The sequence below is a fragment of the Pseudoduganella sp. HUAS MS19 genome (assembly GCF_053615455.1).
Window position 1 is genome coordinate 1,694,595 of sequence record NZ_CM132133.1, and the last position, 55,495, is coordinate 1,750,089.

Sequence of the window (55,495 nt, forward strand, 5' to 3'; positions counted from 1 at the left end):
GCCGGCGGCGGTAAGACCGGCCGCAGATCCTGCTGTGCAGTTTGCGAAAGTAAAAGCCATCGTCGACCAGCGCTGCCTGTCCTGCCATTCGGCGACGCCGACGCAGCCCGGCTTCGCCACTGCGCCGGCTGGCGTGATTTTCGACAGCGCCGACCAGATTCGCCAGCGCGCGGCCGAGATCCACAAGCGCGCGGTGGAACAGAAGGATATGCCGATCGGTAACCTGACCAATATGACCGATGCAGAACGCGCCGAACTGGGCGTATGGTTCGCCGCAGGAGCAAAATGATGAACGACAAACTGACCCAATGGATCGATGCCCACTTCGACGAGGAAGTGGCCTTCATGCAGCAAGTGCTGCGCGTGCCGACCGATACGCCGCCCGGCAACAACACCCCGCATGCCGACACCGTGGCGGAGCTGGTTAAAGCATATGGCTGGAACGCCGAGAAGCACGTGGTGCCGGAGCAGGAAGTGCGCGACTACGGCATGGAGTCGATCACCAACCTGATCATCCGCCGCCCTTATGCAGCCGGCGGCCCCACCGTCGCGCTGAATGCCCACGGGGACGTGGTGCCGCCAGGCGAGGGCTGGACCTATCCACCCTACGGCGGGGTGATCGACAATGGCTATATCTACGGCCGCGCAGCAGCAGTGTCTAAATGCGACTTCGCTACGTACATCTTCGCAGTACGTGCGCTGGAAGCGCTGGGCGTCAAGCTGAAAGGCGGCGTCGAACTTCACTTCACATATGACGAGGAATTCGGCGGCCTGCTGGGCCCCGGCTTCCTGCTGCGCGAAAAGCTGACCAGGCCCGATTATGTGATCGCGGCAGGCTTCAGCTACAACATCGTTACCGCGCACAATGCGTGCCTCCAGCTTGAGATCACGGTGCATGGCAAGTCCGGCCATGGCGCCATGCCGGAGACCGGCCACGATGCGCTGCAGGCGGCCAGCAGGATCCTGAATGCGATCTACGGCCAGTTGCCGGAGCTGAAGAAGATCAAGTCCAGTGTACCCGGCATCGATTCGCCGACCATGCTGGTGGGCCGCATCGATGGCGGCACCAACACCAATGTTGTGCCGGGCAAGGTGGTGATGAAGATGGACCGCCGCATGATTCCGGAAGAGGACCCGGTGGCGGTGGAAGCCCAGGTGCGCAAGCTGATCGAGGATGCAGTGCAGGGCGTGCCCGGCATCCGCATCGAAATCAGGCGCCTGCTGCTGTCGCATGCCCTGCGCCCGCTGCCGGCCGGCGAAAAGCTGGTGGCCAACCTGCAGAAGAACGCGCGCGAGGTGCTGGGCGAGGACATCCCGGCCGTCGGCACCCCATTGTATGCCGACGCACGACTGTACGGCGAACAAGGCATTCCCGCAGTACTATATGGCGCTGGGCCGCGTAGCGTGCCCGAATCGAATGCCAAGAAGGCGGATGAAAAACTGCTGCTGGAAGACTTGCGCAAGGCGACCAAGATCGTGGCCCTGACTTTGCTGGACTTCCTCGCAGCCGAGTAAAAGGGGAGTGGCAATGTTTGAGCGCAAGATGCTGGCCGGCTGGGGCGATATGGATTTCAACAGCCATATGGCCAACACGGCTTACCTGAACAAGGCGGGCGATATCCGCATGATGTTCCTGGGCGAGAACGGGTTCCCAATGGCGGAGTTCAAGCGCCTGAATATCGGTCCGGTCGTGATGAAGGACGATATCGCGTATTTCAAGGAAGTGCTGCTGATGGATACCATCACGGTGACGCTGGCGCTGGCCGGGATGTCGCAGGATGGCAGCCGCTGGATGCTGCGCAGCGATGTCTATCGCAGCGATGGGAAGCTGTCCGCCCGGATCAACAGCTCGGGCGGCTGGCTGGACCTGACGGCGCGCAAGCTGGTCACGCCACCGCCGGCGCTGCTGGCAGCCTGGCATTCGCTGTATCAGACAGACGATTTCCAGACGCTGCCAAGCAGCGTGGCCAAGCCTACTTGAGCGTGTTCTCGAACAGCTTGTAGATGCGGCGGTACTGGTCGTACCAGCTCTCAGGCTGAACGTAGGCGTGGCGTTCCAGCGGGTAGGCTGCCAGCTCCCAGTTATCCTTTTTCAGTTCGATGAAGCGTTGGGCCATGCGCACCGAATCCTGGAAGAACACATTGTCATCCACCATGCCGTGGGCGATCAGCAGGTGGCCTTTCAGCTTGTCCGCATATTCGATCGGCGACGATTTGCGGTATGCCTCAGGATCGATATCCGGCGTGTTCAGGATATTGGCGGTATAGCCGTGGTTGTAGGTGGTCCAGTCGGTCACAGGACGCAGCGCGGCGCCGGCCTTGAACAACTCCGGCTCGCGCAGCAGCGCCATGAAGGTCATGAAGCCGCCGTAGCTGCCGCCGTAGATGCCGACCTTGCCGATATCGCCCTGGTGGTTGGCCGCCAGCCATTTGGCGCCGTCCACATAGTCTTCCAGTTCGGGATGGCCCATCTGGCGATAGATCGCCGTGCGCCAGTCGCGGCCATAGCCTTTGGATGCGCGGTAGTCCATGTCCAGCACGATGTAGCCTTTTTCAACCAGCAGGTTGTGGAACATCTGCTCGCGGAAGTATTGCGGATAGCGGTTGTGCGTGTTCTGCAGGTAGCCTGCGCCGTGCACGAACAGGACGATCGGATACTTTTTGCCCGGTTCCAGCTTGGCCGGACGGTACAGCTTGGACCAGATCGGCTGGCCCGCGCCATGGGTCGAAGGAACGGCCACCATCTGCGGCTGGACCCACTCGCGCGCCTTGAATTCGGCGCTGCGGGTATCGGTCAGCCTGGTGGCGGTGCCGCCGGCGGCAGGCACGGTGGCCAGTTGCGAAGGCATGTAGGCGGACGAATAATGCACCAGCAGCTTGCGCTGGTCAGGCGACAGGTTGAACTGCTCGACGCCGCCATTGAGCTGGGTCACTTCGCGCACCGTGGCATCCTTCGCCGAGGCGGAGCAGACCTCGTACTCGCCCGGAGTGCGGCGGTTGCACAGCATGTAGGCCAAGCTGCCGTCGGCATTCCACTTCACGCTTGAGGCTTCCCATTTGCCGCTGGTCAGGGCGCGCTGCTTGCCGTCCGGGCCCAGGGTGTACAAGTGGGCGTAGCCGGTTTCCTCTGACATGAACCAAAGCGTGCTGTTGTCCGGCAGCCAGCCAAAGTCGTTATAGCTGTAGTTGATCCATGCATTGTCGGTCAGGCGATGCAGGGACTTCAGCCTGCCGCCTTCGAGGTCGATGCCGGCCAGCCAGCGATCCTTGTTGTCGACGGTGCGCAGCATGACGGCGACCTTGGCACCGTTATCGCTCCAGGCGATGCCATCGCCTTCGTCGGCTTCCAGCCGGGTCGCGCGGTTGCCCTTCAGGGCCGGCTGCTTGGCAGCTTCGCGCAGGCTGGCCAGCGGGTCGGTGGCGATGCCCGGCAGGGAGTCGAACGGCAGGTCCTTGATGGTGCCGGTGCGCAGATCGACCAGTTTGAGCGATTGCGCCAACGGCAGGTTGCGGCCCACGCGCGTGCGCTGGTCGTCGAACTCTTCGTAACCCGATTCGGTCACGTAGCGCGGCATCTTGCCGATGCGGCCGTTCTCGCTGCCTTTCGGCGAAGTGGCAACCACCAGCCAGCGGCCGTCCGGCGACAGCGAAGAGGCGTCGATGGAGACCTTTTCGCCGAAGTAGATCGGTGCTGGGGCACGGGTGGCGTCGGCGGCGCGTTCCGCCTTGGCGCGGGTGCGCGTCTCGTCGCGTTCATCCTTCTGACGCTTGAGGGTGCTGATCAGGCGCAGCTGCATATCGCGCAGATAGTCGTCGTCCGGCGCGGCGGCCGGGTCTTTTGCTGCCCGCGGCAAGGCGACAGGGGAAACCAGGCGCTCGGCGCGGTTCCAGCTGAACCAGTCGTTGCCGACCTTGAACTGCACGTTGCGGCCATCGGCCGAATACTGCGGCGACGAAGCGTTGGCGGTGCCGCGGCTGATCTGCACCAGGGTGCCTGATTTCAGGTCGCGTTCGAACAGGTCGCCGTTGCGCAGCATGATGGCGCGGGTGCGCTCGCGGTTGAATACCATGGCCGGGCTGTCCTGGCTTGACAGCTCTGCGTCCGTCACCAGGCGTGGCTTGTCGCCGGCCTGGAAGGTGTCGCGCAGCGAGGAGCCGGCGCGCTTTTGTTTATAGAAGATCTGCTTGCCGTCCCAGCTCCACCACGCCGCTTCTACGGGGGTGCCGATCCAGTCCGGATGGGACATGGCCTGGTCAAGGGTGATAGGGGTGGGAGCAGTCGCAAACGCGGGGGCTGCCAGCAGGGCTGCCAGCATGGGAAGTGCAAGTCGTCGCATGGTCTCGAAAGGGAAAAGAAGAACTTCGAGGATGGATTCTAACAGCCGCCCCATGCCCGAAAAGTATCAGGCTTGTAACAGGGTAGCGTCTACCCCGCCGCGCCTCTAGAATGTCGGCCATTCAGCTTACTCAGGAGACAAAATGGCAAAAAGCCATGTGGCGGCGCTGGTCCTGGCCCTGGCGGCCACCGGCGCGATGGCGCAGCAGCAGGCGATGCAGTGGGAGACCGCTGCACTGGCCGGAACTTATAAGGAAAACATCAGCGACGACGAGAAGATCGCCGGCCTGTCAAAGCTATGGTCGGAAGTGAAATATAACTTCGTTGACGTCGCCACCCTGGACAAGCTGGATTGGGACAAGCTGTACCTGGAAACCATGCCGCGCGTGCGCGCGACCCGCAGCACCGAGGAGTATTACCGGGTGCTGATGGAACTGGTGGCGAAGCTGAAGGACGGCCATACCAACGTGATGCCGCCAGGCGAGCTGTCCGACCGCATGGGCGGTTTGCCGCTGCTGCTGACCCGTCCGATCGAAGGCCGCGTTATCGTGACCGAGGTACTGGACCCGGGCCTGCGCGCTAAAGGCATCATGCCCGGCCTGGAAGTCGTCGCCGTGGATGGCGCCGAAGTGAAGACTTACGCCGCACGCGAGATTGCACCGTATGTGAGCGCCTCCACACCGCAGGATGAGGCATTGCGCACGTTCGGCACCCAGTTCCTGCGCGGTGCAGCCGGTTCGGTAGCGCGCGTGACTTTCCGCGACGCTGCCGGCAGGCAGTTCGAGCAGCAGGTTGCGCGCGTGGGATCGGAAGCCCGCAAGGCTGCCACGGCTGGCTCGCCTTCGTTTGAATTTAGCATGCTGCCGGGCGACGTGGCCTACGTCTCGCTAAACAGCTTCGATGACAATAGTGCGGCGGATGCCTGGATGGCTGCCTTCGACGAAATCGCCAAGTCTTCTGCCCTGGTGATCGATGTGCGGCGCAATGGCGGCGGCAATTCGGAAGTGGGCTACAAGATCCTGTCCACCCTGGACGACAAGGCTTTCCTGACCAGCCGCTGGGCCACCCGCGACTATAAGCCGGCATGGCGAGCCTGGGACAAGGCACAGCCGATGTATGCCGAGGCGCCGGATGCGGTGCAGCCCGACCCGCAGCGCCGGTACAAAAAGCCGGTGCTGGTGCTGACCGGTGCAGCCACTTTCTCGGCGGCGGAAGATTTTGCCGTGGCTTTTGATGTCATGCAGCGTGGCTCCCTGGTGGGCGAGGCCACTGGCGGCAGTACCGGCCAGCCCTTGTTCATCAGGTTGCCGGGCGGTGGCAGCGCCCGCATCTGCACCAGGCAGGATACCTATCCGGATGGCCGTGCCTTCGTCGGCGTAGGCGTGCAGCCGCAGCACCTGGTCAGGCAAACGGTGGACGGCGTGCGTGCCGGCCGCGACGAAGTGCTGGAGGCTGCCCTGGCTTCGCTGCTGCCCAAATAAAAAAAGCCGCCGGACCTGGTCCGGCGGCTTCCTATGCGAAGCAAGAGCTTAGAAGTGGAAAGCCACGCCTACGCTGATGTTCTGTGCGTCGCTGGTAGGACGCTGCCATTCAACACGGCCGGAAATTTCTTTGGCGAACTGGTAGCTCACGCCAATGCCGTACATGGCTTTGTTGTCGTGCTCTTTGTCGCCGTCGTATTTCCATTCGACGCGGTTGTAGCCCAGGCGGCCGTACACGGCAACCTGGTCAGCCACAGGCACGGAGCCGATTACGGACAGGGCCAGTTGGTTGACCTTCAGGTCGTCCCACTTGCCGCCGCGGCGGAAGCCGGCTTCAACGGAGAAGTTCTCGTCGAACTTGTAGCCGCCGAAGACGCCAACGGAGGTCTTGCGGCCGTCCAGATCGTCGACCTTGGTCGAGCCTACGTCGCCGCCGACGTAGAATTGTGGTTCAGCTGCGGAAGCAGCGAAGGAGGTAACTGCCAGCAGGGCGGCAGCGGTGATTTGCTTGATCATCTTAAGTAGTCCTATTTCTGGTTAGGTTGCCTGATCTTGATACAAGGCAACATACTATTCTAGCAATGTTATTTTAACGTTGCAAATTAGCTGTGTATGCATACAGTATAATCGTGCCATGCCTGGTTTTATTCTTACCCGCGCCTGGCGCGATGCCCGCGATGGCACGGAAATCGAGTTCTGGCTCGCGACCGACGACGGCCCCCGCAAAATCCTGCTGACATCCCAAGCTTCGGTGGCTTTCGCCGAGGCTTCGCTGCGCGATACGATTGCCACCCTGGTGGCCGACATGCCGGGCATCGACGTGCGCGAGGTGGCACTCAGGACTTTCCAGCGCGAGCCGGTGGTGGGCATCTACGCCAGCCATTACAAGCAGTTGCTGGCGCTGGAGCGCAAACTGGGCGAGCGCGGCATCCGACTTTACGAGGCCGACGTCAAGCCGCCGGAACGCTACCTGATGGAGCGCTTCATCACCGCAGGCGTCGAGTTCGAAGGAGGCAAGCTGCGGCCGGCGCCAGGCTACCGTCCGCGCCTGCGCATGGTGTCGCTGGATATCGAAACCAGTGCTTTCGGCGACCTGTACTCGATCGCGTTGGAAGGCTGCGGCCGGCGCCAGGTCTACATGCTGGGCGAGCAGCCTGCCGTGGCGCCGGACGTGGATTTTGACCTTGAATACTGCCCGACGCCGCGCCGGGTGATCGAGAAGCTTAACGAATGGTTCCGCGTGCATGACCCGGACGCCATCATCGGCTGGAGCGTGGTGCAGTTCGACCTGCAAACCTTGCAAAAGAACGCGGAAAAATACAAGGTGCCGCTGCTGCTTGGCCGCGAAGCCCGTCCCGTCGAATGGCGCACCCACCAGGCGCGCGACGGCTATGTGTTCGCCACCATCCCGGGTCGTGTCGCCATCGACGGCATCGAAGCCCTGCGAGCCGCTTCGTGGACCTTCCCGTCCTTCAGCCTGGAAAGCGTGTCGCAAGCCTTGCTGGGGGAGGGCAAGGACATCGGCAGCGACTACGACAAGATGGCCGAGATCGAGCGCCGCTTCCGCGAAGACAAGCCGGCCCTGGCCATCTACAACCTGAAAGACTGCGAGCTTGTCACGCGCATTTTCGAGAAAACGCGCGTGATGGACTTTATCCTGGAGCGCTCCCACGTGACAGGGCTGGTGCCTGACCATTTGGGGGGCTCGATCGCGGCCTTCAGCCACCAGTACCTGCCGCGCATGCACCGGGAAGGCTATGTGGCGCCGAACGTCGGCGAGGTCCCGGCAGTCGCATCGCCCGGCGGTTTCGTGATGGATTCGCGCCCTGGTTTGTACGATTCGGTGGTGGTGCTGGACTTCAAGAGCCTGTACCCCTCAATCATCCGTTCCTTCCTGGTCGACCCGGTCGGCATGGTCGAGGGCGAGGCGGAGGCGCAAACCGGCGGCGACCCCGTGCCCGGAATGCGCGGCGCCCAGTTCTCCCGCACGCGCCACTGCCTGCCAGCCATCACTACCCAGCTCTGGGAGGGCCGCGACGCCGCCAAGCGCGAAAAGAACGATGCCTTGTCGACCGCACTCAAGCTGCTGATGAACTCCTTCGTTGGCGTACTCGGCTCCACCGACTGCCGCTTCTATCATCCGCAGCTTATCTCCTCGGTAACGCTGCGCGGCCATGAACTGCTCAAGCTCACACGCGAGCTGGTGGAAAAGGAAGGCTATGAAGCGATCTATGGCGATACCGACTCGATCTTCATCTGGCTCAAGCGCCCGCATGAAACGGAAGAAGCGCTGGCCATTGCACGCGGACTGGTCGCCCGGATCAACAAGTGGTGGAAAGATCGCCTGTGGCAGAAGTACAAGCTGGAGAGCTATCTCGAGATCGAGTTCGATACGTACTACCGCAAGTTCTTCATGCCGACCATCCGCGGTACCGACATGGGCAGCAAGAAGCGCTATGCGGGCCTGACCAGCGACGGCGACATCATCTACCGTGGCCTGGAAGTGGCGCGCAGCGACTGGACCCCGTTGGCGCAGCAGTTCCAGCAGGGCCTGTTTGCGCGCATTTTCCGCAATGAGCCTTACCAGGAATTTGTACGGGAATACGCGCGCAGCACGCTGTCCGGCGCCAATGACGAACTGCTGGTCTACCGCAAGCGCCTGCGCCACCGCCTGGACGAATACCAGGTGAATGTACCGCCGCAGGTGCGCGCCGCGCGGCTGGCCGATGAATTCAACAAGGCGCAAGGCCGGCCATTGCGCTACCAGAACGGTGGTCGCATCAGTTACGTGATCACGACCGGCGGTCCGGAACCGCTGGAGGTGCAGCGCTCACCGATCGACTACCAGCATTATCTCGACAAGCAGTTGCAGCCGATTGCCGACGCCATCCTGCTGCCGTTGCACGACAGCTTCGCCGCGCTGACCACGGCGCAGCAGGCGCTGTTTTAGTGCCTGGGCGCGGACAGGCGCATCACCCATTTCGTGAAGAACAGCAGGAGCACCGTGCCTGCCAGGTCACCCAGCGCCATGACGACGAAGCTGTCCAGCAATTCGTCGCGTCCTTCATAGAGGGCGAACCAGATATGGTGCAGCAAAGGACTGGCCAGGGAATAAGCGACGGCACAGACCATCACCTGCCAGGCGGCCAGGTTGGCCAGCGAACCTTGCAAGTCGAGCCAGCGCCTGGCGCCCAGGTAGACCAGGTAAGGCGCGGCACTGGCCAGGATACCGCCGGCGAAAGCACGCACCGGCTCGTGCGGAAACAGGACGAGAAAACAGTAAAGCCAGGAAACCGCCAGCAGGCCGATCGCCCCCGCCTCAGCAAACAGCAGGGTAGCCAGCAGGCGCACGCCGGCGGGCAGGTAGATCCAGTTGACTCCTTCAGCGAATTCCAGCTGCTTGAACAGGAGTTCGTTAATCAGCAGGGCGGCGCCGAACATGATCATCGTCGCAAGGATCATGAAGAGGTTTTGCCGGACACTAGTCATGCCAGTTGTTTTGTCGTGGACGATTCTCCAGATCTTATCATCAGCTTCCAGCGAGCGGTGTGCCGAATACACCGACCGCAAGCTCCATCCACACCGCCAGCAGGCCGATGCCAAGTACGATGGCCAGCACGGCTTTTTGCAGCGCGCTGTTCATGCGGCTTGCCAGAAGCACGTAAGTGCCCCCGACACCGGCAAGCAGCGTTCCTGCAGCAATGAAATCGAGCGGCTCCCACCGCACCTCGTCGGTGAACTGCATTGCAATGAAAGGAATGAGCAGTATCGTCGCGGCGCCCAGGGCGGCGCATACCAGTTGCCTGGGAATTGCCATGGTCTTCTCCTGTTGGAACGGAGACGCCACTTTATTCTGCCATTGTGAAGGCTTGATGCCTTCAATATGAACTCTTGGGGCGATGCGCCAGGGCGCAGGAAGCAACTCCACTCACCAGAAGTGCCATTGCCACAGCCTCCACGATGGTCGGCCAGCGCGCTTCCCACAAAAAACCGTAGAGGGCGGCAAACAGGGTTTCGAATACGATCATCTGGCCCGTCAGCGTCAGCGGCAGGGCACGGCTGGCGTAGTTCCAGAAGCCGTTGCCAATGATCGAGCAGAGGAGGGCGACGCTGGTGACCACCGCCGCGAAGTACAGCCAATCGGCTGTGCTGTGCTGCGGCGCCCCGTGGGACAGGGCCGGCACTGCAAGCAGCAAGGCTTCCGCGCCGGTGACTAAGCCGGTAAGCATGCTCCATTCGTGCGGTGTGATGGACTTGAGGCGGGCCAGCCACCGGCTGTTGCCGACAGCGTAGGCGGTCCATGAGGCGAGGGCGCCGCTCGCATACAGCAAGCCCGCCAGCGAACCGGACTGGAGGTGCTGCCAGCTGATGCAAAACAGGCCAGCGGTGCTGAGGACTATCGAGGGCAGCAGCTTGCGTAATGGGACGGCGCCTTCATCGCGGCTGCCGGCCAGGGTGATCACGACCGGCAGCAGTCCGATCACGATCGAAGCCATGGCAATGCCGCCAGTCTGCACCGCTTTCGCCAGGAAAAAGTAGTAGATGAGATTGCCTGCAAGACTGAGCCAGGCCAGGGCCCTCCATTCGCGCCAGCCCAGCCTTTGGAACAGGCGGTGCCAGGAGCGCGTTACCAGCAGCGCTGCAATCAGCCCGTAGGCCACGTAGCGTCCAGCCGAGAGCTGGATCGGCGTAAAGCCGCGCGTCAGCTCCGGTGCCAGGAATACCAATCCCCAGAAAGCGCCGGCGACGATGCCGGCGATAATGCCAAGTGAAATACTCAACGTCCATCTCCCAAATAGGGACATGGTGGACGCCGGGCGCCGAAAGATCTTGGCGTGGCCTACTGCATTTTTGTCGCAGCCTCCTGTTGCCGGCGACGATAGGCCGCCGGCGTGGTGTCGAGCTGGACCCGCATGGCACGCGTGAGGGCACTCTGGTCGCCAAAACCGCAGTTCAGCGCAATACCGGCAATCGGCTGCCTGGTATGGCGCAGCAGCTCGCAGGCACGATTGAGGCGCCTCGAAAGGAGCCATGCGCGTGGGCTGGTGCACAGCTCGTCCTGGAACAAGGCATGCAGGCGGCTCACGCTCATGCGCGCAAATTGCGCCATCGACTCTGTCGTCCAGGGCAATGCAAGATGGGCTTCGGCATGTGCCAGCAGGGCGGCCAGCCGCGATTGCAGACGTGGCGGCTCCAGTGTGAGCGTATCAAGCAGCAGCGGAACCCAGCCCTGGAGCAGCAAGCCCGCTGCGGCGCGCCCGGCGATTGAAAGCTGCATGAACTCGACCAACTTGCGCGCAGCGGGACTGATGTCGGCAAACGGACGCTGTGCAATGCGCTGCCAGGCCGGGTGGACTATCGCTGCCTGGTCGACGTCGACGATCAGCGACCGGTTTTCAACAGCGCTTTGCTGCGAATGCCATGCGCCGGCTACGACGACTGCGCCTTTCAAGGGATTCAACCGGTCCCCCTTGCCCTCGATTTCGAGCTCCACCACGCCAGTTAGCGGAAGCACAAGCTGGGCGAACGCATGCCGGTCCGCCGTCCACTGCTTGCCGTAGCTGCGGATATCGATATCGGCCAAAGACGGATGGATGATAGGCACTGCAACACCTGAAATGCTGGATGGACGCTGCCAGTTTACTAAAGTTCACTAAAGTGTGGCCGAAATTTGCCGGCCCTGTTGAACAGGCCTGGTCTCCTTGCTATAACTTTGGACGGCACCAGGAGGACATTCTATGAAGGTATTGGCAATTGCATGCGGGTTGATGCTGGCTGGCGCAATCCCTGCCGCAGCAGGGGATTCTGCGCCGCTCGCGTATGAATGCTTGCGGGCCGCGGGACCGATCCATGTCGACGGAAAGCTGGAGGACCCGGCGTGGCAGAAAGCGCCGTGGACTTCCGACTTCGTCGACATTGAAGGCGGCGGCAAGCCGCGGCCGAAATTGCGCACGCGCGTAAAAATGCTGTGGGACGACCGGTACCTCTACATTGCCGCCGAACTCGAAGAACCGGAGGTGAAGGCCACGCTGACCCAGCGCGATTCCGTCATCTTCAAGGACAACGACTTCGAGGTCTTCATCAAACCCCTGCCTGATACCAAAAGCTATTACGAGTTCGAGATCAACGCCTTCAATACCGGCTGGGACCTGTTCCTGCCCAAGCCGTACAACGAAGACGGCCAGCCGGACAACAGTTGGGACATCGAAGGCCTGAAGACCGCCATCGGCGTGCAGGGCACCCTGAACCAGGCGAACGACAAGGACCGCGGCTGGACGGTTGAAATCGCCTATCCCCTGGCCGCATTCGCCTCGCGCCAGCCCGTGCCGCATCCACGGCACGGCACCACCTGGCGCATCAACTTCAGCCGCGTGCAATGGACTGCCGGCCAGCCGAAGGAAGACAACTGGGTATGGTCGCCGCAAGGAGTGATCGACATGCACGTCCCAGGCCGCTGGGGCTACCTGCGCTTTTCCGGGAATACTTCCACACTAAACAAATAGCGGCACGCCTCACTCCAGGGCGGAAAGCCACTGTCGCAATTCCGCAGCACTCTTGTTTACTAATCAAAACTAAACTTCATTGAAACTTTGAAAGTTTGTTGAAGTGCCATAGGCTCCTTTGTAAGAATTCTCCTGAGTGGACGCGATCCCGTCGATGTGCGAACGGCATCAGCATCGTTTAGTAAATCGATGATCCGAGGCTTGCTACCGCGATATAGAGCCCGCAACAGGGCATAACCAGGAGACACGCATGACGTTCAGAACCCATCTCGCTTCACGGCAGCGCGGCTGCCGCGCCACGCCCATCGCCATGGCGGTGAGCGTGGCACTGCTTTCCCTTGCAAGCGCCCAGGCGCAAACCGCGTCCACTGACCCGAATACCGTGGTCGTCACCGGTTACCGCTATGCGATCGAGAAGAGCCTCGACCAGAAGCGCGATGCCAATTCGATCGTCGAAGTGATCACCGCCGAGGACATCGGCAAATTCCCGGACAAGAACGTGGCAGATGCGCTGCAGCGCGTGCCGGGCGTGGTGGTGACGCGCAGCGGCGGAGAGGGAAAGAACGTCAGCGTGCGCGGCCTCTCGTCGGAACTGACCCTGACCCAGTTGAACGGCAACTATATTGCCACCGCCGAATCCAATGGCGATCCATCGCGTTCGTTCAACTACACGCTGCTGCCGTCGAACATGCTGTCCAGCGCAGAGCTGTTCAAAACCCCGGAAGCGCGCATCGATGAAGGCGGCGTGGGCGGCACCGTAATCCTGCACACCCGCCGTCCGCTGGAAGTGAAGTCCGGCTCCGGCTTCGTATCCGCCGAGGGCACCTGGGCCGATACCACCAAGAAGACCGACGGCCAGTTCTCCGGCCAGTACGCCTGGCATGATGAAGACAAGCGCTTCGGCATCCTGGTCGGCCTGACCCGGCAAAAGCGCACCACCCGGACCATGGGCGCCAGCACCGAGAACTGGCAGTGGTATGGCGACGATTACGACGCCCATCCGGCCACCGATGTCAATGGCAAGCCTTCGGACCTGAGCTCCTATTGGTGGGGGCAGTCGGGTTTCTACGACCAGAATGGCAAGTACTACACCAACTTCATGATGCCCACCTCGGTCAACCTGAACGTGAAGAGCGAAGAGCGGGAACGCGAGGGCGGCCAGATGACCGTGCAGTTCAAGCCGGTGCGCAACCTGACCCTGACGGCCAATTACTTCCGCTTCAACCTGTCGCAGAACTCGCAGACCAATATCCTCAAGGTCCCCGAGTGGAGCCTGGCCCGCTACAATGGCGACGGCAACTGGCCGGGCGGCCGCATGCTTGATGGCCTGGTCTTTGACCGCAGCGGAACCCTGGTCACCGGCGCACAGTACAGCGTCCATGCCGGCAAGGCTTACTACTGCAGCGAAGCACAAGCCGCTGCGGCCGGCCAGCAGCCAGGCGGCTGGGGCCCGGACGATTGCACCATTCCGACGCCGCAGATCACCGGCAGCTACAACCACGAAAAGTCGCTGTCGCAGACTGCCGACTTCGAGGCCGAATGGCGGGGCAAGTCGCTGGATGGTATTTTCAAGTTCGGACGTACCTGGGCCAGCGGCGGGCCGCAAATGCAGATGACGATGCCGATCAAGCCTCGCGTCCAGAATGCAGACGGCAGCTGGACTCTCGGCAATTACGCCAGCTCCTGGAACACGGTTGGTACCCCGGCCATGGCGTTCTCGCCGGAACTGATGGCAAACCTGGCGAAGGGAATTGGCGAGATCGACCTCGGTTCCACTTCGTCTTCCTGGACCAGGAACAGCACCCGGCAGAAATACGCCCAGGCCGACCTGACCTGGCGCACCGACAGCACCTGGCTCGATTCGCTGCAGTTCGGCGCCAAGTACCGCAAGGGCGGCACCCACCGCGCCACGGGCAACAACTACTGGGTATGCCAGGGGACCGATCCCACCGACTATGACAATCGCTACCAGGCGGGATGCGACTCGACTGCCAACAAGTTCCAGCCGCAGTTCCTGTACGGCGGATCGCTTGGCAACCTGGCAGGCGGCATCAATGCCAGTGCCTTCCCTGCAATTAACTACCCTGCCTATATCTCCTTCCTGAACCAGAACTATGGCCAGATGCAGACGCGTAACGAAGACAACTTCGTCTACCACGTCGACGAGAAGATCTCCTCGGCCTACCTGCAGGCCAACGTGAAGACCGAACGCCTGCGCGGCAACGTCGGCGTGCGCTTCGTGCGTACCAGGCAGCACGCCGATTCGACCGACCAGGTGGAAAGCTACAACGACTACTTCTTCAACGGTGCCAACGGCAGCCCGGCACCTTGCCAGGCTGGCGGCTTACCGGCTGCGGGCGCGCCTGCCGGTTCCGGCTGCACCAGCGGCTTCACCCGGCTGCCGGACAGCATCGCACGAGATTCCTCGTTTGTGGTCAGCTCGCTCGATCGCACCTATAACGACGTGCTGCCCAGCTTCAACCTGGCGTATGACCTGACCAAGGACCTGCTGCTGCGCGCGGCCGCATCCAAGGTGATCTCGCGTCCAAGCTATAACGACATCGCCTTCCCCGGCGGCCTGCAGTACTACAGCCAGGAGTACGTCAACGACCGTCGCCTGATCGGTGGCGGCGACCAGCAGGGGTGGTTCGGTGCCGGCAGCAACAAGCAGCTCGAACCGTACAAGGCCAGGCAGGCCGACCTGGGCCTGGAGTGGTACTTCCGCCGCGGTTCCGTGCTTGGCGTCAACTTGTTCCGCAAGAACGTCAGCAACTTCGCGGTGCCCGTGGTGCGCGACGTGACCATGAACGTGGGCGGCCAGAACGTGACTGTGCAGCGTTATTCGACCAGCGCCGGCGGCCGTGACGGCGTGTCGAAAGGCGTTGAACTGTACGCGCAGCATACGCTGGACATGGGTCTTGGCTTCCAGTTCAACTACACGTACAACAAGACCAACCAGGCCGACATCACGATGGCAGATGGCACCAAGATTGGCGAATCCCCGCTGGTCGGCAGCGCCAGGAACCAGATGAACCTGACGGTGTTCTATGAAACCGACAAGTTCCTGGCCCGTGCTTCGTACAACCGTCGCGGTGAAGTGGTGAATGGCCTGGTCAACGGCTTGAACGTGTATGACGAACCTTATTACCAGGTTGACCTGAACGTGGCCTACAACATCACCAAGGAGCTGAGCCTGACCGCCTCGGTGCTGAACCTGACCAAGGAGGAAACGCGCTCCCACCTGGGTAACGACACCGAGGACCGCTTCTACGCCAACGGTTTTGCCGGCCGCGTTGCCTACTTTGGCCTGAACTACAAGTTCTGATGCTTCCCTCCTTCCTCCCCACGCCTTGCGGCTGGGGAGGTTTTTTCCTGTTTTGGGTGCCGCAATGAACCTGGACAACCGAATCAGCAAGATCACAATCGTGGGTGGCGGGAGCGCGGGCTGGATGGCCGCAGCTGCCCTGGCCACCTATCTTGGCAAGGGCGCTTCGGTGCGCCTGGTCGAATCCGAGGAAATTGGCATCGTCGGCGTGGGCGAAGCCAGCGTTCCGCATATCAGGCTGTTCAACGGGCAGATGCTCGGCATCGACGAGGCCGAGTTCATGAAGCGCACGCAGGGCACGATTAAGCTCGGCATTGAGTTCAGGGACTGGAGCCGGGTCGGCGACAGTTATTTCCACGGCTTCGGCACCATCGGCCGCTCTGTCGGGCCGCTGCCTTTTCACCAGTTCTGGCTGAAGCTATATCAATCCGGACGTGCGGCACCGATCGGCGAATACTCGCCGCAGACGGTGATGGCACCCCAGGGCAAGTTTGCGCCGCGAGACCGTAACGCACAACCAGGATCGCCGTTGGCCGACATCGCCTACGCCTATCATTTCGACGCCGCCCTGTACGCGCGCTTCCTGCGCGAGCTGGGCGAACAGCGCGGGGTGCGGCGCATTGAAGGCAGGATCGTTGGCGTGAACCAGCGTGCCGGCGATGGCTTTATCGAATCGGTGACGCTGGAAAGCGGCGCGGTGGTCGACGGCGAGCTGTTCATCGATTGTTCGGGCTTTCGGGGACTGTTGATCGAGCAAACGCTGAAAACAGGCTACGTCGACTGGACGCACTGGCTGCCGTGCGACCGCGCCATGGCGGTGCCATGCGAAAGCGTGGCACCGCTTACTCCTTACACACGCTCCAGCGCGCGCCCTGCAGGCTGGCAGTGGCGTATTCCGCTGCAGCATCGGACCGGCAACGGCTATGTATACTCGAGCCGGCATATCGGCGACGACGAAGCCGCGGCGACCTTGCTGGCGAACCTGGACGGCAAGGCACTGGCCGAACCGCGTGCGCTGCGCTTCACGACCGGCATGCGCAAGAAATTCTGGAACAAGAACGTGGTGGCGCTGGGGTTGGCCAGCGGCTTTCTTGAACCCCTGGAGTCGACCAGCATCTACCTGGCGCAATCGGGTATTACCCGTTTGCTGGGCCTTTTCCCCAAGCGCGACTTCAACCCGCTGCTTGCCGAGCGCTTCAACCGCGAGTCAGCATTTGAGTATGAGAGGGTGCGGGACTTCCTGATCCTGCACTACAACGCCACGGAACGCAACGACTCGCTGTTCTGGAATGACTGCCGCACGATGTCCATCCCGGACAGCCTGCGCGAGGCTATCGAATTGTTCCGCTACGATGGCCGCTATTTCCGCAATGGAGAGGACTTCTTTGCGCTGCCTAGCTGGGTGCAGGTGATGCTGGGCCAGCGCATCATGCCGCAAAGCTACCATCCGATCGTCGACGATATGCCAGAGGAAAAGCTGGCCGACGTGGTCGAAAGCATGCGGGCGATGCTGGCAAACGCAGTCGCCGCGATGCCGACGCACCAGGAATGGATTGAGCGCCACTGGAAGGCGGATGCGCCATGAGCACACACCTGTACTGGCGCTCCTTGCTCGCGCTGCTCCTCGGTCTGTGCCTGACGGTGGTCGCCGCAGTAGCGACAGCGGCGGGCACGCCGACGCCCACCGCCATCGACAAAGGCTGGACGTTCCGCCTCCTGCCGGGCAATGCGCAATTTGCCGACCATCCGGAAGCGTCGTCCTGGCTCGCAGCGAAGGTGCCCGGCACCGTGCATACCGACTTGTATGCGAACAAGCTGATTCCCGACCCTTACGTCGGCGCGCCGGAAGCCGGCCTGCAATGGATCGGCCTCGCGGACTGGGAATACCGTACGCACTTTGACGCGCCGCGACAGGCGGAACGCAGTGACCTGGTATTCGAAGGCCTTGATACCTTCGCCGAGGTCTGGCTGAATGGCGACAAGCTGCTCGACGCCGACAATGCCTTCCGCACATGGCGAATTCCGGTGCAAGGCAGGCTGCGCGCGAAGGGCAACGAACTGCGCATCGTCTTGCGTTCGCCGATCACCAGGCTGCTGCCTGCCGTGCAGGCCATGCCGCACAGGCTGGCCGGCAACTACCCCTCTCCCTACGGCGACGAACCGCCCGAGGCAATGACCGCCAACTTCGCGCGCAAGCCGGGCTATCACTATGGCTGGGATTGGGGACCGCGCTACGTTACCGCCGGCATCTGGAAACAGGTCGTGCTGGAAAGCTGGGATGCGGTGCGAATCGACAACCTGCACCTGCGGCAGGATCACGTCGATGCTGCGCGCGCCGACCTCGCTGCCGTCGTATCGGTCGATGCGGTACGCGGCGGCGCTTTCGAGCTGCGCCTGTGGCAGACAGCGCCGGGCGGCAAGCGTTCACTGGCAGCGCTGCGGCGCATTGAACTGGGCGCAGGGGTTCAGCGCATCGAACTTCCCGTTCGCATCGAGCGCCCGCAACGATGGTTCCCAAACGGCTATGGCGCGCAGCCGCTATACCGCTTTGAGCTGGAGATCGCCGATGGCAAGGAGCTTATGGCCAGGGCCAGCGCCCGTACCGGCTTGCGCAGTATCGCCTTGCGCCGCGAGCCGGACGCGAAGGGCCGGAGCTTCCGGTTTGAGGTCAACGGCATTGCCGTATTCGCCAAGGGAGCAAATACCATCCCTTTCGACATGTTCCAGCCGCGTGTGAGCAAAGCGCAGTTGCGCCGTGTACTGAAATCGGCCCGCGACGCAAATATGAACCTGCTGCGCAGCTGGGGCGGCGGCTATTACGAAAGCGGCGACTTTTTCGACCTCGCCGACGAACTTGGCCTGCTTGTGTGGCAAGACTTCATGTTCGGCGGCGGCATGCAGCCGGCTTACGATGACGCCTTCCGCGCCAATGTGATAGCAGAGGCGCGCGACAATGTGCGTCGCCTGCGCAATCATCCGAGCCTTGTCCTGTGGTGTGGCAATAACGAGGAAGAAATCGCATGGAAGTACTGGGGGCCGGGCAAGGCAATGATGAAGGCCGATCCGGGCTTCGCCGCCAAGGTCTGGAACGGCTACGTTCAGCTTTTCGGCACCGACTTGCGCAAGGTCGTTGCGGAAGAAGGAGGCGGAATCGCCTACTGGGCCAGTTCGCCCGGAGACGACCTGGCGGAAGCGGCCAATACGCCTGCCAGCGGCGACATGCATTACTGGGAAGTGTGGGGCAACCCGGCGCATCCGCCATCGAAATACCTTGAGATCACGCCACGCTTCATGTCCGAGTACGGCCTGCAGGCGTGGCCGGTGCAGCGAACGATCGATGCTTTCGCCAGGCGCGCCGAGCAGGGTATTGCCACGCCCGTCATTGAGGCCCACCAGAAATTCATGGCAGGCAAGGGCAATGAGCGCCTGATGAAGTATGTGGCTGACGAGTTCGGCCAACCGAAAGACTTTGCCGCTTTCGTTTATCTTGGGCAGGTGGCGCAGGCGGAAGGCATCGAGCTGGCGGCGCTGCACCACCGGTCCAGCCGGCCTTACACCATGGGCTCGTTGTATTGGCAGCTTAACGATGTGTGGCCTGGTGCATCGTGGTCGAGCATGGACTGGTTCGGGCGCTGGAAAGCATTGCAGTTCCATGCACGCCGCTTCTATGCGCCGGTAGCCGTGGCTGCCCTGCGGGACGCCGAGGGCAGGACTTCACTCAGCCTGCTGAACGACCGCACGCACGCCGTGCGCGCCGAGTTGCGGATGCGGCTCATGACCCTCGACGGCAAGCTGTTGCGCGACGAGCGTAAGCCGGTCGAACTTGCGCCGCTGTCGGCGGCGAAGCTTGCCAGCTACCCCGACAAGGAGTTGCTGGGCAACGCCGACCCGGCCTCGACGGTTGCCGTATTCGACTTGCTGGCGGAAGGTGAACCTGCCTCGCGCCGCGTGGTGTACTTCAAAGCCGCCAAGGATATGCGCTGGCCCGATCCGGGCTTGCGCGCGGAGCTGCGCCGCGATGGAGCCGGTTTTTCGCTCGGGTTGCGGGCGGCCAGATTCGCGCGCGCCACATGGATCGATTTCGGCGAGGTGGACGCCGATATCAGCGATAACGCAATGACGCTGCTGCCAGGCGAAGGCGTGACCTTGCATGTTGCAACCAGGGCCAGTCTGGCAACGCTGCGCAAATCGCTGCGCTTGCGCTCCCTGGCAGGCGAGGTTGGTGTTTACTAAAACAAGCTAAAAGAAGCTGGTTTTTACTGCTTTTGTTGACGCCTGCAAAATGCGGCTGATATAAAACTTACCTATGTATAGACGCAATAAAGGGCAGCAGCCATGCGTCTGGAAACGCTCGGAAGAAGCGTTTATTAAACTGAACATTGGAGACTCTTCATGCACTTGATTTCTCGCCCGGGGGTGCAGCCGTGAGCCAGGTTACCTTGCGCGACATCGCAGAAGCCACCGGGCTGTCGATCGGCACTGTCTCGCGCGCGCTGAAGAACCAGGCCGGCATGACTGAGGTCACCCGCAACCAGGTGCGCCAGGCCGCCGAGAAAATGGGCTACGACTTCGGGCAGCTCAAGAAAGGGCGCATCCGCCGTATCGCCTTCCTGCTGCATAGCCAGCACAATACGCTGGCATCGAGCCAGTTCTATTCCCCGGTGCTGCACGGCGCCGAAGCGGCCTGCCGCCGCGAAGGCATTGCGCTGTCCTTCATCGCGGTGGGGCCGGCCGAACCGGTACAGGGCCTGATCCGCGTGCACCAGCCCGACGCCATCCTGTGCGCCGGCTTCTTCGAGCCCGAAGTCCTGGCAGCCTTGCAGCAGTCCGGCAAGCCTATCGTGCTGGTGGACATGCACCGCCGCGGTTTCACCTCGGTCAATCCGGACAATGTGCGCGGCGGCTACCTGGCCACCCAGCACCTGCTGCGCTGCGGCCGCAAACGCATCGCAATGATGTCCGGCTCCCTGGCCCACTACAGTATCCAGCAGCGCAACCGTGGCTTCCGCCAGGCGCTGTTCGATGCCAGGGTGTTTGCCGACCCGGACCTGGAAGTCATCGTGCCCACCATGGGCGAGGGCGACGAAGCCGTGGTGGAGGCCATGCGCAGCCTTCTCAGTCTTCCGAAGCGGCCCGACGCCCTGTTCTGCTACAACGACAGCACGGCGCTGATCGCCATGAAGCATTGCCTGAACGAGGGCATGAAGATCCCGCATGACATCGCCATTGTCGGCTTCGACGATATCAGCAGCGCCGCCGCCGCCATTCCCCCGCTCAGCACCATCCATGTCGACAAGGAAGACCTGGGACGGGCGGGTATCGAACTGTTATTGCAGAAACCCGAAGAAGACCCCTCCCAGATAACCATGCCAGTCGAACTGATCGTGCGCGAAAGCAGTTGCGACGACTAGCGTACAACCCAGGCCTAACATGACGATTCTCCCGAATTTCCGCAACCCGGATGTCTTGCTCGACCACGCGCGCCACACGATGCGCTTCTACCATCCGCGGGCGATCGACCCCGCCGGCGGCCTCTATCACTATTTCAAGGACGATGGGACCGTTTACGACGACAGGCACCGGCACCTGGTCAGCAGCACGCGTTTCGTCTTTACTTATTCCATGGCTTATCGCCATTTCCGCGATCCGGCCTATCTGGAAGGCGCACGCCATGCGCTGCGCTTCCTGCGCGAAGTGCACCGCGATCCGGCTGGCAGCGGCTACGCATGGATGCTGGATGGCCGCGAGGTGGAAGATGGCACCCAGCACGCCTATGGCCAGGCCTTCGTGCTGCTCGCTTATTCGCACGCCACGATGGCGGGACTGGAAGAGGCACGCGGCTGGATCGGTGAAACGTTCGACTTGATGGAAGAGCGCTTCTGGGACGAACAGGCCGGCTTGTACGCCGACGAAGCGACCCGCGACTGGAGCGTGCTTTCAAGCTACCGCGGCCAGAACGCCAATATGCACGCCTGCGAGGCGCTGCTGGCGGCGCACCAGGCCACCGGCGAAATGCGTTACCTGGATCGTGCTTACACCGTCGCCTTCAATATCACCCAGCGCCAGGCCGCACGATGCGGGGGCTTGATCTGGGAACACTACGATCCGGACTGGCAACCCGACTGGCGCTTCAATATCGATGATCCGGAAAACCTGTTCCGTCCATGGGGCTACCAGCCGGGCCATTTCACCGAATGGGCCAAGCTTCTACTGCAACTGGAAGCGCGCGGCAGTGTGCTGAACAAGAATCTTGGCTGGCTGCTGCCGACTGCGCAACGCCTGTTCCATGCCGCAGTGGGCAAGGGCTGGGATGCCGAGCATGGTGGCCTGTGCTATTCCCTGGCACCCGACCTGACCGTGTGCGACCCGCACAAGTATTTCTGGGTGCAGGCCGAGAGCACGGCGGCAGCTGCCATGCTGGCCAGGCGCACTGGCAACGCCGAATATTGGGACTGGTACCAGCGCCTGTGGGCGTACAGCTGGACCCATTTCGTCGACCACGAGCACGGTGCCTGGTACCGCATCCTGTCCGGCGACAACCGCAAGCTGAGCGACGAAAAAAGCCCGGCCGGCAAGGTGGACTATCACACCATGGGCGCCTGCTACGACATCGTGGCGGCATTGGGAGCGGCTGATCATGCGTGACGCACCATTGATGCTGTGCGCCGGCGAGGCGCTTACCGACATGATCCACCAGGGCGACGAGCGCTGGGTGAGCCGCGTCGGCGGCTCGGTCTGGAACGTGGCGCGCGCGCTGGCCGTGCTGGGCGAGCGCACCGCCTTTGCCGGCGCCATCAGCCGCGATCGGTTTGGCGATGCCCTGTGGGCCGCCAGCGAAGCCGTGGGCCTGGACTTGCGGCTGTTGCAGCGCGTTGAACGCTCGCCCCTCCTGGCCATCGTGGAACAGGGCGAACCGCCACGCTATTTCTTCATCGGCGACGATAGCGCGGACCTGCACTTCGATCCGGAAGCGTTGCCGGAATTCTGGTCGCGCGACTTGCGCTGGGCGCATTTCGGCGGCATCAGCCTGGCGCGCGAGCCGCTGGCATCGAACCTGGTGGCGTTGGCTGAGAAACTGAAGGAGCAGGGCGTGGCCATCAGCTACGATCCGAACTACCGCAACCTGATGGACGAGCGCTATGTGCCAACCCTGCGCAGCATGACGGAGCTGGCCGACGTGATCAAGGTTTCCGACGACGATTTGCGCGGCCTGTTCCCCGGCGTCCCACTGGAGGCAGCGCTGCAGCAGTTGCGCGCAGCCGCGCCTTATGCCCACTGCCTGCTGACGCGCGGTGGCCAGGGCGCGAGCCTGTTCCATAGCGAACAGCGGGTCGACGCGCGCGCGCCGGCGGTCCCGGTGGTCGACACGGTCGGAGCCGGGGATGCCAGTGTGGCCGGCTTGCTGCACAGCCTCGCACGCCACCCGGACCGTTCCCTGCAATCGCACCTGCACGCCGCGCTGGCTGCCGGTTCCGCCGCCTGCCTGCAGTCCGGTGCGACCCCGCCGCCGCCTGCGGACATGAACCGGTTATTCGAATTGCTCGAAGGAGGGGGATCTTAATGAATGCAATCCGCTTTACCCTTTGCACCGTCCTGTTGGCGGCCTTTGCATTGCCCCTGGCCGCGGCGCCGGCCGGCATGCCGGTCAACACCTTCATCGGCACCCAGGACGAAGGCAACACCTTCCCCGGCGCCTCGGCGCCCTTCGGCATGATCCAGGTCAGCCCGACCGGGGAGCATTACGCCGGCTGGCAGTATAGCGATGCGAAGATTCGCGGCTTCGGCCATTCCTTCCTTTCCGGCGCCGGATGCTGGGAGCAGGGCGGCCAGCTTTCGGTACTGCCGGTTACCGGCAGCATCGGACCGGGCGGCGATTTCGATACCGGGAAGGCGGAAAGCTTCAACTACAAGCGCTACGCAGCCAACTACAGCCACGATGGTGAAGTTGGCCAGGCCGGCTACTACAAGGTGCAGCTCACCAGCTATGGCGGCATTACTGCCGAAGCGACTGCGCTGACCCGCGCCGCCGCCGAACGCTACACTTTCGCGCCGGGCACCGCCAGCGGCCACGTCCTGCTCAACCTGGGCCAGGCCAACGAACGCCACTCCGTGGTCGGCAGCGAGGTGCGCGTGCTCGATGAGCGCAGCGTTGAAGGCAAGATCGTGACCAAGAGCTTCTGTGGCGGCGCCCAGTACACGACCTGGTTCCGCATGGTGTTCGACCAGCCATTCGTCGCCAGCGGCATCTGGGATGACCGGGGCGGCTGGCCTGGCATGAAAGGCCCGAGCCAGCAAGGCGACAGCCGTCCGCATGGTGTCTGGCTGACCTTTGATCTCAAGAACGGCAAGGCGGTTACAGCGGTCAGCGCGATCTCCCACGTCGACGCGGAAGGCGCTCGCATCAACCTGAAGGCGGAAGGCATGGCCGGCGGCAAGCCGCTCGCTTTTGACGCAATGCGCGAAAAAGCGCAGGCAGTGTGGCAGAAGGAACTGGGCAGCGTGCGTATCGAAGGCGGCAGCAACGATGACCGCACCGTTTTCTACACGGCCCTGTACCACGCGCTGCTGCAGCCGCTGACTGGCAGCGATGCCGATGGCCGCTACCGGGGCTATGACGGCGCGCTGCACACCGCCCGGGACTGGACCTATTATGAGTTCTTCTCGCTGTGGGATACCTACCGCGCCCAGAACCAGTTGCTAGCCTTGCTGCGGCCGCAGCGCTCGCGCGACATCGCCAACTCGGTACTGAAGATCCGCCAACAGGGCGGCTGGCTGCCACGCTGGGGCTACGCCAACTTCGACAGCAATGTGATGACCGGCGACCCGGTTACGCCATTCCTGGTCGACCTGTGGCGCTTCGGCGCGCTGAAAGGCCGCGAACGGGAGGCGTACGCCGCGCTGCGGGAAAACGCTTTCGGCGTTCCGCCGTCGCGCATCCGCGCCCAGGGCCGGGCCGGCAACCCGAGCTACCTGAGCCAGGGCTTTGTGCAATACGACCGCGGCTTTGTTGCCAAGGGCATGGACATCGACCCGCACCATGGCGCCTCGGCGACGCTGGAATATGCGCTGGCCGACAGTTCGCTGGCAATCATGGCCAAGGCGCTTGGCCAGGCAAGGGATGCGCAACTGCTCGAACAGCGCGCCCTTAACTGGCGCAAGGTATGGGACCCGGCTGTCGTCGATGTCCCGACCGGGCAACGCGGCTTCCCGCGTCCACGCGTGTTGGACGGCGGCTGGTTCGCCGATCTGAGCGGCAGCTACGACCCGCGTGCCGAGCGCGGCTTCCACGAAGGGACGGCCTGGCAGTACCAATGGCTGGTGCCGCAGGACGTTCCGGGCCTGGCTGCAGCGATGGGAGGGCAGGCCAAGGCACTGCAGCGCCTCGACCAGTTCTTCGATTACGAGGCCGTACTGGCCGACCCGTCGGCCGTGCGCAAGTCGTGGGTGGTCGGCGCCTACAGCTACTACAGCCAGTTCCGCTACAACCCGAACAACGAGCCGGACCTGCATGTGCCGTGGATGTACACCCTGATGGGCCAACCATGGAAAACCACCACCGTCCTGCGCGCAGCGGAAACCCTGTTCGGAAACGGCCCAGGCGGGGTGACCGGCAACGACGACCTGGGCACGATGTCCGCCTGGTACCTGTTCAGCGCATTGGGCCTGTATCCCGATGCACCGGGCAGCGGCCGCTTCCTGCTGCACGCGCCACGTTTCGCGCGCGCCGAGATCGATCTGCCGCAAGGCCGCATCCTGCGCATCGAGGCGCCCGAGGCCAAACCGGGCGAGCGCCGCTTCGTGCAGTCGGTGCGGTGGGGCGGCCGCCCGCTGTCCCGCGTATGGCTGGACTGGGAACAGCTGCAGGGTGCTGGTACGCTGTCGTTCAAGCTTGTGCCGCAGCCCGATACGGCAGGATGGGGCACGCAGGGCCGCGATCTGCCGCGGCCACCGGCCGGCATGTGATCATAAAAACCAGAGGAGACAATCATGGCAACCATGGCACCCAACACCACGCCTGCCGCACCGCCCAAAGTGGCAGGCGGCGCACAGAACGGGACCAACACCGGCGCGCTGGTCATCGTCACGCTGCTGTTCTTCATGTGGGGTTTGATTACCTCGCTGAACGACGTGCTGATCCCGCACCTTAAGGCCATCTACACGCTTTCCTATTTCCAGGCGATGCTGGTGCAGCTTTGCTTCTTCGGCGCCTACTTCATCGTGTCGATGCCGGCGGGCGCCCTGATCCGCCGCATCGGCTACCAGAAGGGAGCGGTCGCCGGCCTGCTGATTGCGGCTGGCGGCTGCGTGCTGTTCTATCCTGCCTCGTTCGGCGGCTATGGCCTGTTCCTGCTGGCCTTTTTTGTGCTGGCATCGGGCATCACCGTGCTGCAGGTCGCTGCCAACCCTTACGTCACCGTGCTTGGGCCACCGCGCACGGCCTCGAGCCGCCTGAACCTGACGCAGGCGTTCAACTCCCTTGGTACCACGATCGGCCCGGCTGTTGGCGGCGTGCTGATACTGTCCACGGCGGGTGTCGCGGCAGGTGCGGCGGCCGATGCCGCCAGCGTGCGGGGACCTTACCTCGCCCTGGCCGGCGCACTGGTGCTGCTGGCAGTCCTGTTCCATGTCGCGAAGCTGCCGCAGATCGCCGAGAGCGAAGACTTGCCGCTGGCAGGCGAGGGCCATGGTTCGGCCTGGGCCCACCGCCACCTGCTGCTGGGAGCTGTCGGCATCTTCCTGTACGTGGGCGCCGAAGTCAGCATCGGCAGCTTCCTGATCAACTTCCTCGGCGAATCGCATATCGCCGGCCTGGCGCACGCCGACGCGGCACATTATGTCAGCATCTACTGGGGTGGCGCCATGATCGGTCGCTTCATCGGATTCGCCGTGATGCGCGTGGCCAGTCCGGGCAAGACACTTGCGGTCAACTCGCTGGTGGCAATCGGCCTGGTACTTGCGGCCACTTTCGGCAAGGGCAGCGTGGCAATGTGGGCTATCCTCGCGGTCGGCCTGTGCAATTCGATCATGTTCCCGACCATTTTCAGCATGGCGCTGCACGGCCTGGGCAAGTACACCGGCCAGGGCTCGGGCATCCTGTGCATGGCCATCGTCGGAGGCGCGCTGGTGCCTTTCGCACAAGGTGCGCTGGCCGATGCGTTCGGCGTGCAGGCATCGTTCATGCTGCCCGCCGCCTGCTACGCCTTCATCCTGTACTTCGGCGCGAAGTATGCCTCCATGTATGCGGCCCGGTAAAGCGGTAGCCATTGTCGCCCTGTGTGCGGCAAGTGCGCCGCACGCGGAGACGGTTGACCGCATGGTGCTCTCGCGCGGCGACGCGGTACTTGAGGTAAGCGCGCCGGCCAGGGGTGTCGTGCGCATCCGTATGGGCCGCGGGAAGGTGCCGGAAGATGCATCATGGGCAGTGCCTGCTGCTAGGCGCGGCGCCCGCCTGCCGCTGGAAGTCACGCGTAAAGGCGGCATCGTGCACCTGGGCGCAGCGGACATTGGCGCACGCATCGACCTGCGCACCTTGCGCACAGACGTCACGGATGGCAGCGGCAAGCTGCTGCTGGCCGACCTTGCCGGCCGGTCCGCGCTTTCGTCCGGGGGCGGCTTTCGCATGCGCGGGCACATAAGCGGCGGCGGCCACGTTTTCGGACTGGGCGACAAGACCGGAACCTTCGACCGCAATGGCGGCGCCTACACCATGTGGAACTCGGATACTTACAAGTTCACACCGTCGACCGATCCGCTCTACAAGACGATTCCCTTCTTCATGACGGTCAACGACCGTGGCCAGGCCTTCGGCCTGTTCCTGGACAATACCTGGCGTACTACTTTCGATTTCGGTAAGACGGAACGCGATGTGCTGTCGATCAGCGGCGAGGGCGGTCCGGTCGACTACTACGTGATGGCCGGGCCGTCGCCGAAGGACGTGCTGCAGCAATACGCACGCCTGAGCGGAGCGGCGCCGCTGATGCCGCAATGGGCGCTGGGCTTCCAGCAATCGAAATGGAGTTACAAAAGCGACGCCGAGGTGCGTGCGATAGCCCAGCGCCTGCGCAGCGAACGCATGCCGTCCGATGTGATCTACATGGACATCGATTACCAGGACCGCTCGCGTCCCTTCACGGTCAACCGCGCAGCCTTTCCCGACTTGCGCAAGCTTGCCGCAGACCTGCGCGGGCAAGGTTTCCGACTGGTGCTGATTACCGACCCGCATATCGCCAACGCGCCTGGCCAGGGCTACGCCGCCTACGACAGCGGTGCGGCACAGGACCTGTTCCTGAAACTGCCGGGCGGCTCGTACTATTCGGGTGATGTGTGGCCCGGCGCGTCCGTATTCCCCGATTTCAGCCGGGTCCAGGCGCGCCGCTGGTGGGGCGACTTGTACGCCGGATTCGTGGGCGACGGCGTGGCCGGCTTCTGGAATGACATGAATGAGCCATCCATCTTCAACGTCCCAGGCAAAACCATGCCGCTCGACGTCGTGCACCGGATCGAGAGCGACGATTTCGCGCCGCGGAGCACCTCGCACGCGGAAATGCACAACGTCTATGGCCAGCTCAATTCGCGTGCCACATATGAAGGCCTGGCGCGGCTTCAGCCGGACGTGCGGCCCTTTGTACTGACCCGAGCCACCTACGCCGGAGGGCAGCGCTTTGCTGCGACATGGACCGGCGACAACGTATCGAGCTGGCAGCACCTCAAGATGGGCGTGCAGCAGTTGATCAACCTTGGTTTGAGCGGCTTCTCATATGCAGGCAATGATGTCGGCGGATACGCTGGCGAACATCCCTCGCCGGAATTGTTGACGCGCTGGTTCCAGTTCGGCGCCTTCATGCCGCTATTCCGCGCCCACGCGGAAACCGGCCGGCCCGACCAGGAACCCTGGGTTGGCGACGCTGCGCATGTGGAGATCCGCCGCCGTTTTATCGCCGAGCGCTATCGGCTGATGCCCTACTTGTATACCGCTGCGGAGCAGAACAGCCGCACCGGCATCCCGCTGCTGCGGCCAGTCTTCCTCAACTTCCCCTCGGTGCTGGCGAATGGCGACAGGCTTGGCGGCTCGGAAGACCAGTTCATGGTCGGGGGCGACTTGCTGGTGGCGCCATCGCCAACGCTCGAATCGCCGGGCGACTACAAGGTGGAGCTACCCGGGAAGGGATGGTATGACTACTGGACAGGCCGGCGGCTGGGCGGCAAGAGCCTGGAGCTCAAACCGGATATCGCACAGTTGCCGGTCTATGTGCGCCCCGGTGCGATCATCCCGAAACAGCCGCTGGTCCAAAGCACAGCCTTCACCCCTGAGGGCAGGCTGGAATTGCATGTCTATCCCGGCGCCGACTGCCGCGGCGAACTTTATGCAGACGATGGCGTCAGCCTGGCCTACCAGCACGGCAACATGCTGCGCCAGCGCATCCGCTGCGAAGAATCGCCGTCCGGCCTGAAGCTAGTGTTCGAACAGCGAGAGGGTAATTGGAAACCATGGTGGAACGGCCTGGCGCTCCACGTCCATGGCTGGACGGTTGAAGCGCCCCCGCAAGCCCGTTTCGCTGGCGCAGCACTTGCCGCATCGGTGGACCGGGCTCAAAGCGCAGCCGTTATCCTGATGCCGGACATCGCCAGCGGGGCAGTCGAGATCAACCGGATTACCGACTAGCGGGCAAGCCGGAAGCCAATGTAGTTGTGGCGCAGGTTACCGAACAAGGCATCATATCCGCGCGGATCCATTGCTTTGGCCACCGATTGCCATGAACCGCCTCGATAAATATAGGTCTTGCATTCCTGGCTGCCAGGTTCCCGGCTGGGGAAGCAGCTCGACACCCATTCCGCGACATTGCCTGACATGTCGTGGATGCCGAAGCGGTTCGGCTTAAAGGAAGCAACTGGCGCGGTTTGCCGGTTGTCCCATTTGCTTCCGCAGCCACCGCAGTTGGCGTTGTTCTTGCCAAGTTTTTCTCCCCACGGATATCCGGTGGCGGCGCCTGCCAGTGCGGCGTGTTCCCATTCCGCCGAGGTGGGCAGCCGATAGCGCTGGCCGGTTTTCGCATTCAGCCACTTCAGGTAGCCCTGCACGTCATCCCAACTGACATTGATGACGGGACGCTTGCCGCGCCCCCAACCCTGGTCGGCCGGGTACTGGCAGGGCGCATCCTGCACACAGGGCGCTACTACTGGCCGGTTCTCGTAGGCCCAGTCGGACACCGGGGAGGTGCAGGCATTATCCTTGACACAGGCGTCCCATTCGGCAAACGTCACTTCGGTCGCGCCGATTTCAAAAGCATTGACCTCGACGAGCTGCCTGACGTAATCGGGTTCAGGGCAGATCTGCTTACCATCTGGACAAGCACCAGTCTCGATTCTGCCCGCCGGGACTTTTACCAGTGCCGGACTAATGACCTCAACAGCCATCGCGTCGTGCGCCAACAAGCCGGCCAAGGCCAGCATCAGTGGAAATTTCATTGGGGTCCTTGAATGAAAACAGCGGGCCAAAACCCGCTGTTAAGAATCTGGTCGGGGTGAGAGGATTCGAACCTCCGGCCTCTACGTCCCGAACGTAGCGCTCTACCGGGCTAAGCTACACCCCGACTGGTGTAGGTTAATTCTACACATAATTTTGTGGATTTATCAACACCTTTGCAGATGATATAGTGCGGCTTTGAATTGACTTCGTTTGCACCATGGGAATCACCATCTATCACAACAACTCGTGCAGCAATTCGCGCGGCGCGCTGGCGCTGATCCGCGAGGCGGGCATTGAGCCGGAAATCGTTGAATACCTGAAGGCGCCGCCATCGCGCGAAGTCCTGCTCGACCTGATTGCGCGTGCCGGCCTGACGGCGCGTGGCGCCATGCGTAACAAGGGCGAACTGTACGACCAGCTTGGCCTGGGCGACGAATCCCTGCCGGAAGACAAGCTGGTTGATGCCATGATGGCGCATCCGGAACTGATCAACCGTCCTTTCGTGGTAACCGACAAGGGCGTACGCCTGTGCCGTCCGCCGGAAACGGTCAAAGAGATCCTCTAAGTGCGTAAAGCCTTCGTTACCGCCTTGTTTGCGCTGGCAGCGAACGCGCATGCCGACACCTCGGAATGCGAGATCCACAAGCTGGCGACTTACCCATTCCCGCATCGCCCGACGGCGGAGCAGGCCGCAGCCCTGAAAGACTGCGACGCGGACAAGCTGTATTACGGCATCGGCGTGCATTTCGACTATGTGAAAGCTCGGCACTGCGCCTTTGCGACCGATCGCCAGGACGTCCTGATGATGTTGTACGCGAACGGCCTGGGAGTGCCGCGCAACTATGCGGTGGCGAAAATGGCTGCGTGCCGCTCGGAAGCCACCGAGATCGAGGCGCGGGTGGCCCGGCTGGCACGAATGCAGACCGGCAAGGAAGGCCCGTCGCCGAAGATCGATATGTGCGATGACGCGGCAAACAGCCACCTGGTCTCGCGCTGTGCTGCGATCCGGCTGGACTTGGTCGACCAGGAGCGCAACGCGCGCATCGACACCATTTCGGCGCGCTGGAACGATGCCGATCAGGCGGCGCTGCTGCAGATACGGCGCAACGCCGTGGATACGGAGCAGATCGAGGAGATCCTCAAGTCATTGCAGGACTTTGAGGCCGGCAAGCTGCCGTCCTATGCGGCGGGAGACGCGGCCGCTGCCGAGCGTGAGCTGGGCCAGATGAAAATCGAGCCCGAGCGTCAGCGCAGCTGGCTGGCCTACCGCGATGCGTGGGTGGCGCTCGGCAAGCTGCGCTATCCATCGGTCGCGCCGCATGCCTGGAAAGCATACTTCGCCAAGCGGCGCATCGCTGCGCTCAAGCCGAGGTAAGAAAAAAGGCGCCGATGTCGGCGCCTTGTTCGTTCAGTGGCTGCGGTCCACCGAGAAGCGGGCCAACTGCAGCAAGGCTTGCTTGTAGACGCCGTCCGGCATGCCCGCAATCGCATCGATGGCGCGCTGCGCGGCCACTTCGGCGGCGCGGCGGGTGTAATCCAGGGCGCCGCTATTGGTGATGGCGGCCAGGATAGTATCGAAGTGCTGCTCGTCGCCGTTTTCGATGCAGGAGCGGACCAGGGCGCGCTGCTCCCCAGTGCCGTTTTCCATCAGCCAGATCAGCGGCAGGGTAGGCTTGCCTTCGCGCAGGTCGTCGCCCACGTTCTTGCCGATTTCGGTCGCGTCGCCGGCATAATCGAGCACGTCGTCGATCAACTGGAAGGCGGTGCCCAGCGAGCGTCCATATTCGCCGGCAGCGGCGATGTCGGCATCCGATGCGCCTGCCACCAGTGCGCCCAGCTCCGCCGCCGCTTCGAACAGCTTGGCGGTCTTGGAACGGATCACCTGCAGGTAGCTTTCTTCAGTTACGTCCGGATCGTGCATATTCAACAACTGCAGCACCTCGCCCTCGGCGATCACATTGGTCGCATCGGACAGGATCTGCATCACGCGCATGGAATCGAGCGACACCATCATCTGGAAAGCGCGCGAGTACAGGAAGTCGCCCACCAGCACCGAAGCTGCATTGCCGAACAGGGCGTTGGCGGTCTGGCGGCCGCGGCGCATTGACGATTCGTCAACAACGTCATCATGCAGCAGGGTCGCGGTATGGATGAACTCCACCACGGCAGCCAGTTCATGATGGCCGGCGCCCTTATAGTTGTAAGCATTCGCTACCAGCAGGACCAGGACTGGTCGGATTCGCTTGCCGCCCGCGCTGATGATATATTCAGCGATCTGGTTGACCAGCGCCACTTCCGAGTGAAGGCGCTGGCGGATCACCGAATTGACCGCGTCCATATCGGCGGCAATGGTGCTCATGATGTTGTTCTGGGCGTTGTTCGACAAGGCAAACCTACTGGTAAGGTTGGTAAGAGTGCCGCGATTATACGTTACTCGTTGCCCACATACCACGTGGGCCGCCCGTCGACAATACCTTTTGACCGATTTCCCGAATCTATGTATAATCAGCGGTTCCCTGGCTTCCGTCTTGTTGTTTTTGGACGTCGAGCGAGGGGGACTTATTAACAATTCAAGAGGTTTCCAATCATGTACGCGGTCATAAAAACCGGCGGCAAACAATACAAAGTTGCTGCTGGCGAAAAAATTAAAGTAGAACAGTTGCCGGCTGACATTGGTTCCGAAATCACTATCGACCAGGTTCTCGCCGTTGGCGCGGGCGACAGCATCAAGTTTGGTGCTCCTCTGGTTGCAGGTGCATCGGTTCTGGTGAAAGTAGTTGCCCAAGGTCGTCACGACAAGGTACGTATCTTCAAGATGCGTCGTCGTAAGCACTACCAGAAGCGTCAAGGCCACCGCCAGAACTTCACCGAAATCCAAATCGTTTCGATCAACGGCTAATTGCTGCTTGCCCGAATTTACCGAGCTATCAAGGAGTAACTAAATGGCACACAAAAAAGGCGGCGGTACTACCCGCAACGGTCGCGACTCTGAATCAAAACGCCTGGGCGTTAAAGTGTACGGCGGCCAGACCATCAACGCTGGTGGCATCATCATCCGTCAACGCGGCACCCCAGTGTCCGCTGGCGAAAACGTCGGTACCGGCAAGGACCACACCCTGTTCGCACTGGTGGACGGCGTTGTGAAGTTCGTGACCAAAGGTCCAGACAGCAAGAAGTACGTTACCGTCGTAGCTGCTGCTTAATACAGCAAATACAGGTACAGTAAGGCGAAAGCCTTCTCTCCAAAAGGCTCTGCCAGTGGTAGGGCCTTTTTAGTTTTCAAGGTGGTTCACATGAAGTTTATTGACGAAGCACGAATCGAAGTCATCGCCGGCAGCGGCGGGAATGGCTGCGCCTCTTTTTGCCGTGAAAAATTCCGTCCGTTCGGCGGCCCTGATGGCGGCGACGGTGGCAAGGGCGGCAGCATCTGGGCGGTAGCCGACCGTAACGTCAATACGCTGGTGGACTATCGCTATTCCAAGATGCACCGCGCCGGCAACGGCGAATCCGGCCGCGGCTCCGACTGTTACGGCAAGGGCGCGGACGACATCTTCCTGCGCATGCCGGTCGGGACCCTGATCATCGACGAAGTGTCCGGTGAAATCATCGCCGACATGACTGAACACGGCCAGATGGAACTGCTGGCCAAGGGCGGCGAGGGCGGCTGGGGCAATATCCACTTCAAGACCTCGACCAACCGTGCGCCGCGCCAGAAGACCGACGGCAAAGACGGCGAACGCCGTGAGCTGCGCCTGGAACTGAAGGTGCTGGCAGACGTTGGCCTGCTTGGCATGCCGAATGCCGGCAAGTCGACCTTCATCACCGCGGTATCGAATGCCCGTCCGAAGATCGCCGATTATCCGTTCACCACCCTGCATCCGAACCTGGGCGTGGTGCGTGTGTCGCACGAAAAGTCGTTCGTGATCGCCGACATTCCCGGCCTGATCGAAGGCGCCGCTGAAGGTGCGGGCCTGGGCCACCAGTTCCTGCGCCACCTGTCGCGCACCGGCCTGCTGCTGCACATCGTCGACCTGGCGCCGTTCGAGGCGACTGTCGATCCGGTGAAGGAAGCCAAGGCCCTGGTCAAGGAACTGCAAAAGTACGACCCTGCGCTGGGCGACAAGCCGCGTTGGCTGGTGCTGAACAAGCTGGACGTGATTCCGGAAGAAGAGCGCGCCAAGCGCGTGAAGGACTTCGTCAAGAAGTTCGGCTTCAAGGGCCCGGTGTTCGAGATCTCCGCACTGTCGCACGAAGGCACGCAAGAGCTGGTCAATGCCATCTACCTGCACCTTGAACAGCAACGCTACTCCGAGCAGCGCTCGGAAGAAGTGCAGATGACTGAAGAAGCACGCGGCATCTCCTCCATCGACCCGGACGACCCACGTTTCAAAGTTCTCGATTAAAATCGAGGATACCTCTTATCTTTGCCGCCCCTGCAGACCGCGGGGGCGCGCATTGTCTGCGGCAAGCCGGCATCACCCCGCCCGGCGCATCACCAGAAGTTTCGCGTACCTTTTGCTTGAGAAGACTTTGCCGTCCTTATGAATTCGCTTATCCAGAACTCCACCCGCATCATCATCAAAGTGGGCTCGTCGCTCGTCACCAATGACGGCCGCGGGCTCGATCATGCCGCTATCGCCCGTTGGGCCTCACAGATCTCCGCCCTGCGTGCGCTGGGCAAGGAAGTCGTGCTGGTCAGCTCCGGCGCCGTAGCCGAAGGCATGCTGCGCCTGGGCTTCGACAAGCGACCGACGGACATACACGAACTTCAGGCATGCGCCGCCGTGGGCCAGATGGGGCTCGCGCAGATTTACGAAACCAGCTTCCGCGAGCACAGCATCGGCACCGCGCAGGTGCTGCTGACCCACGCCGACCTGGCCGACCGCGAACGCTACCTGAACGCACGCTCCACGCTGACCACCTTGCTGCGCCTGGGCGTGGTCCCGATCATCAACGAGAACGACACCGTCGTCACCGATGAAATCAAGTTCGGCGACAACGACACGCTGGGCGCCCTGGTGGCCAACCTGATCGAAGCCGATGCGCTGATTATCCTGACCGACCAGCGCGGCCTGTTCAGTGCCGATCCGCGCAAGGACCCTGCGGCTTACCTGATCACCCACGGACGCGCCGGCGATCCAGCGCTGGAGGCGATGGCCGGCGGTGCCGGCTCCTCGCTGGGCCGTGGCGGCATGCTGACCAAGATCCTCGCAGCCAAGCGCGCCGCCAAATCCGGCGCGCACACTGTGATTGCCTTTGGCCGCGAGGCCGACGTGTTGACCCGCCTGGCAGGCGGCGAAAGCATCGGCACCGAACTGTCCGCACAAATGGGTCACCTGACGGCGCGCAAGCAATGGATGGCGGACCACCTGCACACCGCAGGCCAGGTCGTGCTCGATGCCGGCGCCGTGCAAAAGCTGGCAAAGGAAGGCAAATCGCTGCTGCCGATCGGTGTGATCGAAGTACACGGAGAATTCGGCCGCGGCGCCGTGATCACCTGTGTTGGCGAAGACGGCCATGCCATCGCACGCGGCATCAGCAACTACACCAGCGCCGAAACGCGCCGCATCAAGCGCCAGCCTTCCGCCGAAATCGAAGCCATCCTCGGCTACGTCGAAGGCCACGAGCTGATCCACCGCGACAATATGGTCCTACTGTAGAACTCGTGTCACACCTTGGGGTCACACCCCAATGGTGACACGGGCTCATGCATTTAAAGGCCGAGCTCGTGTCACACTTGGGGTGTGACCCCAAGGTGTGACACGGGCTCAGGCGTTGGCGGGGGCGGGCGTTTTGCCCTTGAATTCGCACAGGTCGGCGATGACGCAGTTCCAGCACTTGGGCTTGCGCGCTACGCAGGTGTAGCGGCCGTGCAGGATGAGCCAGTGGTGCGCGTCCATCAGGAATTCCTTCGGCACGAACTTCATCAGCTTTTGTTCGACGATGTTCACGTTCTTGCCCGGTGCGATGCCGGTGCGGTTGGAGACGCGGAAGATATGCGTGTCGACTGCCATGGCGATCTGCCGGAACGCGGTATTCAACACCACGTTGGCAGTTTTGCGGCCCACGCCCGGCAGCTGCTCCAGTTCTTCGCGCGTTTGCGGCACTTGGCCGCCATGCTGGTCCACCAGGATCTGGCAGGTCGCGATCACGTTCTTGGCCTTGGTCTTGTACAGGCCGATCGTGCGGATGTATTCGGTCAGCTCGTCGAGCCCCAAATCCAACATGGCTTGCGGCGTGTTTGCCACCGGATAGAGCTTGCGCGTGGCCTTGTTCACACCGACGTCGGTCGCTTGCGCCGAGAGCAGGACGGCAATCAGCAGCTCGAAGGGGGTGGTGTATTCCAGTTCGGTTTCGGGATTCGGGTTCGCTTCGCGCAGGCGCGTAAAGATCTCTAGTCGTTTTGCGGGATTCATTGGTCTGGGTTGCCCTCGCTACGTTTGCGGGCGCGTTCCATGGCTGCGGCGATAATCTGGCGCTTGCGTTCTTTCTCGGCTGCTTCGGCGTCGCTCTCGGGGTTGAGGCGATCCACTGCGGCGGCTTTGGCATGGGCCTTGGCGGCAAGACGTGCATCGTTTTCCTCGCGTTCGCGGACCAGACGCGCCAGACGGAAGTCGTGGCGCTCGCGCGCTTCGTCGGCTTGCGGCTGTGTCCAGGCATCCCAGCCGGTGGTCTCGGTCACCGGGTACATGACGATGCAGTCCACCGGGCAGGCCGGCACGCACAGGTCGCAGCCGGTGCAGTCTTGCGGGATGATGGTGTGCATCTGCTTGGCCGCGCCCATGATCGCGTCGACCGGGCAGGCCTGGATGCACAGCGTGCAGCCGATACACAGCGACTCGTCGATGAAGGCGACAGCGCGCGGGCGCTCGAAGCCGTTGACGGGATTCAGGGGAATGACCGGGCGCCCGGTAACGCTGGACAAACGGCGTATGCCTTCGGCGCCGCCGGGCGGGCATTGGTTGATGTTCGCTTCACCGGACGCAATCGCTTCCGCATACGGCCGGCAGCCCTTGTAGCTGCACTTCGTGCATTGGGTTTGCGGCAGCACGTCTTCGATGCGGTCGGCCAGGGTCTTCGGTTCAGTCACGGTCAGCAGCGTTACGGTAAAGCGCTATTATCCAATATCTGCGCTGGCTTTGCGGAAGTTGCTTCATGTTAACTTCCATGGGATCATTACTCCTTTTTACACAGGGTGGGGAACCATGCGTGTCATGCAGGCGATTGCTGGGGGGCTTTGTTTGCTGCTCGGGTGGCAAGGCCTCGTTGTCGCCGGCCCCGCTGTGCGGCTCGCATCGGAAGAATGGCCGCCGTTCGTGACTGCCTCCTTGCCTGATCACGGCCTTTCCGGTGCTTATACATTGGCGGTCTTTGCTCGCCTCGGAAGCACGGCCAGCTTCGATTACTATCCGTGGAAGCGCACCTTTGAATTGGGCTTGAATGATCCGCGTTATGCCGGCTTGCTGGCGGTGTGGCGCACGCCGCAGCGTGAAACGCAATGCCATTTCTCCACGCCGATCGGCACCACAATAAACGTTCTGGCTTATTTGAAGGAGGCGCCGGTTGTCGCCTCCACCATGCGGGAACTGCGCGATGCCAGCATCGGCATCGTGGCCGGATATTCGAACGGCGAAGAGTTCGATGGCCTGGTGCGGCGCGGCGTGTTGCATGTGCAGGAGGGTGTCAATGACGAGACCAATTTGCGCAAGCTTCTCGGCAAACGTTTCGATGCGATGGTGATCGAAAAGCGCGTACTGCGCCACCTGCTTGCCAGCCAGCGCTTCACGCGCACCGAACGTGAACGTGTCGCCTTCTCGGAAAACCTGTTCCACGAACGCACTGTCCACATCTGCTTCCAGCGCACCCCTGCCGGCCAAGCGCAGCAAAGGGCCTTCAACGAAGCCTCCCGCGAAATCGATCTCCCCAGGTTCGAGCGCGACTACCTGCGCCGCCTCGACACCGACCGCCCCACGGTCAACTAAGCCTTGCGCCGTTCGGCCAGTTCAAAGATCGCCATGCCGGCAAGCATGGCGATAAAGAAGATCCACGGCTTGCCTCCGCCGGTCGCCAGCGATGTGATGACTGGGCCCGGGCAGTAGCCGGCCAGGCCCCATCCGATGCCAAAGGCCAGGCTGCCAAGTATCAGGCGGCGGTCGATGTCGCGGGCTGTCGGCAAGCTGATTGGTGCGCCAAGGATCGCGCGCGTGCGTTTGCCCGCGATGTGGAAGGAGACGGTGCCGACCAGCAGCGCCCCCACCATGACGAATGCCATCGCGGGATCCCAGTTGCCGAACAGGTCCAGGAAACCCAGCACCTTGGCGGGGTTTGTCATGCCCGACACGAGCAGGCCCAGGCCGAAAATCAATCCGGCCAGCAAGGAAGTGAAGGTGCTCATGGCAGGCCTCGCACAATGGCGACGGTTGCGAAGCCGGCGACCATGAAGGTGACGGTAGCCGCCAATGAGCGCGGCGAGAAGCGGGACAGCCCGCAGATCCCGTGGCCGCTGGTGCAGCCGGAGGCGTAACGCGTGCCCAGCCCGACCATCAGGCCGGCGATCGCCAGGGTCGCGGCGCTCGCATCCACTTGTACCGCAGGCAGCGCAGTAAACAGGCTATAGAGAAGGGGTGCCGCCACCAGCCCGGCCAGGAAAGCGATGCGCCAGCCTGCATCGCCGCCGGCGCCTGGCTGGCGCGTAAAGGCCTGGCCAAGCAGCCCGCCGAGGATGCCGCTGATACCGGCAATACGCCCGTTCAGGAGCAGAAGCATTGCCGCTCCCAAGCCAATCATGATGCCGCCTATCAGCGGCGCGTAGTAAGCGCTCATGTTTCCTACTCCTTTGGACAGTACAGCTTGTACAACACCTGCAGCACCGCCATCGCTTCTGCGCTGGCGATACTGTAAAAAATCTGCTTGCCCTCCCGCCGCGTGGCCACCAGTTCGCCGTTGCGCAGCACAGTCAGTTGCTGCGACAGCGTTGGCTGTGCAATGCCGGTCGCCGCTTCCAGCTCGCCTACCGAATGCTCTCCCTGCACGAGCTGGCATAGAAGCATCAGACGGTCCCGGTTGGACAGGGATTTCAGCAGCCCGGATGCGCGGCCGGCGGCAGCCTGCAAGGCGACGGGATCAATCTTCATATTATATAAAAAAGTATATTAATTGCCGTAATAAAAGCCGGGCACGCGGGCCCGGCCGGCTGAAGGGCAGGAGTCCTCAGCTGTGTTTCTTGATAAACGCCGCGATACGCGGGCAGACCATTTCGCGCCAGCGGCGGCCGGAGAAGATGCCGTAGTGGCCTGCGCCGGGCACCACGAAGTCTTCCTGCATATTGGCCGGAATGCCGGAGCACAGGTCGTGCGCTGCCTGCGTTTGGCCGGCGCCGGAAATGTCATCCAGTTCGCCTTCTACCGTCAATAGCGCCACATTCTTGATGTCCTGCGGACGCACAAATACGCCATCGACTTCCCAGGTGCCTTGCGGCAGGCGGAATTCCTGGAATACCGTCTTGATCGTGTCGAGGTAGTACTCCGCCGGCATATCCAGCACTGCGTTGTACTCGTCGTAGAACTTGCGGTGGGATTCGGCCGGTTCGTCGTCGCCACGCACCAGGTGCATGTAGAACTCGCGGTGCGATTGTGCATGGCGGCCCGGGTTCATGGCGATAAAGCCCGCATGCTGCAGGAAGCCCGGATACACCTTGCGGCCAAAGCCGGGATAGTTAGGCGGCACCGCATAGATCACGGTGTTTTCAAACCACGAGAACTTCTTTTCCACTGCCAGGTTGTTGACCTGGGTCGGCGATCTGCGCGGATCGATCGGGCCGCCCATCATCGTCATGGTCTTTGGCAGTTTCGGGTCCTTGGCGGTCGCCATCAGGGAAATCGCCGCCATCACCGGAACGGTAGGCTGGCAGACGGAGATCACGTGCAGGTCGGGGCCGAGCAGGCGGATGAATTCCTGCACATACTTCACATAGTCGTTCAGGTGGAACGGACCTTCCGACAGCGGCACCAGGCGCGCGTCGATCCAGTCGGTGATGTAGACGTCGTGTTCGGACAGCAGCGCCTGCACGGTATCGCGCAGCAGCGTCGCATGGTGACCGGACAGCGGCGCCACCAGCAGCACGGTCGGCTGTTTGAGCGCCTTGAACTCCTTCTCGCTCACATCCTTGCGGAAGTGCAGCAGCTTGCAGAAGGGTTTGTTTTCCACGACGCGTTCGTCGATGTGGACTTGCTTGCCATTGACCACAGCCTGTTTGATGCCGAATTCCGGCTTTTCATATTCCTTGCCCAGGCGATACATCAGTTCGTAACCCGCGGCGATACGCTGCGAGAACGGTGTGTGCGCAAAAGGCGAAACAGGATTGGTAAACAGCTTGGACGAGGCTTCAGCCCACTGCATCAGTGGATGCAGGAGAGAGCGTTGCATTTCGTGCAATTGGTAAAGCATAGTATGTCCCGCTGAAAATTGTGGCAATGCGCAAAGATGATTCAATTATAGGCCATTTATACATGACCTACAGCATTCCGCAGTACCTGACAGAAAGTACATAAACAACGGCTAATACGCCATGATTCCAACATAATACGAGTGCGAAAACAAAAAAAGCAGCGTTTCCGCTGCTTTTTTGTAGGATGCGTCCGAAGAACCGGTCGGATCAGTCGAACACTGGCGTTTCCACGCCCAGAACCTTGTGGAGTTTTGGCGACGTCGTGGTGTACTGCATGTGGATCTTCTTGTCCGGGAAGATGTATGGTGCAGCGCCGAAAGCGGCCAGTGCGGCTTCGTGGAAACCCGACAGGATCAGCTTCTTCTTGCCCGGGTAAGTGTTGATGTCGCCGACGGCGAAGATGCCCGGCACATTGGTTTCGAACTTCTCGGTCGACACCACTTTCAGCTGCTTGCGCTCGATATCCAGGCCCCACTCGGCGATCGGGCCCAGCTTTGGCGACAGGCCGTAGAACACCAGCAGCATGTCCAGCGGCACGCGGCGGGTCACGCCGTCGGCGCCCGTCACGCGCAGTTCGGACAGCTTGTCGTCCTTGGTTTCGATGCCCGACACCTGGCCGATGATCAGCTGCATTTCGTACTCTTCGCACAGCTGCTTCATCTTGGCCACGGAAGCAGGCGCAGCGCGGAAGTCTTCACGGCGGTGCAGCAGCACCACGGATTCAGCCTTGCCGACGAAGTTCAGGGCCCAGTCCAGCGCGGAGTCGCCGCCGCCGCAGATCACCAGGTTTTTGCCTTCGAACATGGCCGGGTTCTTCACGCGGTAAAACAGCTGCGAGCCTTCGAAAGCGTCGATGCCGTCAACCTTCATGGTGCGCGGCTGGAACGAACCCACGCCGGCAGCGATGAAGATGGTCTTGGTGATGAACTTGGTGCCCAACGAGGTTTCCACGTCGAAACGGCCGTCTTCGCGCTTTTGCACGACAGTCACTTCCTGGCCCAGGTGGTAGGTCGCGCCGAACGGTTCGATCTGCTTCAGCAGGCCGTCGGTCAGTTCCTGGCCGGTGCAGGATGGAATGGCTGGAATGTCGTAGATCGGCTTGTCCGGGTACAGTTCCACGCACTGGCCGCCAACGGCGCTGAGCGAGTCGATCACGTGGGCTTTGATCTCCAGCAGGCCGAGTTCGAAGACCTGGAACAGGCCGACCGGGCCGGCGCCGATGATGACTGCATCGGTCTCGTGGAGACCGCCTGGTGGGGTGCTGACGACATTCATAATGATTCTCATTCCATCTGAATAAGCGAACACCGCGTCAGGCGCGGTGTTGCACGGTGAATAACAGGCTGCTTGAAGCGTTTAGCCGATGGCTTAGCGCTTCAGCAAGTGGGCCTTTTCCTTGACGTCCTTGAACTGCTCGGCTTCCGGCAGGGCAGGCTTGGTCTTGGTGATAGAAGGCCAGTTGCGCGACAAGTCAGCATTGATCTTGATGTACTGCTGCTGGTCGGACGGCACGTCTTCCTCAGCGAAGATGGCGTTGACCGGGCATTCGGCCACGCACACGGCGCAGTCGATGCATTCGTCAGGGTCAATGGCCAGGAAGTTCGGGCCTTCGCGGAAGCAATCTACCGGGCAAACATCGACGCAATCGGTATAGCGGCAGGCGATGCAGGATTCGGTGACAACGTGGGTCATAACAGTCCTATCTATGTTGGAGCGCTGGAAAAAGCTCAGCAAAGCACTGTATTTTAAGGCAATCCGCTATTTCTCACAATTCGGGCTTAGATACAATCTAAATAAGCAAATTCGTGGCGTGCCTCTAACAGTCTTGCTTTCAGGCGGCGGAACGGATCAAATCGAGCAGATCTTGCCAAGGCGGGGCGCCGGTCTCGACAAAGCTTAAGCTATGTCGTCGACGGCCGTCGTCGGCTGTGATAGTCCACTGCCCCAGATCGGCGCCAACCGGGGGCGGAACATTTTCTGCGGACGTGAAAAAACCACTGGAGGCGAGGGCCGCCTCCAGTGCCGGACCGGCTGGACTTGTATCCGTGTCAACTTCAAAGTGCTGGCTGAGGCCGGCAAAGCCGCCCCCGCCGATCGCGGTGATCTTCATTTTTCGATCGCCACCTCCCCATGGCGGGTCGTGTAATTCTTGCACCAGGCGGCCAGGGCCTGGCGCTCGGCATCGAGCACGCCTTCCAGGTCGAAGTACTCGGCATGGTTCATGGTACCGCAGCAGGCGCGCCGGTCCTGGCGCGCATCCGGCGCATCTTCCACCATCGCTGGCAGTTCCAGGTTTTGCGGCTGGTCCTCGGTCAGCGGCAGGGGTGACACCACCACTTCGCGCAGGGCGAAGCGGTTGCGGATGAAGTTGGCGTACTCGACGGGCTTGCCGTCTTCCGCCGCGACGCGCAGCATCTGGTTCACCACGTCGGCGTACTTGGCATTGGCCTCGGGCGCCGCCACCAGGGCGCGCAGCACCAGGCTGCACAAATAGCCTGCCACGCTGTGCAGGCAGGCTGCATCGTCGCGCAGGCCGGGGGCACGCTCGAAGGAAAAGATGTCGGCCAGGATGTCATAGACAGCGCCGGTGAAGACCTGCGAGATCGCATGCACCTCGTTGCCGGTTTCGGACAGCTTGAGGTCATTGTCGGCATTGCGCAGGCCGTTCGGCCGCCCCAGCGCCAGGCCGAATTGCTCCGCCATATCGGCCAGGAAGGTCTTGTCGTGCAGGTCGGCCTTGGTTTGCGCGATCACCGCTTCCACCTGGTCGAGCTGGGACAGCGCGAGGAAGATGGCAGTCAGGTCGCCGAAGGATTCGTGCAAGCCGCCGGTCTGCGGCGGCGCGCTGTTCAGGATCCATTTCGGTTTCAGCCCGTCCAGCACGGCGTGGGCGGTTTCGTGCGAGACGATGTCGAAGGAGCGGCAGGTGAACACGCGGCTGGTCGAGCCGCTTGGCACAAAATCGCCGAACTTCAGGGCGCGGTCGTTGCGGCTGTAATAGGCATTCATCACGTTCGGCAGGCCGTGCGGGAAGACTTCCAGCGGATCGGTGTTATTGCCGCTGTTCCAGGCCCAGGGCAGGGGCGCGCTCTGTTCGGCACGCGACAGTACGCGCTGGTACATGGTCAGGGTCGAGCGCACCACGGCAAAGGTGTGCACGGCATCGAACTGGTCGGTGTCCGGCGCCATGATGAAGTCGCCGAAGGCATTCGGGCTGACCGGCGCAATGCCGGGCTTGCCGCAAGTGATGCGGGCATCGCGCGGGCCTTCCAGGATCACGCCTGGCAGGAAAATCTTGCGCGGGCCGAGTTCGCTGACGGAAGGATCCTGCTTCCAGATCAGCACGCGCGCACCGGCGGGCGGTGCAGCGGCGGGACGCGTGGGCAACGCGGTATCTTTCAGGCGTGGCAGGCTGGGCTGCTGTAGCAGTTGCGCCGACTTGCGGTGCGCGCGGTACAGGGCGGATGGCGTCGGCACAAAGCTGACCGGCAAAGTCATGCACATTTTCTCATCCATGATCACTCTCCCAAGGGCGGTTGAATGACCATGGTTACCCTGTCTGCGACAGCGCCCTTTGATCCAGCACAAAGAAGCGTGCGTTAAAATAGCACCTTTTGTGCTTTTTGATTAGCAAAGTATGGCCGATATCAACATCACCCAGGCCCACAACCTGGAACCTGCGCAAGCGCGCGCAGCAGCAGAACAGGTGGCACAGCGTATTGCCAAGGAATTCGACCTGGCCTGCCAATGGCATGGCGACACCCTGAAGTTCGGCCGCAGCGGCGTGGAAGGCACGCTGACCCTGGCGGACAGCGCAGCCCATATGAATATCAAGCTTGGCTTCCTGATGGGCGCCTTCAAGAGCGCCATCGAAGGCAAGGTGGCCGAGAAGATGCGTTCGGTTTTCGCTGCCGCTTAAGCAGCCCTGGTGGGATCGCCCACCGTCGCGTTCAGCGCCGCGGCCGCCCGCACCAGTTCCAGCACGGTAGCGCGCTCGAGTGGCGTATCCTGCCGTAGTTCCAGGGTGCGCAGTGCATATTTGCCGCCACCGCTCATGCGCGGCTCGATATGCAGCAGGCGCTTGCCGCGCCAGAAGCCGAACAGCACCCGGTGTTCTTCGGCTCGGATCAGCAGCACGGGCCCGTTGCTGAAATAGACCAGGTGCGTCCATTTGATGCGCTCTTCCAGCCCCGGCGCAGCTTCCAGCACTGCCTCGCGCAGTGCAGTGACGAACGCCTTTTGCCAGCCCGCCAGCGCCGCAACATAAGCCTCCGGATTCGCCGCAGGAATCACCTTCCTCATCGCCGCCGGTCCTTTCTCATCGCGTTGGCGGCCCTGCAGGCAGGATGGTCTTCACCAAACCGGCATGACTTGCTGAGAGCCTCCCCAACGGACAGGCCAGGCAAAGCAATAGCGCAAGCAGCATCGTCACAGCCCTTCCAGGAACCGATGCAGGACGTAGGCGTCGACCAGTCCAAGCTCGCGGTGGCGGAACGCTTGCGGCAAGGTGCCGGCGATATTGAAGCCCAGCTTGCGGTACAGGGCCATGGCGGGCCCGTTGGTGCTGACGACGTAATTGAACTGCATTGCCAGAAAACCCTCGCGCCGCGCCTGTGCCAGGCTGTGCTCGACCAGCGCGCGGCCAATGCCTTTGCCCTGCGCCTGCGCGGCCACGGCGTAGGTTGCGCTGGCGACATGTGCGCCGTGGTCGGGATAGTTGGCGCCCATCTTGTACATGCCGAGGATTTCCCTGCCGGCGCAGGCGACATAGGCCGGGTGGCTGCTGAACCAGTGCAGCTGGAAGGTCGCCTTCTCGAATCCTTCGCCGAAGGGGAAGGCGTCGCCGCCTGCCAGCAAGGGTTGGAAAATCGCCCACATGGCATCAAGGTCGCCGGCGTCGGCGCGGCGGATCGTCGTGCCGCGCATGAGACGATATTGGACACTGCCATCGTCCCTTACGTCGCCCCGCCGCCAGCCCTGCGCCAGGTAGAGACGGTCGGCACGGGTGCCTGCCGCGGTGGAAAGCGTTACCGCTTGCTTGCCGCTGGCAAACAGCCAGTCGGCCGCAAGCTGCAACAACCGCTTGCCCGCGCCCAGCCCTTCATGTGCCGGATCGACAAACAGCGCCCAGATCGAGCTGTCTTCGCTAGCTGCGTAGGAAAAGCCGATCACGGCTCCCTCGCGCTCGCAAACCCAGCCCCGGCCAAGGCGCTCGAGGTAATCTTCGTACATCTGCTGCGTAATGCGGCCTGGATCGGACAGCGCGTTTTCGCGCACTGCCAACCTGATTGCGCTCATGGTGGGAATGTCGGCGGCCGTCGCGCGGCGGAATTCGAGTGTCATGCGTTGCAGGTGGATTGCGAAAAACGCAACTCTAGCATGCCTTGTAAAAGAGGTGGCGAACCTGCGCGCCAGCTTGCACGCTGGTGCCGTGCGCAAGCAACAGCGTGGAGCGAACATCGCCCCGCAAGGCGCGTTCGGCAACCCGCGACCAGAACTGCGCGCCGCCAATACGCGCCATGGTTTTACACATGGTCCAGAACTCGCGGCAGATGCGCCGGTCAAGATAGGCGAGGGCTGCGCGTTCCAGCCGGTTGCGCGCGCGGGCGTTGAGAGGCAGGTGCGCCAGCCAGCGCCAGAGGCGTTCTTTCAGGTAGCCGGAACGGAAATGGTAAGGATCGGCGAGCAGGAATAGCAGCGCCGCCTCAACGGCGTCAGGATCGCCGCTGCGTACGCGCTCAAGCATCGCCGCGCCACCGGGGAAACAAAGGCTGTCGTAGCGTGCATAAAAATCCTGGCAGGCCGCCTGCCATTCCGCGCGCTGCGCCGGCGAAGCGTCCCGTTCCTGGACCAGCGCATTGATTCGCGCCAGCAGGCGATTGATTTCGCGGGAGTTTTGCTGGATACGTTCGAGGCTTTGCATACGCCTCGCAGCATATCAGACCGTGCGCCGGAAGGTAGTTCTCTTCGCGGCGCAGGTGGGGCGAGATTACTTCAGGCTTTCGATCAGGTCGATGTACTGCTGCTTGGCGTCGTCCTGGCTGGTGCCGGCCAGTGCCGCCCATGCGTCGAACTTGGCGCGGTTGACGAAGTCGGTCATGCCTGGGCGTTCGCCGGTGGCATCGCCTGCCGAGCCTTGCTTGAACAGGGCGTAGATCTTCAGCAGGGTCATATTGTCCGGGCGTTCCGGCAGGTTCTTGGAATCGGCCATCGCTTGGTCGAACTGTTCTTGCAGGCTCATGGTGTCTACCTTTGCTTTAGTGAGGTTATGAAGCGCCATCATACAAAAGAAAACTGCCTAAGCCTTAGAGTATAGTCTCCAATTCAGCGCACGTTCGTTACCACGGTAGGCAGGGCCCACGCGCCGCCGGTTGCCATCAGCCGGCACATTCCGGTGGTCGATGCTTCGCTAAGCCGGAACTGCTTGCCGTCCCAGGTAAATGTCCGGGAGGCCCAGCAGTCGCCCAGGCCGCGTCCCTTGTGGCTCTCATGGAGGTCTTCGGTACCGACTTCGGAAATGCTGGTCGAGACCAGGACAGGATTGAACGGCGGCTTGTGGCTGACGACCCAATAACCTTCGCCGACGTTGTACGCGCCCAGCCAGCAGCGGGTCGATACCAGCATCTGCGTGCCGCTCAGGCGTTGTGCTGTCAGGTCGGGCTCAGGCGCATCGTCGGCCATCAGGAGGTTGCAATCAGCCTCCTTGAGCGACGAGCGCAGGGCTTCCAGCAGGGTTTTCCTGTTTGACTCGACGAAGCGCTCGTCTCCCGCTTGTGCCTTGGCATAGTCGACCCTGGTAATGGTTGGCACGGGTGCGGCGGCGGGAACCGATGCCTCCGGCAGGGAGCCCTTCCTGACAAGGGCTCCCGTGGTTCCGATCCGTCCCTGGTATTCGTCCATCTTCAGCAGGACTGCGGCAGCGCCCTTGTCCGACACCACCCAGGTATCGCGCTTGCCGGCAAATTCGATGTTGGCATGGCGCGGCAAGGCAAGCAGCAAGGCATTAACCTGCTCCGGCGAAAGGTCGGAGACCAGCGAACCCTTGTCGATCGCGACCTGGCCGAAGGCCTTGCCGTTGACCTTGAGGGTCAGCTTGAATCTGGCGGGGAGCGCAGCCAGCGCCGGGTTTTCGCCATACTCCCCCAGCATTACTTGCGCGCTGACCGTTGACTTGGGGCCAGCCTTGCGCGTCAGCAGCACCGAGACTGCCAAGTTTTCGCCTTCGTCGGAGTGGTAGCCGGCGGCGCGGCAGGTTCCGGTATTGTCGCAGGCCAGCTGCCAGTCGTTGTGGCTGAACGCCAGTCCTGCCGGATTGAAGGCGTGTGCTGCGAAGGGCAAAAGGAAGGCAGCCAGCATAAGGGGAATTCGCATGTCGTCGTTCGTCCTGTGCATAAAGTGATCGGTGCGGCGCACAATAAAAAACGGCGGTTCAAGACAAGCCGTTGTGGGCCAGCCTTGAACCGCCGTTCTGGCGGTAAGCCTGAAGAATTACTTCTTCTTGGTTGGGTTCACAGCGGCTTTCAGGGTTGCGCCAGCCGAGAACTTAGGGGTCTTGGATGCAGCGATCTTGATCGCTTCGCCGGTTGCTGGGTTGCGGCCTTTGCGGGCAGCGCGCTTGGCGACGGAGAAGGTGCCGAAACCGGTGATGCCAACGGTGTCGCCCTTTTTCAGACGCTCGGTAACGATCGCGATCAGGGTGTTAATTGCGTCGTTAGCGGCTGCGCCGGACATTTCGGTACGCTTCGCAAATTCTGCAATCAGTTCGCCTTTTTTCATTACTACCTCCTTGGTTAATGGAGCGCGCAGATTAGCACATTAATTGAAAAAAGTGTGTACCGTTTTTTGAAGAAGCCCATATAGTGACTGGCTCGCCACGAAATTCGGGGCGGATTTTGGCGAAAACCTCAGGTAGTTTAAGCTTTTTCGCCGCACCGCCCCGGATCGCGGCGTCACTGCGCGGAGCCTTCAACGGCGGTGTTTTTGCCGGCCTGGACGTTGAAGCCGGCGTTCACGTTACCGTTGGCGGAAGCGCCTGTCGTCGATTGCTGCGGTGCAGGCTGGCTGCCGCTGCCGCCGTTACCGCTGCTGCTGCGGGCGGCTTTGCTGGCGCTGGCGGAGCCGTTTGCAGAACCCTTCGCCGAACCGCTGGCGCCGGAACGGCTTGCATTGACGCTGCCGCTGGATGCGCCGTCGGCGCCGCCGTTTACCGTGCTTGCGCCGCGTGCCAGGCTGGCGCCCAGGCCGGACGCGCCATTGCCGGAGCCGGAAGCCGAGCCGGATTTGCCGCTGTTCTCTGCGCCGCCCGGCGCTTTGTTGGAAGTGCCGTTGGATGCGCTGTTTGCTGCGCCGTTCGCCATGCCGGCAACTGCGCCGTCGGCGCTGCCGGCATGGCGTGCCGCCTGGGCACCGAGCGAGTGAGTGCCTGCTGCCGCCCCGGCAATGCCGCTCACCAGGCCGTTTGCAGTCCCGTTGGCCGCGCCGTTTGCGCTGCCGCTTGCGTTGCCGTTCGCAGTGCTGCCTGCGCTGTTTGAAGCACGGTTTGCCGCACCGTTCGCGGCACCGGATGCGGCGCCATCGGCTGCACCGCTTACGGCACCTGCGCGGTGTGCCGCTTTGCCGGCCAGGGCGGAAGCACCTGCCGCGCCGCCAGCCAGGCTGCCTGCAGCATTGCTGGTGGCGCCGTTGGCGGCAGCGCTTGCCGTACCGTTCGCGCTGCCGCTGGCCGCGCCGGCACCACGCGCCAATTGCGCGCCGAGCGAAGACGCGCCACCAGCGCCGCCGCCCAGGCTGCCGGCCATGCTGTTCGCCGCATTGCCAGCGGTGCCATTGACGGCGCTATTGGCCGAACCATTGGCTGCAGCGTCTGCGTTACCGCCGGCCGTGCCGGCATTGCGGGACAGGCTGCCGGCCACGCTGGCCGCACCATTCGCCGCGCCGCTGGCATCCAGGCTGCGCTGGGTGGCGCTGTTTGCTGCCGAATCAGCGGCAGAAGCGCGGGATGCGGTGGCAGTGATATTGCCTGCAGCATTGCCGGCGATATCCGCACCGGCGCGGCTGCCGCGCATGGTACTGCCGGCGATATCCCCGGCCATCCCGCCGCGCATGGCACCCATCCCGCCGCCGAAAGCGCCGCCGATGCCGCCGCCGATATTGCCGCCCAGCGCGCCGCCGAGCGGGCCGGCCTGGGCGATGGATGCGGCGCTGGCAGCAGCGATAAAGGCAGCGCGAATGATGGTTGCGATATTGGTTTTCATATCAGTTCTCCTTAGTCTGGCTGCGGGAAATCCGCCGCTTACATACAGAGAACGAACCGGAAACGGGATTTCTTCCATCCATCCGAAAAAAAACGAAAAACTTTTCAGCGGAAGGCGGAAGGGGGAGTGCGCAGGTTTTCCGCCACCACGCCGCGGCCGGTTCCTTCACCGGCTGCGCTGGCGTTGGCCGCCAGGGCGGAGACCGCCTCGGCGGCTAGTGCGGGGGAGGGGGAGGGCAGGCGTGGCGCCAGCAGCGCCGCCACCAGTGGCGAGGCGAAACTCGTTCCGCGCACAAGCTTGTATGGCGGCGCGCCGATGGCGGCCGCCGCCATCTGGCTGCCCGGCGCCGCGAACATTACCTGCGGGCCGCGCGCGGCTTCGGGCAACGGGCGGCGTTTCGGATCGATACCGGTCACGCCGACCACGCCGGGATAGCTGGCTGGATATAAGGGAGGGGCCGCCGGGCCGTCGTTGCCGACTGCCGCCACCAGCAGATGGCCACGCGCCACCATCGCCTGCACCACGCGTCCCAGCATCTGGTTCGGCGGGCCGACCAGGCTGATATTAATGACGCCGACCTGCTCTCTCGCCAGCCAGGCCAGCGCCTGCACGATCTGGCTGGCCGAGCCGCCGGTCGGCTGGTCGCAATAGATATCGGCGGCATAGAGCCGGGCGCCCGGCGCCGCGCCGGCGAAGCGTTCGGATTTGCCGATCATCAAGGCGCCTACCGCCGTGCCGTGGGGAGCGGGGCGCGCGGCGCCGTCGCAGCCCCAGCGTACGATGCGGGCGTTTTCGAATACTTCGTGGCTGCCATCAACTCCGCTGTCTACCAGGCCGACCCGCACTTCGCCGCCAGCGGCGCCGGTGGCTCCGGCGCCGTTGTCAGTCATATGCGCCGCACGAGCCGGCACAGCTTCGCGCGGCGCAAGGCCGGCGCCGTCCGCCCTGCCGGTTTCGCCGGCTCCTGTATACACGTGGTTGAAATCGTAGCTGCCAGCAGGATCGGCCGCGCGCAGCCGGGCCAGCGCGTCGGCCGTGGCGACACCCTCGGGCACCCGCAAAGTCACCAGCGATTGCCCGGCTTCCGGCATGTCCTGCCTGCCGGCCACTGACAGCCCGGCAGCGGTGACTGCCGCCAGCCCGGCCTCGGACGGGGACCACGCCAGTATCTCCCTGCGCACGACCGGGAATCCGGAAGGATCGGGCTCGAGCTGCGCAGGATGCCGCTGCAACAGCTCACGCACATTCAGCGCGCGAAGCTGGTCCAGCGACACCTTGCGCGGCAACTCTGTCGTATCAAGCAGCTTTTCGCGCAGGCGTTCGCGCAAGGCGCTCTCGCCAAGGCGGGACGGCAAGCCGCCGGGCAACTGCGGCATGCCTGGCAAGCCGATTTGCGCGACCGCCGGCCCGGCGCCGGCCAGCAGGCCGAGGGCCAGCAGCAGGCAGCGGCAAGTACGCAACAGGGGATAAGTCGGGCGCAAGGTTGGCATGGTCGGATGATAATATAGGCTACCGGTATCTATTCTGTATTAACGATGGAGAGAGGGAAGAAAATCCCGACCCCGTTCGTTATCTTCATATGATGGACAACGATAGCGCCCTGCACGAGGAAATCGCCACACTGTTGCCGCGACTGCGGCGGTTCGCCCGTACCTTGGCCTGGCACCGTGAGGACGCCGACGACCTGGTTCAACTCTCCGTGGAGCGCGCCATCCTGCACAGCAGCTCTTACCAGCCGGGAACCCGGCTCGATAGCTGGTTGTTCCGCATTATCAAAAATGCCTGGATCGACGAGGTGCGCTCCCGTACCCGCCGCAGCGAGCTGTTTGCGCCGGAAGAGGAGGGCGAGCACGTGGGCGACGATTATGCTGAGGCCCACCAGCAGCGGATGGCGGTGCAGAAAGCCGTCAGCCTGCTGAGTGAAGAGCACCGGCTGGTGGTCGGCCTGGTACTGGTGGAAGGTTTGCCCTATAAAGAGGCAGCCGAGGTGCTGGAAATTCCGGTCGGCACCCTGACCAGCCGCCTGGCGCGCGCCCGCACCGCGTTGCAAGAAATGTTATCGGAACAAGCGAGGACAGTATGAAGAGTTTTTCCGACGAAATCCTGATGGCCTATGCCGACGGTGAGCTCGACGAGGTCACCCGCCGCGCGCTCGAAGAAGCCATGAACAAGGATGCCGCATTGGCGCGCCGCGTGGCCCAGCACAAGGCCATGCGCAATGACGTCTTTGCCGCCTTCGCCCCGGTGGCGGAGGAGGCGGTGCCGCCAAGGCTGGTGCAGCCGCTGCGCCAGGCCACTGTCGTCAGCCTCGATTCCGTGCGCGCACGGCGCGAAGCGGAGCAGCAGGCTGTCCGCAAGGCGAGCCGCGGCCGGAGCTGGTCCTGGCCGGAATGGGGCGCGCTGGCGGCCATGCTGATGGTGGGGGTAATGGCCGGCCATTACGGCCTTGGCATGCTGCCGATCGACCGTGGCGAAACCGTGGCCAGCCGCGATGGCGTGCTGGTGGCGCAAGGCCGCCTGGCGACGGCGCTGGACCAGCAATTGGCCGGCAGCGGCGGCCCGGTGCGCATCGGCACCAGCTTCCTGGCGCAGGATAACAGCTACTGCCGCAGCTTCACTACGTCGCAGGATATGTCGGGCCTGGCCTGCAAGCAGGGCGGCGCGTGGAAGGTGCAACTGGCGGTGCAAAACGCGGGCAAGTCACAGCAAGGGGAATACCGGCAGGCGGCGGCGGACATGCCGACGCAGGTGCTGGATGCGATCGACCAGCGCATCGCCGGCCAACCGCTTGATGCAAAAGGGGAGCAGGAGGCTGTGCAGCGCAAGTGGCAGCGCTAAGCCTCCCGTCCGGGGCCTTGATTAAACGCCCAGCAGTTCCACGTCGAAGATCAGGGTGGCGTTTGGCGGAATCACGCCGCCGGCGCCGCGCGCGCCATAACCCAGCTCGGCAGGGATGATCAGCTGGCGGGTGCCGCCGACCTTCATGCCTTGCACGCCTTCATCCCAGCCACGGATCACCATGCCGGCGCCCAGCGCGAATTCGAACGGATCGTTGCGGTCCTTGGAGGAATCGAATTTCGGGCCCTTGCTGCCGTCGTCGTTGCGCAGCCAGCCGGTGTAATGGACGGTAACGTTCTGGCCTGCCTTGGCTTCCGCGCCGTCGCCAACTTTAATGTCGTCGTACTGCAGGCCGGATGCGTTAGTGATGATAGTCATTTGGGTTCCTTAGAAATAGGGGGGCTTAGGCCGCGATTGTAGTCGATCCGCGGCCGATACCCATTAAATGTTGTCGTTAGTAACTTTATACAAGACGTTTGACCGTAAAATACCGGCTGGCTTAACCAAGAAGCGAGTTTTCATGTTCCGCAGTATCCGTAGCGCAGCTGTTTTATTTGCCTTGCTGGCAGGCGTACAGCCTGTTCTGGCCAACGTTGTCGTCGTGCTCAATTCGCGCGATGCCACGGTCCAGCTGCTGGACCAGGCAAGCTACAAGAGCCTGCAAACCTTCCCGGTGGGGAAGGAGCCGCACCATCTGATGGCCACCCCCGACAACAAGTCGCTGATCGTGGCCAGCGCCGTGGGCAATGAGCTGGTATTCCTCGACCCGGTGACCGGCCAGGTGCAGCGCCACGTCAAGGATATCCTCGATCCTTACCAGATCGGCTTCTCGCCCGACCAGAAATGGTTCGTCGCGACCTCGCTGCGCCTGCACCGTATCGATATCTACTCGTACAACGGCAAGGAAATGAAGCTGGCCAAGCGTGTTCCGCTGCCCAAGCTGCCCAGCCACATCGCCTTCGACGCCAGGAGCACCACGGCCTTCATCACCCAGCAAGGCAGCGACCAGGTCAGCGCGATCGACCTGAAAACGCAGAACGTGCTGTGGACCCTGCCGGTCGGCAAGCTGCCGGCAGGTATCGCCATGACGCCGGACGACAAGTTCCTGCTGGTCGGGATCATGGGCAGCGACTACGTCGAAGTGATTAACTGGCGTACCCGGCAGACGGTCAAGCGCATCAAGGCCGGCGCCGGCACCCACAACTTCCGCGCCCTGGGCGATGGACGCTATACCTATGTGTCGAACCGGGTGTCCAACACCATCAACATCATCGACCAGAAGACGCTGGAAAACGTCGGCACCATCGATGTGCCGGGCGGCCCGGACTGCATGGAAATCACCGCCGACCGCAAATACATGTGGGCCACCCTGCGCTGGATCAAAAAAGTGGCCGTGATCGACCTGCAGCAGAAAAAGGTCGTCAAGATGATCCCTGTAGGCCGCTCGCCGCACGGCGTCTTCTTCGCCAACTCTTCGGCACGCATGTAATGAATGCCGCAGCGCCTTACCGCATCGTGCCGCTGGCCGCCCGCTTGCTGGCGCTGGCGGCGCTCCTGCCGCCGGCTGCCGGCGCAAGCGCGCCGGCGCCGGTGTGCCGCGGCACTATCTACCTCACCTTCGACACCGGCAGCCAGTCGCAGGCCGAGCTGATCGCCTCCGTGCTGGCGCGGCAAGACGTCAGGGCCACCTTTTTCCTGGCGAACGAAAAGACCGTCAAAGGCGACTACAGCCTGGACCCGTCCTGGCAAGCCTACTGGCGCGCCCGCGTGGCAGAGGGCCACGCCTTCGGCAGCCATACCTTCGACCACACCTATTACCTGCGCGATGCCGCGCACGGCAAGATCGCGGTCAAGCCGCAATTCGGCGTCGACGCCGGCAAGCGGCTGGACTGGACCGCGCAGCAGTATTGCCGGGAACTGCGGCGCGTCGACCAGCGCTTCCAGGAACTGACCGGCAAGGCGCTGGACCCGTTCTGGCGCGCGCCCGGCGGCAAGACCAGCCCGCGCACGCTGGCAGCCGGCCAGGCCTGCGGCTACCGGCATGCAGGATGGGCCACGCCGGCCGGCTTTTCCGGCGACGAGCTGCCGGTCGAACGCGCCTCCAATGCGCAATTGCTGAAGCGTGCGCTGGACGGCCTGCGCGACGGCGACATCTTCATGGCCCACATGGGCATATGGTCGCGCCAAGAGCCCTGGGCCCCGGCCAGCCTGGAACCGCTGATTGAAGGCTTGAAGCACAAGGGATTTTGCTTCGCCACCCTGAGAGAACATCCGGATTACCGCAAATGATGCAATGCTTCCTGGACCTGCTGGGCCAAGCCCAGGGCTGGCTGTTTGAAAACGCCATCCAGCCGCTGATCTATTACGCCGGCATGGGCGACATCACCGAAGAAGCCTTCGAAGGCACGGAGTGGCTGCTGATCGGCATGGCTGAACTGTTGCTGGTCTACCTGGTGCTGCGGCCGCTGGAAGCCGCCATCCCGGTGCACCGCTTCACCGACAAGGGCGCGCGCTGGAATGACTTCGTCTATACCGTGTTGCAGCGTATCGGCCTGGTTCCGCTGCTGCTGTTCTTCACGCTCGACCCGCTGATGGACGCCATCGCCGGCGCCCTGCACATGGAAGGCGTGCAACCCTTCAACCTGGAAAACCTGGTCACCGACATGCATCCGCTGGCCAGCTTCGCGATCTACCTGCTGGTGCTGGACTTTGCCGATTACTGGTTCCATCGCGCCCAGCACAAGTTCAGCTGGTGGTGGGGTCTGCACAGCCTGCACCACAGCCAGCGCAACATGAACCTGTGGAGCGACGACCGCAACCACCTGCTGGACGACCTGTTGCGCG

At 62.6% G+C, this 55,495-nt stretch carries 55 protein-coding genes and 1 tRNA gene (2 of these 56 only partly in view); 28 read left to right on the top strand and 28 right to left on the bottom strand.

The window, feature by feature from the left end:
* The 3 genes in view from ACWBU6_RS07885 to ACWBU6_RS07895 are tightly spaced (at most 13 nt apart) and all read left to right on the top strand, a layout consistent with a single transcriptional unit that may run on beyond the window.
* Positions 1-289: the final stretch of a urate hydroxylase PuuD gene (locus ACWBU6_RS07885; RefSeq protein ID WP_452648265.1), read on the top strand. It extends 920 nt beyond the left edge of the window; the window shows 289 of its 1,209 coding nt (coding positions 921-1,209); the start codon falls outside the window, past its left edge; the stop codon is at positions 287-289.
* Positions 286-1,515: a M20/M25/M40 family metallo-hydrolase gene (locus tag ACWBU6_RS07890; protein WP_452648266.1), complete on the top strand. Its 1,230-nt coding sequence runs from the start codon at positions 286-288 to the stop codon at positions 1,513-1,515. The genes ACWBU6_RS07885 and ACWBU6_RS07890 overlap by 4 nt, the downstream gene beginning before the upstream one ends.
* A 13-nt stretch (positions 1,516-1,528) precedes the next feature.
* Positions 1,529-1,981: an acyl-CoA thioesterase gene (locus ACWBU6_RS07895; RefSeq protein ID WP_090437364.1), complete on the top strand. Its 453-nt coding sequence runs from the start codon at positions 1,529-1,531 to the stop codon at positions 1,979-1,981.
* Here the strand turns inward: ACWBU6_RS07895 and ACWBU6_RS07900 are convergent.
* Positions 1,974-4,337 (bottom strand): prolyl oligopeptidase family serine peptidase, encoded by a 2,364-nt coding sequence (locus ACWBU6_RS07900; RefSeq protein ID WP_452648267.1) that lies wholly within the window; start codon positions 4,335-4,337, stop codon positions 1,974-1,976. The two genes, ACWBU6_RS07895 and ACWBU6_RS07900, sit on opposite strands and share 8 nt — an antisense overlap.
* Positions 4,338-4,479: 142 nt before the next feature.
* On the opposite strand from ACWBU6_RS07900, the gene ACWBU6_RS07905 reads away from it, so the two are divergent.
* Positions 4,480-5,817: a S41 family peptidase gene (locus tag ACWBU6_RS07905; RefSeq protein WP_452648268.1), complete on the top strand. Its 1,338-nt coding sequence runs from the start codon at positions 4,480-4,482 to the stop codon at positions 5,815-5,817.
* A gap of 48 nt (positions 5,818-5,865) precedes the next feature.
* Here ACWBU6_RS07905 and ACWBU6_RS07910 read toward each other — a convergent pair whose 3' ends face one another.
* Positions 5,866-6,333 (bottom strand): porin family protein, encoded by a 468-nt coding sequence (locus tag ACWBU6_RS07910; RefSeq protein ID WP_452648269.1) that lies wholly within the window; start codon positions 6,331-6,333, stop codon positions 5,866-5,868.
* A gap of 118 nt (positions 6,334-6,451) precedes the next feature.
* Between ACWBU6_RS07910 and ACWBU6_RS07915 the strand changes: the two genes are divergently transcribed.
* The gene (locus tag ACWBU6_RS07915) at positions 6,452-8,767 is read left to right on the top strand and encodes a DNA polymerase II (protein ID WP_452648270.1); all 2,316 of its coding nucleotides are present in this window, start codon (positions 6,452-6,454) and stop codon (positions 8,765-8,767) included.
* On the opposite strand, the gene ACWBU6_RS07920 is transcribed toward ACWBU6_RS07915, so the two are convergent.
* The 4 genes from ACWBU6_RS07920 to ACWBU6_RS07935 form a co-directional block, all read right to left on the bottom strand.
* Positions 8,764-9,279, bottom strand: a complete 516-nt coding sequence (locus tag ACWBU6_RS07920) for a hypothetical protein (protein WP_452648271.1) — start codon at positions 9,277-9,279, stop codon at positions 8,764-8,766. The genes ACWBU6_RS07915 and ACWBU6_RS07920 overlap by 4 nt on opposite strands.
* A 67-nt stretch (positions 9,280-9,346) precedes the next feature.
* Positions 9,347-9,634 (bottom strand): hypothetical protein, encoded by a 288-nt coding sequence (locus ACWBU6_RS07925; protein ID WP_452648272.1) that lies wholly within the window; start codon positions 9,632-9,634, stop codon positions 9,347-9,349.
* A 61-nt stretch (positions 9,635-9,695) separates the two neighbouring features.
* The gene (locus ACWBU6_RS07930) at positions 9,696-10,622 is read right to left on the bottom strand and encodes a DMT family transporter (protein WP_452648273.1); all 927 of its coding nucleotides are present in this window, start codon (positions 10,620-10,622) and stop codon (positions 9,696-9,698) included.
* 35 nt (positions 10,623-10,657) lie between these two features.
* The gene (locus tag ACWBU6_RS07935) at positions 10,658-11,422 is read right to left on the bottom strand and encodes an AraC family transcriptional regulator (RefSeq protein ID WP_452648274.1); all 765 of its coding nucleotides are present in this window, start codon (positions 11,420-11,422) and stop codon (positions 10,658-10,660) included.
* Between the two features lie 133 nt (positions 11,423-11,555).
* Between ACWBU6_RS07935 and ACWBU6_RS07940 the strand changes: the two genes are divergently transcribed.
* From ACWBU6_RS07940 to ACWBU6_RS07985, 10 genes are all read left to right on the top strand, one after another.
* Positions 11,556-12,320, top strand: a complete 765-nt coding sequence (locus ACWBU6_RS07940) for a carbohydrate-binding family 9-like protein (protein ID WP_452648275.1) — start codon at positions 11,556-11,558, stop codon at positions 12,318-12,320.
* A 250-nt stretch (positions 12,321-12,570) separates the two neighbouring features.
* The gene (locus tag ACWBU6_RS07945) at positions 12,571-15,645 is read left to right on the top strand and encodes a TonB-dependent receptor (protein ID WP_452648276.1); all 3,075 of its coding nucleotides are present in this window, start codon (positions 12,571-12,573) and stop codon (positions 15,643-15,645) included.
* A gap of 64 nt (positions 15,646-15,709) precedes the next feature.
* Positions 15,710-17,230, top strand: coding sequence for a tryptophan halogenase family protein (locus tag ACWBU6_RS07950; protein ID WP_452648277.1), 1,521 nt, complete (start codon positions 15,710-15,712; stop codon positions 17,228-17,230).
* On the top strand, positions 17,227-19,878 hold the full coding sequence (locus ACWBU6_RS07955) for a beta-mannosidase (protein WP_452648278.1): 2,652 nt from the start codon (positions 17,227-17,229) through the stop codon (positions 19,876-19,878). Before ACWBU6_RS07950 ends, ACWBU6_RS07955 begins: the two co-directional genes overlap by 4 nt.
* Before the next feature lie 191 nt (positions 19,879-20,069).
* Positions 20,070-21,056 (top strand): LacI family DNA-binding transcriptional regulator, encoded by a 987-nt coding sequence (locus ACWBU6_RS07960; RefSeq protein WP_452648279.1) that lies wholly within the window; start codon positions 20,070-20,072, stop codon positions 21,054-21,056.
* Positions 21,057-21,075: 19 nt separating this feature from the next.
* On the top strand, positions 21,076-22,290 hold the full coding sequence (locus ACWBU6_RS07965; protein WP_452648280.1) for an AGE family epimerase/isomerase: 1,215 nt from the start codon (positions 21,076-21,078) through the stop codon (positions 22,288-22,290).
* Positions 22,283-23,206 carry a carbohydrate kinase family protein gene (locus tag ACWBU6_RS07970; protein WP_452648281.1) on the top strand — a complete coding sequence of 308 codons (924 nt, stop codon included), beginning with the start codon at positions 22,283-22,285 and terminating at the stop codon, positions 23,204-23,206. Before ACWBU6_RS07965 ends, ACWBU6_RS07970 begins: the two co-directional genes overlap by 8 nt.
* Positions 23,206-25,608, top strand: a complete 2,403-nt coding sequence (locus ACWBU6_RS07975) for a GH92 family glycosyl hydrolase (RefSeq protein ID WP_452648282.1) — start codon at positions 23,206-23,208, stop codon at positions 25,606-25,608. Before ACWBU6_RS07970 ends, ACWBU6_RS07975 begins: the two co-directional genes overlap by 1 nt.
* A 24-nt stretch (positions 25,609-25,632) precedes the next feature.
* Positions 25,633-26,898 carry a sugar MFS transporter gene (locus ACWBU6_RS07980; RefSeq protein ID WP_452648283.1) on the top strand — a complete coding sequence of 422 codons (1,266 nt, stop codon included), beginning with the start codon at positions 25,633-25,635 and terminating at the stop codon, positions 26,896-26,898.
* Positions 26,885-29,308: a TIM-barrel domain-containing protein gene (locus ACWBU6_RS07985; RefSeq protein WP_452648284.1), complete on the top strand. Its 2,424-nt coding sequence runs from the start codon at positions 26,885-26,887 to the stop codon at positions 29,306-29,308. The genes ACWBU6_RS07980 and ACWBU6_RS07985 overlap by 14 nt, the downstream gene beginning before the upstream one ends.
* Here the strand turns inward: ACWBU6_RS07985 and ACWBU6_RS07990 are convergent.
* Positions 29,305-30,111, bottom strand: a complete 807-nt coding sequence (locus ACWBU6_RS07990) for a formylglycine-generating enzyme family protein (protein ID WP_452648285.1) — start codon at positions 30,109-30,111, stop codon at positions 29,305-29,307. The two genes, ACWBU6_RS07985 and ACWBU6_RS07990, sit on opposite strands and share 4 nt — an antisense overlap.
* 48 nt (positions 30,112-30,159) lie before the next feature.
* Positions 30,160-30,236, bottom strand: a tRNA-Pro gene (locus tag ACWBU6_RS07995).
* A 93-nt stretch (positions 30,237-30,329) separates the two neighbouring features.
* Between ACWBU6_RS07995 and arsC the strand changes: the two genes are divergently transcribed.
* Together arsC and ACWBU6_RS08005 are read left to right on the top strand one after the other, a co-directional pair.
* On the top strand, positions 30,330-30,677 hold the full coding sequence (arsC, locus tag ACWBU6_RS08000) for an arsenate reductase (glutaredoxin) (protein ID WP_452648286.1): 348 nt from the start codon (positions 30,330-30,332) through the stop codon (positions 30,675-30,677).
* Positions 30,678-31,487, top strand: coding sequence for a hypothetical protein (locus tag ACWBU6_RS08005; protein WP_452648287.1), 810 nt, complete (start codon positions 30,678-30,680; stop codon positions 31,485-31,487).
* Between the two features lie 33 nt (positions 31,488-31,520).
* Here the strand turns inward: ACWBU6_RS08005 and ispB are convergent, their stop codons facing one another.
* On the bottom strand, positions 31,521-32,471 hold the full coding sequence (gene ispB, locus ACWBU6_RS08010) for an octaprenyl diphosphate synthase (RefSeq protein ID WP_452648288.1): 951 nt from the start codon (positions 32,469-32,471) through the stop codon (positions 31,521-31,523).
* A 228-nt stretch (positions 32,472-32,699) separates the two neighbouring features.
* Between ispB and rplU the strand changes: the two genes are divergently transcribed.
* The 4 genes from rplU (at position 32,700) to proB (ending at position 35,772) form a co-directional block, all read left to right on the top strand.
* The gene (rplU, locus tag ACWBU6_RS08015) at positions 32,700-33,011 is read left to right on the top strand and encodes a 50S ribosomal protein L21 (protein WP_055933037.1); all 312 of its coding nucleotides are present in this window, start codon (positions 32,700-32,702) and stop codon (positions 33,009-33,011) included.
* 43 nt (positions 33,012-33,054) lie between these two features.
* Positions 33,055-33,315 (top strand): 50S ribosomal protein L27, encoded by a 261-nt coding sequence (rpmA, locus tag ACWBU6_RS08020; RefSeq protein ID WP_452648289.1) that lies wholly within the window; start codon positions 33,055-33,057, stop codon positions 33,313-33,315.
* Positions 33,316-33,405: 90 nt separating this feature from the next.
* On the top strand, positions 33,406-34,515 hold the full coding sequence (gene obgE / locus ACWBU6_RS08025; RefSeq protein WP_452648290.1) for a GTPase ObgE: 1,110 nt from the start codon (positions 33,406-33,408) through the stop codon (positions 34,513-34,515).
* A 138-nt stretch (positions 34,516-34,653) separates the two neighbouring features.
* Positions 34,654-35,772, top strand: a complete 1,119-nt coding sequence (proB, locus tag ACWBU6_RS08030) for a glutamate 5-kinase (protein ID WP_452648291.1) — start codon at positions 34,654-34,656, stop codon at positions 35,770-35,772.
* A gap of 108 nt (positions 35,773-35,880) precedes the next feature.
* Here proB and nth read toward each other — a convergent pair whose 3' ends face one another.
* Both nth and rsxB read right to left on the bottom strand, forming a co-directional pair.
* Positions 35,881-36,528, bottom strand: a complete 648-nt coding sequence (gene nth, locus ACWBU6_RS08035; protein WP_452648292.1) for an endonuclease III — start codon at positions 36,526-36,528, stop codon at positions 35,881-35,883.
* Positions 36,525-37,202 carry an electron transport complex subunit RsxB gene (gene rsxB, locus ACWBU6_RS08040; protein ID WP_452648293.1) on the bottom strand — a complete coding sequence of 226 codons (678 nt, stop codon included), beginning with the start codon at positions 37,200-37,202 and terminating at the stop codon, positions 36,525-36,527. Before rsxB ends, nth begins: the two co-directional genes overlap by 4 nt.
* Before the next feature lie 115 nt (positions 37,203-37,317).
* Between rsxB and ACWBU6_RS08045 the strand changes: the two genes are divergently transcribed.
* Positions 37,318-38,094 carry a substrate-binding periplasmic protein gene (locus tag ACWBU6_RS08045; protein WP_452648294.1) on the top strand — a complete coding sequence of 259 codons (777 nt, stop codon included), beginning with the start codon at positions 37,318-37,320 and terminating at the stop codon, positions 38,092-38,094.
* On the opposite strand, the gene ACWBU6_RS08050 is transcribed toward ACWBU6_RS08045, so the two are convergent.
* The 8 genes from ACWBU6_RS08050 to ACWBU6_RS08085 all read right to left on the bottom strand — a co-directional run bounded on the left by ACWBU6_RS08050 (position 38,091) and on the right by ACWBU6_RS08085 (position 44,075).
* Positions 38,091-38,507, bottom strand: coding sequence for a DUF6691 family protein (locus ACWBU6_RS08050; RefSeq protein WP_452648295.1), 417 nt, complete (start codon positions 38,505-38,507; stop codon positions 38,091-38,093). The two genes, ACWBU6_RS08045 and ACWBU6_RS08050, sit on opposite strands and share 4 nt — an antisense overlap.
* A complete protein-coding gene (locus ACWBU6_RS08055; protein ID WP_452648296.1) occupies positions 38,504-38,935 on the bottom strand; it encodes a YeeE/YedE family protein in 432 nt (143 codons plus the stop codon). The genes ACWBU6_RS08050 and ACWBU6_RS08055 overlap by 4 nt, the downstream gene beginning before the upstream one ends.
* A 5-nt stretch (positions 38,936-38,940) precedes the next feature.
* On the bottom strand, positions 38,941-39,246 hold the full coding sequence (locus ACWBU6_RS08060) for a metalloregulator ArsR/SmtB family transcription factor (RefSeq protein ID WP_452648297.1): 306 nt from the start codon (positions 39,244-39,246) through the stop codon (positions 38,941-38,943).
* Positions 39,247-39,322: 76 nt separating this feature from the next.
* Positions 39,323-40,558, bottom strand: a complete 1,236-nt coding sequence (locus ACWBU6_RS08065; RefSeq protein ID WP_452648298.1) for a polyhydroxyalkanoate depolymerase — start codon at positions 40,556-40,558, stop codon at positions 39,323-39,325.
* A gap of 208 nt (positions 40,559-40,766) precedes the next feature.
* On the bottom strand, positions 40,767-41,834 hold the full coding sequence (locus ACWBU6_RS08070; protein ID WP_426169682.1) for an NAD(P)/FAD-dependent oxidoreductase: 1,068 nt from the start codon (positions 41,832-41,834) through the stop codon (positions 40,767-40,769).
* Positions 41,835-41,927: 93 nt separating this feature from the next.
* Positions 41,928-42,251 (bottom strand): ferredoxin FdxA, encoded by a 324-nt coding sequence (gene fdxA, locus ACWBU6_RS08075; RefSeq protein ID WP_028100735.1) that lies wholly within the window; start codon positions 42,249-42,251, stop codon positions 41,928-41,930.
* 139 nt (positions 42,252-42,390) lie between these two features.
* Positions 42,391-42,669 carry a protealysin inhibitor emfourin gene (locus ACWBU6_RS08080; protein WP_452648299.1) on the bottom strand — a complete coding sequence of 93 codons (279 nt, stop codon included), beginning with the start codon at positions 42,667-42,669 and terminating at the stop codon, positions 42,391-42,393.
* Positions 42,666-44,075 carry a hypothetical protein gene (locus ACWBU6_RS08085; RefSeq protein ID WP_452648300.1) on the bottom strand — a complete coding sequence of 470 codons (1,410 nt, stop codon included), beginning with the start codon at positions 44,073-44,075 and terminating at the stop codon, positions 42,666-42,668. Before ACWBU6_RS08085 ends, ACWBU6_RS08080 begins: the two co-directional genes overlap by 4 nt.
* A gap of 121 nt (positions 44,076-44,196) precedes the next feature.
* On the opposite strand from ACWBU6_RS08085, the gene ACWBU6_RS08090 reads away from it, so the two are divergent.
* Positions 44,197-44,478 carry a polyhydroxyalkanoic acid system family protein gene (locus ACWBU6_RS08090; RefSeq protein ID WP_452648301.1) on the top strand — a complete coding sequence of 94 codons (282 nt, stop codon included), beginning with the start codon at positions 44,197-44,199 and terminating at the stop codon, positions 44,476-44,478.
* Here the strand turns inward: ACWBU6_RS08090 and ACWBU6_RS08095 are convergent.
* From ACWBU6_RS08095 to ACWBU6_RS08130, 8 genes are all read right to left on the bottom strand, one after another.
* Positions 44,475-44,861: a DUF1801 domain-containing protein gene (locus tag ACWBU6_RS08095; protein ID WP_452648302.1), complete on the bottom strand. Its 387-nt coding sequence runs from the start codon at positions 44,859-44,861 to the stop codon at positions 44,475-44,477. The genes ACWBU6_RS08090 and ACWBU6_RS08095 overlap by 4 nt on opposite strands.
* Positions 44,862-44,987: 126 nt before the next feature.
* A complete protein-coding gene (locus tag ACWBU6_RS08100; RefSeq protein WP_452648303.1) occupies positions 44,988-45,902 on the bottom strand; it encodes an N-acetyltransferase family protein in 915 nt (304 codons plus the stop codon).
* Between the two features lie 31 nt (positions 45,903-45,933).
* The gene (locus tag ACWBU6_RS08105; RefSeq protein WP_452648304.1) at positions 45,934-46,482 is read right to left on the bottom strand and encodes a hypothetical protein; all 549 of its coding nucleotides are present in this window, start codon (positions 46,480-46,482) and stop codon (positions 45,934-45,936) included.
* A gap of 66 nt (positions 46,483-46,548) precedes the next feature.
* Positions 46,549-46,800 (bottom strand): acyl-CoA-binding protein, encoded by a 252-nt coding sequence (locus ACWBU6_RS08110; protein WP_028100729.1) that lies wholly within the window; start codon positions 46,798-46,800, stop codon positions 46,549-46,551.
* A gap of 83 nt (positions 46,801-46,883) precedes the next feature.
* Positions 46,884-47,930 (bottom strand): DUF1176 domain-containing protein, encoded by a 1,047-nt coding sequence (locus ACWBU6_RS08115; protein ID WP_452648305.1) that lies wholly within the window; start codon positions 47,928-47,930, stop codon positions 46,884-46,886.
* Between the two features lie 117 nt (positions 47,931-48,047).
* Positions 48,048-48,335: an HU family DNA-binding protein gene (locus ACWBU6_RS08120; protein WP_057261775.1), complete on the bottom strand. Its 288-nt coding sequence runs from the start codon at positions 48,333-48,335 to the stop codon at positions 48,048-48,050.
* Between the two features lie 173 nt (positions 48,336-48,508).
* Positions 48,509-49,813, bottom strand: coding sequence for a hypothetical protein (locus ACWBU6_RS08125; protein WP_452648306.1), 1,305 nt, complete (start codon positions 49,811-49,813; stop codon positions 48,509-48,511).
* Between the two features lie 104 nt (positions 49,814-49,917).
* The gene (locus ACWBU6_RS08130) at positions 49,918-51,303 is read right to left on the bottom strand and encodes a S8 family serine peptidase (RefSeq protein WP_452648307.1); all 1,386 of its coding nucleotides are present in this window, start codon (positions 51,301-51,303) and stop codon (positions 49,918-49,920) included.
* An 89-nt stretch (positions 51,304-51,392) separates the two neighbouring features.
* On the opposite strand from ACWBU6_RS08130, the gene ACWBU6_RS08135 reads away from it, so the two are divergent.
* Entirely contained in the window at positions 51,393-51,896 is a 504-nt protein-coding gene (locus tag ACWBU6_RS08135; RefSeq protein ID WP_452648308.1) for an RNA polymerase sigma factor, read from the top strand.
* Complete coding sequence (locus ACWBU6_RS08140; RefSeq protein WP_452648309.1) at positions 51,893-52,651, top strand: anti-sigma factor family protein; 759 nt, start codon at positions 51,893-51,895, stop codon at positions 52,649-52,651. The genes ACWBU6_RS08135 and ACWBU6_RS08140 overlap by 4 nt, the downstream gene beginning before the upstream one ends.
* 21 nt (positions 52,652-52,672) lie before the next feature.
* Here ACWBU6_RS08140 and ACWBU6_RS08145 read toward each other — a convergent pair whose 3' ends face one another.
* A complete protein-coding gene (locus ACWBU6_RS08145) occupies positions 52,673-53,029 on the bottom strand; it encodes an FKBP-type peptidyl-prolyl cis-trans isomerase (RefSeq protein WP_452648310.1) in 357 nt (118 codons plus the stop codon).
* A gap of 142 nt (positions 53,030-53,171) precedes the next feature.
* On the opposite strand from ACWBU6_RS08145, the gene ACWBU6_RS08150 reads away from it, so the two are divergent.
* The 3 genes in view from ACWBU6_RS08150 to ACWBU6_RS08160 are tightly spaced (each overlapping or abutting the next) and all read left to right on the top strand, a layout consistent with a single transcriptional unit that may run on beyond the window.
* Positions 53,172-54,140: a YVTN family beta-propeller repeat protein gene (locus ACWBU6_RS08150; protein WP_452648311.1), complete on the top strand. Its 969-nt coding sequence runs from the start codon at positions 53,172-53,174 to the stop codon at positions 54,138-54,140.
* Complete coding sequence (locus tag ACWBU6_RS08155; protein ID WP_452648312.1) at positions 54,140-54,940, top strand: polysaccharide deacetylase family protein; 801 nt, start codon at positions 54,140-54,142, stop codon at positions 54,938-54,940. The genes ACWBU6_RS08150 and ACWBU6_RS08155 overlap by 1 nt, the downstream gene beginning before the upstream one ends.
* A protein-coding gene (locus ACWBU6_RS08160) for a sterol desaturase family protein (RefSeq protein ID WP_452648313.1) crosses the window boundary here: on the top strand, positions 54,937-55,495 show its 5' portion. 407 nt of this gene lie beyond the right edge of the window; 559 of the gene's 966 nt are visible here — the first part of the coding sequence; its start codon is at positions 54,937-54,939; the stop codon falls past the right edge of the window. The genes ACWBU6_RS08155 and ACWBU6_RS08160 overlap by 4 nt, the downstream gene beginning before the upstream one ends.

Excerpts from the sequence above, each read along its gene's own strand:
- ACWBU6_RS08140 (WP_452648309.1), top strand. The coding sequence starts at position 51,893 with ATGAAGAGTTTTTCCGACGAAATCCTGATGGCCTATGCCGACGGTGAG.
- ACWBU6_RS08145 (WP_452648310.1), bottom strand. The coding sequence starts at position 53,029 with ATGACTATCATCACTAACGCATCCGGCCTGCAGTACGACGACATTAAA.
- proB (WP_452648291.1), top strand. The coding sequence starts at position 34,654 with ATGAATTCGCTTATCCAGAACTCCACCCGCATCATCATCAAAGTGGGC.
- ACWBU6_RS08130 (WP_452648307.1), bottom strand. The coding sequence starts at position 51,303 with ATGCCAACCTTGCGCCCGACTTATCCCCTGTTGCGTACTTGCCGCTGC.
- ACWBU6_RS07950 (WP_452648277.1), top strand. The coding sequence starts at position 15,710 with ATGAACCTGGACAACCGAATCAGCAAGATCACAATCGTGGGTGGCGGG.
- ACWBU6_RS07970 (WP_452648281.1), top strand. The coding sequence starts at position 22,283 with ATGCGTGACGCACCATTGATGCTGTGCGCCGGCGAGGCGCTTACCGAC.
- ACWBU6_RS07910 (WP_452648269.1), bottom strand. The coding sequence starts at position 6,333 with ATGATCAAGCAAATCACCGCTGCCGCCCTGCTGGCAGTTACCTCCTTC.
- ACWBU6_RS08095 (WP_452648302.1), bottom strand. The coding sequence starts at position 44,861 with ATGAGGAAGGTGATTCCTGCGGCGAATCCGGAGGCTTATGTTGCGGCG.
- ACWBU6_RS07940 (WP_452648275.1), top strand. The coding sequence starts at position 11,556 with ATGAAGGTATTGGCAATTGCATGCGGGTTGATGCTGGCTGGCGCAATC.
- ACWBU6_RS08150 (WP_452648311.1), top strand. The coding sequence starts at position 53,172 with ATGTTCCGCAGTATCCGTAGCGCAGCTGTTTTATTTGCCTTGCTGGCA.
- ACWBU6_RS08050 (WP_452648295.1), bottom strand. The coding sequence starts at position 38,507 with ATGAGCACCTTCACTTCCTTGCTGGCCGGATTGATTTTCGGCCTGGGC.
- ACWBU6_RS08085 (WP_452648300.1), bottom strand. The coding sequence starts at position 44,075 with ATGGATGAGAAAATGTGCATGACTTTGCCGGTCAGCTTTGTGCCGACG.
- ACWBU6_RS07965 (WP_452648280.1), top strand. The coding sequence starts at position 21,076 with ATGACGATTCTCCCGAATTTCCGCAACCCGGATGTCTTGCTCGACCAC.
- ACWBU6_RS08125 (WP_452648306.1), bottom strand. The coding sequence starts at position 49,813 with ATGAAAACCAATATCGCAACCATCATTCGCGCTGCCTTTATCGCTGCT.
- ACWBU6_RS07915 (WP_452648270.1), top strand. The coding sequence starts at position 6,452 with ATGCCTGGTTTTATTCTTACCCGCGCCTGGCGCGATGCCCGCGATGGC.
- ACWBU6_RS07980 (WP_452648283.1), top strand. The coding sequence starts at position 25,633 with ATGGCAACCATGGCACCCAACACCACGCCTGCCGCACCGCCCAAAGTG.
- ACWBU6_RS08135 (WP_452648308.1), top strand. The coding sequence starts at position 51,393 with ATGATGGACAACGATAGCGCCCTGCACGAGGAAATCGCCACACTGTTG.
- ACWBU6_RS07975 (WP_452648282.1), top strand. The coding sequence starts at position 23,206 with ATGAATGCAATCCGCTTTACCCTTTGCACCGTCCTGTTGGCGGCCTTT.
- ACWBU6_RS07895 (WP_090437364.1), top strand. The coding sequence starts at position 1,529 with ATGTTTGAGCGCAAGATGCTGGCCGGCTGGGGCGATATGGATTTCAAC.
- obgE (WP_452648290.1), top strand. The coding sequence starts at position 33,406 with ATGAAGTTTATTGACGAAGCACGAATCGAAGTCATCGCCGGCAGCGGC.
- ACWBU6_RS07955 (WP_452648278.1), top strand. The coding sequence starts at position 17,227 with ATGAGCACACACCTGTACTGGCGCTCCTTGCTCGCGCTGCTCCTCGGT.
- ACWBU6_RS08080 (WP_452648299.1), bottom strand. The coding sequence starts at position 42,669 with ATGAAGATCACCGCGATCGGCGGGGGCGGCTTTGCCGGCCTCAGCCAG.
- ACWBU6_RS07985 (WP_452648284.1), top strand. The coding sequence starts at position 26,885 with ATGCGGCCCGGTAAAGCGGTAGCCATTGTCGCCCTGTGTGCGGCAAGT.
- ACWBU6_RS08110 (WP_028100729.1), bottom strand. The coding sequence starts at position 46,800 with ATGAGCCTGCAAGAACAGTTCGACCAAGCGATGGCCGATTCCAAGAAC.
- ACWBU6_RS08070 (WP_426169682.1), bottom strand. The coding sequence starts at position 41,834 with ATGAATGTCGTCAGCACCCCACCAGGCGGTCTCCACGAGACCGATGCA.
- ACWBU6_RS07900 (WP_452648267.1), bottom strand. The coding sequence starts at position 4,337 with ATGCGACGACTTGCACTTCCCATGCTGGCAGCCCTGCTGGCAGCCCCC.
- fdxA (WP_028100735.1), bottom strand. The coding sequence starts at position 42,251 with ATGACCCACGTTGTCACCGAATCCTGCATCGCCTGCCGCTATACCGAT.
- ACWBU6_RS07990 (WP_452648285.1), bottom strand. The coding sequence starts at position 30,111 with ATGAAATTTCCACTGATGCTGGCCTTGGCCGGCTTGTTGGCGCACGAC.
- ACWBU6_RS07905 (WP_452648268.1), top strand. The coding sequence starts at position 4,480 with ATGGCAAAAAGCCATGTGGCGGCGCTGGTCCTGGCCCTGGCGGCCACC.
- ACWBU6_RS08105 (WP_452648304.1), bottom strand. The coding sequence starts at position 46,482 with ATGCAAAGCCTCGAACGTATCCAGCAAAACTCCCGCGAAATCAATCGC.
- rplU (WP_055933037.1), top strand. The coding sequence starts at position 32,700 with ATGTACGCGGTCATAAAAACCGGCGGCAAACAATACAAAGTTGCTGCT.
- ACWBU6_RS08155 (WP_452648312.1), top strand. The coding sequence starts at position 54,140 with ATGAATGCCGCAGCGCCTTACCGCATCGTGCCGCTGGCCGCCCGCTTG.
- ACWBU6_RS08060 (WP_452648297.1), bottom strand. The coding sequence starts at position 39,246 with ATGAAGATTGATCCCGTCGCCTTGCAGGCTGCCGCCGGCCGCGCATCC.
- ACWBU6_RS07925 (WP_452648272.1), bottom strand. The coding sequence starts at position 9,634 with ATGGCAATTCCCAGGCAACTGGTATGCGCCGCCCTGGGCGCCGCGACG.
- ispB (WP_452648288.1), bottom strand. The coding sequence starts at position 32,471 with ATGAGCACCATTGCCGCCGATATGGACGCGGTCAATTCGGTGATCCGC.
- ACWBU6_RS07945 (WP_452648276.1), top strand. The coding sequence starts at position 12,571 with ATGACGTTCAGAACCCATCTCGCTTCACGGCAGCGCGGCTGCCGCGCC.
- nth (WP_452648292.1), bottom strand. The coding sequence starts at position 36,528 with ATGAATCCCGCAAAACGACTAGAGATCTTTACGCGCCTGCGCGAAGCG.
- ACWBU6_RS08065 (WP_452648298.1), bottom strand. The coding sequence starts at position 40,558 with ATGCTTTACCAATTGCACGAAATGCAACGCTCTCTCCTGCATCCACTG.
- ACWBU6_RS08055 (WP_452648296.1), bottom strand. The coding sequence starts at position 38,935 with ATGAGCGCTTACTACGCGCCGCTGATAGGCGGCATCATGATTGGCTTG.
- ACWBU6_RS08120 (WP_057261775.1), bottom strand. The coding sequence starts at position 48,335 with ATGAAAAAAGGCGAACTGATTGCAGAATTTGCGAAGCGTACCGAAATG.
- ACWBU6_RS07920 (WP_452648271.1), bottom strand. The coding sequence starts at position 9,279 with ATGATCCTTGCGACGATGATCATGTTCGGCGCCGCCCTGCTGATTAAC.
- ACWBU6_RS08090 (WP_452648301.1), top strand. The coding sequence starts at position 44,197 with ATGGCCGATATCAACATCACCCAGGCCCACAACCTGGAACCTGCGCAA.
- rpmA (WP_452648289.1), top strand. The coding sequence starts at position 33,055 with ATGGCACACAAAAAAGGCGGCGGTACTACCCGCAACGGTCGCGACTCT.
- ACWBU6_RS07930 (WP_452648273.1), bottom strand. The coding sequence starts at position 10,622 with ATGTCCCTATTTGGGAGATGGACGTTGAGTATTTCACTTGGCATTATC.
- arsC (WP_452648286.1), top strand. The coding sequence starts at position 30,330 with ATGGGAATCACCATCTATCACAACAACTCGTGCAGCAATTCGCGCGGC.
- ACWBU6_RS08045 (WP_452648294.1), top strand. The coding sequence starts at position 37,318 with ATGCGTGTCATGCAGGCGATTGCTGGGGGGCTTTGTTTGCTGCTCGGG.
- ACWBU6_RS08100 (WP_452648303.1), bottom strand. The coding sequence starts at position 45,902 with ATGACACTCGAATTCCGCCGCGCGACGGCCGCCGACATTCCCACCATG.
- ACWBU6_RS07890 (WP_452648266.1), top strand. The coding sequence starts at position 286 with ATGATGAACGACAAACTGACCCAATGGATCGATGCCCACTTCGACGAG.
- ACWBU6_RS08115 (WP_452648305.1), bottom strand. The coding sequence starts at position 47,930 with ATGCGAATTCCCCTTATGCTGGCTGCCTTCCTTTTGCCCTTCGCAGCA.